Below are 57,671 nucleotides of genomic sequence, written 5' to 3' on the forward strand. Positions count from 1 at the left end.
TGCTTATGACAGTACCGATGAGGCTGCAGAGTTTATTAACTTAAACGACGCGATTAGTTGTGATAGTCCTTACGATATAGTAGAAGCCAATAGCATAAATGATAACGGTGTTATCCTTGCTACAGCCCTTAAACAGCAAGAGTATCAGGACGAATCGGGTGAGACTCAAACGCGGGAAGTCGCAGTAACAATCAAACTTGATCCTGTTGATGGTGAACTGAATAACTGCCGCCAGGAAGAGAATCAAATTGAGCGTGAAGGTGCGTCAACCGGCCTGTTTTCACTGCTTACTTTAGGCTCACTTGGTTTGCTTATTACCGCAATACGCAGAAGAGCCTTCCTTAAGACCAAAAAATCATAATCGCTTAGAAAATAAAAAGTAGCACAGTTTCAATCCGTTAAAAAAAGTCAATGGATACTGTGCTGCTTTTACAATTGAACTCTCCTGAAATAAGTCTATCAATAGTAATGAGGCAACAAAAAACGCCTCAACTCTCTAAATAATAATCTGTGAATAACAGGCGAGGGATAGATTTATGAAAAGACAAAAGCGTGATCGCTTTGAAAGAGCACATACTCAAGGCTTTAAAGCTGGTTTGCATGGCCGCTCAAAAGACCACTGTCCTTATCAAACTCAAGATGATTTTAGATCCCACTGGCTGGGAGGTTGGCGAGATGCAATGGAGGCCAGAAATACCGGCTTATTCCGCTAAGTGTCAGAAGTAAATAGATAGATAATTTAAACGCCGATGCTTAAATACAAAAAAGCATCGGCGTTTTTTCGTTTAAGACGAGTTTTAGAAAGTAGAGGTGTCTGTAAATAGACCCACTTTTAAGTCTTTGGCGGTATAGATCTCGCGGCCGTCTACTTCCACGCGTCCATTGCCCACACCCATGAACAATTTGCGCTTAATGACTCGCGTCATATCAATGTAGTAGCTTACTTTTTTATGTTCAGGGAGTATTTGCCCGGTGAACTTCACTTCACCAACACCTAATGCACGTCCGCGGCCCGGTCCACCAGACCATGCCAGGTGAAAACCAAGCAATTGCCACATAGCATCAAGGCCAAGACAACCAGGCATGACAGGGTCACCTTTAAAATGGCAATCAAAGAACCAAAGATCAGGATGGATATCGAGCTCAGCATGGATAAAACCTTTGCCGGCCGAACCGCCGTCTTCATTAATTTCAATGATGCGATCCATCATTAGCATATTGGGGGCTGGCAACTTGCTGTTGCCAGGACCAAACATTTCCCCGCGACTGCAGGCCAGAAGTTCTTCGCGAGTAAAGCTCGACTGATTCATAAATACCCTAATTTAGTTATTCAAAAACTAGGGCGCAGTTTAGCGTACAACTGTACGCCAAACAAATCCGACAAGTTCTTTCTTAGCTAAAAATACGGCGCCAAAAGCTGCGAGGTTGATCATTGTCAGAACTATCCAATGTACGGTCCCGCACGTGCTGGAAAAGGGTTTTAATTGGTATTTCGGTTAATAGCTCTAAGGCTTCCTCGACATGTTCAACGGTATAAACGTGAAACTGCCGATTTTTAACGGCTTCAACGATTTCGTCATTAAGGTTGAGTTGATGTTTGTTTGACTGCGGAATAATGACACCTTGCTCACCGTTAAGTCCCCGGTGTGCACAAAGCGCATAGTAACCCTCAATCTTTTCATTTACCGCACCAATTGACTGAACATTACCAAACTGGTCAACCGCGCCGGTAATGGCAAGAGACTGTTTAACTGGCTGTTCTGCCAAAGCTGAAATTAAGCAACAAAGCTCGCCAAGTGACGCGCTGTCTCCATCAACTTCGTAGTAAGACTGCTCAAACACAACGGTTGCTGAGACTGACAAAGGTTCATGGCGGGCAAATTGATTAGCCAAATAAGCACTTAGAATCATGACGCCTTTGGTATGAATATTACCGGAGAGATCAGATTTACGCTCTATATCGATAATATCGCCGTCACCGTAGTGAATGGTCGCGGTAATTCGGGAAGGTTCGCCGAACTCACTGCCGCCCATAGTCACAACGGTCAAACCGTTCAATTGACCAACGGCGGTGCCATGCGTATCAATTCGAACCTGCTGCTCAAGAATGCTGCGTCGACTGAGTTCGGCAAGGTTACCTTCGCGATCGCGTTGTTGCTGAAGCGCTAAATCTATCGCTGCTTTATCAATTTTTGCGTGTTGATTCTGCAACGCGCAATCATTGGCTTCCCGAAGAAGCTGGAGCAGACTGACTGTATTAAGTGTCAATTCTTGCTGGTAATCGGTATATCTGGCACAAACGCGCAGCAAGGCAGAATAACCGTCGGTGCTCAAGGGCAATACGTCAGCCAGTTGCCACACATACTGTAAATAGTTGAAGTAAGGCGCTACTGGCTCGTTTTGCGTCGCGTAATGACCATGAAAGTCCGCAAGAAACGGGAAAAAATGGTCGAAGTCTTCGTCGTATTCGCGAAGTTGCGCGTACTCGTTGCGAGAGCCGAGTAAAACAATTTTTATGCTCACAGGGACTGATTCAGGCCGATAGAAAAAAGCAGCACCTGAATCAGGCGACTGTCTTGGCCATTCAAATTCACCGCCTTCTATAACGTCTTTTAAACGTTTCCAGAGCTTGATATTTTCCAGCAACTGCGCAACTTCAATGGCCAATACACCGCCATTTGCTTTGTGCAGTAAGCCCGCTTCAATAAGGTGAAGCTCTGAGCTAACCGTGCCTTCAATGGATTGAACCCCAATATGTCCGAACAAACGCTCTTCGGTTACGCGGTCGCAATAATAATAAGGGGCAGGGTGTTCATGTCCTACAAGAACAGAAGCCAGACTTTCACCCTGAATTTCCTCGGCTTTTTTATCTCTAATCTGCTGCATATAATCACGCAACTTATGGGTATCAAACTGCTCAATTATCGCTTTGTAGGCCTCGTCGCGCTGGTCTAGTGGACGTTGCAGAAACCCCCAGATAGCTTTGATAGCGGCATCAGCGGTACCTGAGGGTAAATTCACACATAATGGCCTTAGTGGATCTGTTGGGTTTGCCAGGTAAATCCAGTCATACCACTGAGTAAATTCCCAATGGTTTTCGTTAAAATATGAGTCGAGAATGTCTCGTTTCAAAAGCCCTGTAGGAAACAACGCATAGATATTTGAATAAGTGCCTTGTTGGCGCAAGGCGTTGTTCAATGCATTAACAGCTCGTCTTTGTCCAACTAATGCATCTTCTTTAAGTTCGGCCGGGAGCTCTTTCAACCATTCGTTTGTTTGTGGCTGCAATGCGAAATTATCTAATTTCATTGAATTGTTCTTCTCTTAACTAGCAATAAAGACATGATAACAGAAATGGCTAATTGAGAGCGTTTTGCTGTGGTAATAAAAAACGGAGAAGAACAATGCAGCCTGCAAGTCGACAACAGGCTTTAGACATGCTGAAGGCTCTATAACTTATGCGGTAACGTTGTCGTTTTGTCATCTTGTCACGACACCAGACATAACCAATGCCAGAGTTCAATTTCTTGTATTGGTGGTGCGTACTTTATTCCTTGGCAACGCCAACCGGGGAACCACCGAAGAACCTTCTAAAGAAATAGCGGAATTTGAAGGTATCTGCTTCAAATACATAATTGCGTATAATGTATATTATGTTAAATCATAACTATATAAGTATAACAGCCCTACGAAGTGCTTACTTTTTAAAACTGCTGCTGAGCCAGATCTGGAAGCTTTTCGGCAAGAAAGTCGATAAAAACACGTACAGCGGGAAGAATTCCCCGTCGGTGTGAGTACGTCATATGCATAATTCCGATTGGCAAATGCCAGTCGGTTAATACCGGAACTAAGTCGCCATTATTGACCGCTTCGTTACAGAGGTAATTAGGTAAAGCGGCAATCCCTAATTGTTTGATTGCGGCTTCTCTTAACACAATCATGTCGTCGGTAATAAGCCGTGGTTTTATTCTGATATTCTTTTGCTGGCCCGAACTGTGAATCAGTTCATAGCCATAGCGGCCGTTTGTGTAGTGCATACTGAGATGCTCGAATTTTAGTAAATCTTCGGGTTTCAGAATGGCTTTGTCCTGAATTAAGCCGGGCGCAATGTAAAGTGTCTGAGGTGCCTGGCTAATTGGTCTCGCAATCAGGCTGGAGTCTTCTATGGTGGGTCTAACCCGCAAGGCAACATCAATGCCCTCTTCAACCAGATTCACTGGACGGTTAGTAACCACGAGCTGTATTTCGACCTCCGGGTACAAACTCATGAATTCTGGTAACACCTGAACCAACAAACTCTGACTGATTGCATAAGGCGCGCTAACTTCAACTTTTCCTCGCGGCTTATCCAGTAGACGCTGAGTGACTTGTCGAGCTGACTCAGCAGCACTGACAAGGCGCTCACAATGCACCAGAAACTCACGGCCAACATCAGTTAGTTTAAGACCGCTTCGACTTCTGTGAAAAAGTCTTGTGCCCTGTTCGTCCTCCAACTGAGCCATTTTCCGGCTTATGGTTGATTTTGGCAGACTTAAATCCCTTGAGGCAGCGCTAATACTGCCGGAGGCGATGACTTGAGCAAATAGATAATAATTTGTGACATCGGGAAAAGACATAAAGACCTCAAGGTTCCGCTAATGGAACGTAAGTTCTCATTCTAGCTTCTTATTAAAGTATTTGGAACGAATTATACTGTGCCTATCTTAAAAAAGAGAATAATGAGGTTTGTATGAAAGTCTTACATTTAGATTCGGGTATCTTTATTGATCAGTCAGTTAGTCGCCAATTAACTCGCGACATTGTCTCTCAGCTTAAAAATAACCAAGAAACAACGGTTGTGTACCGCGACTTGGTTGCCAACCCGGTTGATCACCTTACGGCTGAAGAGCTTTTAGCCGACGATAAGCCTTTGATTAATGAGTTGGTACAGGAACTTTTTGATGCAGATACCATTATTATTGGTGCGCCCATGTACAACTTTACTATCCCTACGCAGTTGAAAGCCTGGATTGATCGCGTGCTGCAGGCCGGAGTAACTTTCAAATATACGGAACAAGGTCCACAAGGCTTAGTTAAGGACAAGAAGGTTTATATCGCTTCAGGTCGTGGTGGCATTTATTCTGAGGGCGATATGCAAGCACTGGATCATCAGGAAAGTTACTTAAAGCAGGCACTTTCTTTTATCGGAATTACTGACGTTACTGTAGTTCGTGCAGAAGGAATGAACATGGGGGATGAATCTCGTCAACAAGGATTCGAGCAAGCGTCTAAAGAAATCGCTGCTATATAATTTCATAAAACGCACCCTACTCGTCATCGCGGTGCGCTTTTATTTGTATCTCATCGCCCAATTGTATTACTTCTATTTCTATTGGCTGGCAGCAGACCTGGCAATCGACAATCTGCTGTTGCCCAATATCATTTAACCAGTCCACTTCAATATCGTTAATTGTCATGCAGTAAGGACACTCAAATGTTTTTGGATCGGTAAGACTCATAGCAGGCACCTTAAATTAAAGCTCTGGTCTACAATAGTAATCGAATCTTTGAACTTTTGCGTAGCTTATTAAATATTCAATTAAAATAATCGGCTGAGTGCGAATGATGACATCGTGGTTAAAACAATCCTTAATAGTAACGTCGTTATTGGTCGCTAGTGTAACGCAGGCTCAAACACCCGTTGAGTATATAGAGGCGAATAAAAAACCGATAGTAAATACAGTTAAAGTACCAACCACCCTTTCAGCCATGAATAACTCGCAGCTTCTGTTCAAACACAATGGCCCGGTGCTACGCCTCAGGACATAGAGAAAGAAATCCTTATAGAGCAGGAAGAATTTCTTCGTACGGTACCTAACTTACAGCGCATGGAAAGCAGTGCAAGTAATGGTGAGGTGAGTATAGAACTGGGCTTTCCTTTTGGCGTTGATGTTACCGGAACATTAATCCTGGTTAACAATGCGTTAAGTCAGGTGCCGGATTATCCAGAGAATGTCGGGTAACCTCGAATTTTTCCGCGTCTTTTCCAAGTGATGCTTTCATGTACTTTCGCGTCGCTCCTATTGAGGATAATCCGAAGAATATCGATATGGTTATGATGCGAGATTACATTGAGGATAATGTACGACCGCGAATGTCATCGGTTGCCGGGGTATCTCAGGTAAACGTTAGCGGAGGTGCTCAACGACAAGTTCGTATTCTGATGGACAAAGACGCCCTCATTACTGTGTGGTATTGCTCCCCTGGTCTTTATTCCAGGCGCTGGTACAGAGCTTTACCGCGGGGTTGGGGCTATTGTGATGTTTGGTCTCATAGGTGCTGCGCTTGTTACTATTTTCACTTTACCGGCGCTATCTGCACTGGTACTAAAAAACGAGGGGTGAATTCTTAGACAAAATATTGATCTTTGCGCTACTTTTTTACTGTAAATATTTTGTAAACTGCCGATAGCTTATTAAGTAAGCTTTCCGTCGGTTGACTAAGGATCATCAATGAAGATCATACAGCAGTTAAGTATTACGCAGAGACTGGTTTTACTACTGGGAATTGCCGCTTTAGGAACAGCTCTGATGGTGGCGTTTATGATGTTCATTTTGAACAACCTGTTGGTTGAGGAAGAAAAACGTAAACTCAACGCCGTACTTGACGCTGCTCATACCATAGTCAGCCATTATCATCAGGAATATCAGGATGGTAACCTCAGCGAATCTGAAGCCAGAACGGAAGCTTATGCTCGCCTTGATAACATTCGCTACGAAGGCGTGGAGTACATATTTACGCTAAGTCGTGACGGCGTTTTAGTACAACACCCTTTCTCTAAACAGTTAGTCGGCAAAGATGTAACCAGCTACGAAGATCCGGAAGGCACTCGACTGTTTCAGGAGATGGTCCAGAAAGCACGTTCAGCTGATCGGGCTACCGTAGAATACATATGGCAAAAAGGCAGTGATGCCAACAACCTGGTTCCTAAAATTAGCAGAATAAGAGTATTTGAACCCTGGAACCTTATTATGGGGACAGGTCAGTACACCGATAATATTACCAGCATGTTGTGGCAGGAGTTTTTTAAACTAGCTGGGTTGGCTCTGTTTCTTGCTGTGCCTCTCCTTCTTTTGTTTGTTTTGATCATACGCAGTATTACTCGTCCTTTGAAAACGATTAATAACGCCATGTTTGATATTGCTGAAGGTGAAGGTGATTTAACCCGGAGGCTCGATGACTCTGGCTCTGATGAACTCGCTAAATTAGCGACCTCTTTCAATACTTTTGTACACAAAATACAGCAACTCGTACAGAGCGTTCAGGAAAGTGCTAAAAATGAAAGCGAAGCTGCTAGTCAACTCACTGACTTATCTGCTACGAGCAGTCGACAGAGTGATGAATTAAGTTCTCAAACAAGCTCTATCGCTACAGCAATAACTGAATTATCTTCATCAGCTTCAGAGGTTGCCGACCATGCCCGTCAGGCCGCCGATTCAGCGAATACCGCCGATGAAGAAGCTGGTCGTTCGGCAATCATTGTTCGTGAATCGGTCAATAACATTGAGGCACTAACCTCTGAACTGGGTAAAGCTGGCGAGAAAGCCCGGTTATTACAGGACGGTTCAGATAAGATTGGTAATATACTCGGTGTTATTGTTGCAATTGCTGAACAAACGAACTTACTTGCATTAAATGCAGCTATTGAGGCCGCCCGGGCCGGTGATGCAGGGCGTGGGTTTGCTGTAGTTGCTGATGAAGTCAGAACTTTAGCAACCAGAACCCAACATTCAACCGATGAAATCTCCTCTATTGTGGAAAGTATTCAGGGAGCAATTAAAGAGGTCAGTCAAATTATCAATGATGTTGAACACCGCTCAGCATCGACCAACGAAGAGGCATTGAAAGCCGAACGGGCAATTAGCCAAATTCAGGAAGCGGTCGCCAACATTTCCAGTATGAACATACAAATTGCATCAGCCACCGATGAACAAAGTCGGGTCACTAAAGATTTGAATGAAAACATCACGGGCATTTCTGACCTTTCCCATGCTAACCAGGACGCAAATACGCGGGTATCTGAAGTAAGCCGGGATCTCAGTAAAAACAGCATTGATCTGAGTCAACTTGTGAGCCGGTTTAAAACAAAATAACCTTAAAAAGACTAGGGACAATAGTAATCTGCCCTGTACCTTTTGAGTCACAAGACGTAAAATGCACGTACTTTTACATGGATCGTGTCTGGTAAAAGTCACCTTTTTCCTGATCTTAATCACTGCGGATTTAAAAGATGAGTCAAACAATTCCACAACAACCGATCGAATATAATATGAAGGTCGTTCGGCAGTTTACTGTCATGACCATTATTTGGGGTATCGTCGGTATGGCGTTGGGCGTATTGATAGCTGCTCAGCTAGTCTGGCCAGAGCTAAACTTCAATACACCTTGGTTAACCTACTCCCGTCTTCGCCCACTACATACTAACGCCGTTATTTTTGCGTTTGGTACCAGTGCACTTTTTGCTACCTCTTATTACGTGGTTCAAAAGACCTGTAAAGTGAGCTTGTTCTCAGATAAGTTGGCAGCTTTTACCTTTTGGGGTTGGCAGGCCGTCATCGTTGCAGCGGTTATTACTCTGCCATTGGGCCTGTCTAGCAGCAAAGAGTATGCAGAACTGGAATGGCCAATCGATATCCTGATTGCTGTCGTTTGGGTTGCTTATCTCATTGTTTTCTTTGGGACATTGGCTATTCGTAAGACATCGCACATTTATGTGGCGAACTGGTTCTACGGTGGCTTTATTGTTGTTATCGCCATGCTGCATATTGTGAACAGCTTCGCGATACCAGTGTCGTTTACTAAGTCATATTCAATCTACTCAGGTGCTGTAGATGCCATGGTTCAATGGTGGTACGGACATAACGCTGTAGGTTTCCTTTTGACAGCCGGCTTCCTGGGTATGATGTATTACTTTGTACCAAAGCAGGCGGAACGCCCCGTTTACTCGTACCGTTTGTCGGTTGTTCATTTCTGGGCACTCATTTCCTTATACATTTGGGCCGGACCGCACCACTTGCACTACACCGCTTTACCAGACTGGACTCAGTCAGTGGGTATGGTGATGTCAGTCATTCTGTTCGTTCCTTCGTGGGGCGGCATGATCAACGGTATCATGACCTTATCGGGTGCCTGGCATAAACTGCGTACCGACCCAATTCTGCGCTTCCTGATTGTATCTCTGTCATTCTATGGTATGTCGACTTTCGAAGGTCCGATGATGGCAATCAAATCAGTAAACGCCCTTTCTCACTACACCGACTGGACCGTTGGTCACGTGCATTCAGGCGCTCTAGGCTGGGTTGCGATGATTACCATTGGTTCTATGTACTACCTGGTACCTCGCTTGTTTAATCAGAAAGAAATTCACAGCATTAAGCTGGTTAACGTTCATTTCTGGTTACACACTATCGGCGTAGTTTTCTACATTGTTTCAATGTGGATTTCAGGTGTTATGCAAGGTCTTATGTGGCGTGCGACAAACTCTGATGGAACACTGACTTATAGTTTCGTAGAGAGTGTTCAAGCATCGTATCCGTTCTGGACAGGCCGCTTTATTGGTGGTGTGTTCATTGTCGTTGGTATGCTGCTTATGGCTTATAACTGTTACCAGACAATTCGTGCCGGCCGTCGTGAGACAGCTGCAGGCAACGTCGTACAAACTGCCTGAGGGAGAGAATAATGAGTCGCTTTAAACACGAATTTGTTGAGAAAAACTTAGGTTGGCTGTCTATTTTAATGATTCTTGCTGTTTCTATTGGCGGTTTGGTAGAAATCACTCCCCTACTTTTTCAGAAGCAGACCAATGAACCGATTAAAGGGCTACAGCCATACACAGCATTAGAACTTGAAGGCCGTGATATCTATATCCGCGAAGGGTGTAACAACTGTCACAGTCAGATGATTCGACCTTTCCGTGCTGAAACAGAACGCTATGGACATTACTCTTTAGCCGGAGAACACGTATGGGAATTCCCTCACCTTTGGGGTTCTAAACGGACAGGTCCTGATTTGGCTCGGGTTGGTGGACGTTACAGTGATGAGTGGCATCACGTTCACTTAATGAACCCACGAAATGTGGTTCCTGAATCAAATATGCCAGCGTTCCCGTGGCTTGCAGAAAACAAGCTAACGGGTGAAGACACCGCTAAGAAAATGGAAGTTATGCGTTCGCTTGGCGTTCCTTATGAAGATGAGGATATTGCCGGGGCTAAAGAAGCTGTTCAGGGTGAAACCGAAATGGACGCTCTTATCGCATACTTGCAGTCTCTTGGCACTGCGTTACAGCAGGCTGATAAGTAATGGATTACGGAACCTGGCGCGGCGTGTTTAGCCTGATCATATTGGCAATTTTCATTGCTATTGTGTTTTGGGCTTTCAGTCGCCGCACAAAAAAACAATTTGATGAAGCGGCTAATTCCATATTTGAGGACGAGTCATCAGTAGATAAAAGCGACAAACCGGAGTCGAAGAAAGATGAGTAGCTTCTGGAGTGCATGGATTATTGTTCTGACGCTGGCCACTTTGGTGGTACTAATTTGGCTATTGCGCTGGAACATGAAAAATTATACTCACATCGAAGAAGGTCAGGAAATGGACCACGAATTCGATGGAATTGTTGAGTTAAACAACCCTCTTCCAAAGTGGTGGACCTATTTATTCTGGGCCTGTTTTGCCTGGGGCTTTTTGTACTTAGCTTTATATCCTGGGTTAGGCAATTTCAATGGCCTATTGGACTGGAAAAGTTCAAACCAAGACGTTCGCTCTCTAGAGGAGTCTCGTCAAGCAATGGAAGAAGCCCATGAAAAAGGAATGATAGTTGAGTACGATCGTTCGATTCGTGCAGCTGAAGAGAAATACGGCCCTATTTTTGAAGCATTTGCAGAGCAGTCTGTTAAAGAACTGGCAAAAAATGAAGATGCTTTAGATGTTGGTCAACGACTATTCTTGCAAAACTGTGCTCAGTGTCACGGCTCAAACGCTATGGGTGGCCAAGGGTTCCCTAACCTGACTGATGATGACTGGTTGTACGGTGGTGAGCCAAGCGATATTAAGACATCCTTATTAGAAGGTCGCCGCGGTAACATGGCACCTTTTGGTGAGCAGTTCAGTGATAAAGAAATTAATGAACTGGCAAACTACGTCGCAAGTCTTAGTGGCCGCGACAGAGATCCTGACTTGGTTGAAGCCGGCAAGGCAAACTTTGCAGTCTGCAGCGCTTGTCACGGACAGGATGGAAAAGGTAACCAGCAGCTGGGTGCTCCTAACTTGACTGATAATGTTTGGCTATATGGCGGTTCAATTAATAAAATTGAAGAAACTATTAGGTATGGGCGTAGCGGCGTTATGCCTGCCTGGAAAAACATTTTAGGTGAAGATAAAATTCATGTTATCTCAGCTTATGTCTACAGCTTGTCAAACGACGAATAAAACGCAGTATATAGCCCCGCTACGGCGGGGTTTTTTGTAAGAGGTCCTATTATGATTCAACCTTGGTATAAGCAGTTTTGGCCATGGTTTCTTATTTCCCTTCCCGTTACTGTAATGATCGTTTGCGGTGTTATCATTTATTTGTCCATCTCTGAGGGCAACTTTTCGATGGTGGTCGACGATTACTATAAACGCGGCAAGACAATTAACGCTGTTATTGAAAACGTTGAAGAAGCTCAGCGTCGTAATATTTCCTTCGAATTTACTGCAAATCAGGGCAAGTTAACTCTAAAATATGCTTCAGGTGAACCGGAAGAGCTGTCAGCTTTACGGGTTTATTTTGTGCATGCTACTCAGCCTGAAAAGGACTTTAGTCGTTTGCTAAGTGTCGCCGCAGACGGTACCTACCGGGCTGATATTCCAGACAACATTAGCGGCAAGTGGACCGTTACTGTTGAACCCTATAACAAGGTATGGAAAGTGAGCGAAAAGTATCAACTCCCTAAAAGTGAATTAACAAAACTTCGTCCATTATTATACGGAGTTTAAACACATGGAATGCTTCCACTGCCTGCAGCCTATTCCCCGGGGAGTCAACCTTTCTGTTGAATATAAAGGCTCAGAAAAGCCCGTCTGCTGTGCCGGTTGCCAGGCCGTGGCAGAAACCATTATTGAACATCGTCTACATGCTTATTATGAACACAGGGACATCTCTCAACTTCAGGAGACTCCTGTACTCCCTGATGAGTTAAATGATTTGAATTTGTATGACCACCCTGACTTACAAAAAGAGTTTGTAAGACACGAAGGTGATGGCACTGAGGTTGCCACTCTGACAATAGAGAATATCACTTGTGGTGCGTGCGGCTGGCTTATTGAACGTGAATTAATGCGTTTGAAAGGCATACACAAAGCTATCGTTAATGTTACCAGTCGTCGATTACAGGTTAGCTGGTCACCTGAGGAGTTAAAACTCAGCAATATTCTCAGAGCGTTAGCAGGAATTGGTTATAAAGCTTTGCCATTTCAGGCCAATGAGGCTGAACAGCAATATGAGCGCCAGAGAAAAAGTTATATAAGGCGCTTAGGCGTGGCAGGTATTGCCACCATGCAAGTAATGATGATTGCTTTTGGCCTGTACTTTGGTGTGGTAAGTGACCTCTCTCCTGACTTACAGCGTTTTTTATGGGGAGTCAGTCTGGTATTTGCAACTCCAGTCATTCTGTACAGTGCACAACCTTTTTATGCTGGCGCTCTTCGGGCTATACAGGCTTCACGCTTGAATATGGATATTCCGGTAAGTATTGCTTTGTTAGGAGCTTACAGTGCCAGTGTGTACGCTACTATTACCAATACTGGCGAGGTGTACTTTGAATCCATCTCCATGTTCACTTTCTTCCTCTTAACTGGACGTTTTCTTGAGCTACTCGCAAAGGAACGTGCGTTAAAATTTGCAACTAACCGGCTGACTCTTTTACCTAAGCTGGCTTCCAGAGAAACTGATGACGCTGTTGAATCTATTGCTATTAAGCAATTAAACGTCGGCGACATTATTCGTGTAAAAGCTGGTGAAACCATTCCTGCCGACGGAGAGTTGTTAAATCCGCAGGCACAGGTTGATGAAAGTTTGCTAACAGGTGAAAGCCTGCCGCGTTCGAAAAAGCTTGGCGACGCAATTATTGCCGGCAGTATTAACCAGCACTCACCGATACGCGTCAAAGTGACGGCTATTGCTCAGCAGACCGTGCTGGCGGGTATTATATCAATGCAGGACTCTGCATTAGCGGTTAAGCCAAGAGCTCAGCAAGTTATTGATAAAATTGCAGGTTATTTTATTGCTGCCATTTTAATTATTGCTGTTATTACGTTCTTCAGTTGGTGGTGGATTCAGCCTGAGCATGCGCTGTGGGTTACTTTAGCGGTTTTGGTTGCAACCTGCCCTTGTGCTTTATCACTTGCCGCTCCCACCGCGCTTACCGGTATTATTCATCGGCTCAATCGAGATGGGATATTACTTAAAGGCGCTGATGTATTAGAGTCTGTAAAGCAGTTAGACAAAGTTTGTCTTGATAAAACCGGTACTTTAACCGAGGGGCAGTTTCGGCTTGTTGAGCGCCAGGACTCTATCGACCCCAAAACAGTGAATCATATTGTTAGTGGACTGGAACTGTTTTCCGAGCACCCTCTTTCCGTTCCTTTGAGTCAACTTTCAGATACCCCTGCTAAATTTACTCATGTCAGCAACGAAATGGGGGCCGGACTGCAAGGCGAACTTGACGGTGAAGTTTACCGCGTCGGCAGTGAACGTTTTATTCAGCAATGGCACCCTGAGTTTAAAGCACTTAATAAGTACCAGGTAATTGTGGCAAGCAAAAAGCAGGTTTTGGCACAGTTCCGGGTTGAGGATCAAGTACGGGACGGTGCAGCAGAAACCATAGAATGGTTAAAAGAAAATGGCTATCAGCCTATCATATTAAGTGGTGACAGTGAGTCCAGAGTCCATGAACTGGCTAAGGAGTTAGGCATAGCTGAGTACCATAGTGGATTAAAGCCAGAGGAAAAATTGGCATTCGTTACCGAACAACAACAATTAGGTCATACTGTCTGGATGGTCGGTGACGGCATCAATGACAGTCCGGTTCTTGCAAAAGCTGATCTTTCAATGACCTTTTCAAAAGCATCAGACTTGGCGCAAACCGCAGCCGACGTTGTATTAATGTCAGAGTCCTTGAATCAAATAAAAGTGGTTATAGAAAGCGCTCTGAAGACACGCAAGGTGATGCAGCAAAATTTCACTTGGGCATTAGTTTATAATGTATCTATATTACCTGTTGCAGCTATTGGTATGGTTGCACCATGGGCAGCAGCGCTTGGCATGTCGCTCAGCTCTCTGTTGGTCATTGGTAACTCTTTAAGGTTGTATCGAAAATGAGTGTAATTTACGCGTTAATACCGGTTGCGATAATTTTTGTGATCATCGCCGTGGCTATTTTTTTCTGGGCGGTACGCTCCGATCAGTTTGAAGATATTGAGCGTCAGGGTCTCAATATTCTAATGGATGATGAAGACAACAAGGCCGATGATGAATCCGATAAGCCAAAGCGCTGATCTTGTAACCGCATTACTCATGGGCCTTGCGGGCGCTGGTCACTGCCTGATGATGTGTGGTGGGATAGCAAGCGCCATGGGCATTAATACTAAGCCCCATCACGTCTGGCTCTATAACTTAGGCCGAGTGTCCTCTTATATGATAATTGGAGCACTTGTCGGCGGCGCCATAGGCTTTTTTGCTCCCGAAGGTGGTTATACAACCGTTATTCTGCGTTGGTTGGCGGTTATTTTTCTGCTTCTATTAGGGCTTTATTTTACGGGCTGGTTTGCTGGCCTGGTTTATTTGGAAAAAGCTGCAAGCCCGGTATGGCGAAAGGTTCAGCCCTTTGCCGCTAAGCTAAGAAACAAACCGGGTATTTTTGCCACTTTCTTTGCCGGAACCCTATGGGGCTGGCTGCCTTGCGGTATGGTTTACAGTGCTCTTAGCTGGGCCGCGTTAAGTGGTTCAGCCAGCGGTGGCGCATTAACCATGGCGGCTTTTGGCTTAGGAACCTTGCCAGCTATGGTTGCAGCAGGTCATTTCAGCCAGTTTCTGCACAACTTTTTGCGAGCTCAGGGGGTTCGCACAGCCATGGGTGTTTTACTGATTATTTATGCCTTATGGAGTTTATTGACCCTCCTCAAACCTTTTTTTCAATAAAGCCTGCAAAGCTTTCTGCTTTCGTCTAATCTAACTAATAGACGCGGATTTATTATGAGGTGAGTATGGACGCATTCCGTCATGTTTTGGTCGTTATAGATGCCGCTGATGAGCAGCATAAAGCCTTGAAAAGAGGTCTGCATATGGCTCGATTGAGTGATGCCAGACTGACGTTGTTTTTATCCATTTACGACTTCTCTTATGAAATGACAACCATGTTATCCAGCGAAGAACGCGATATTATGCGTTCTAATCTCATTGCTGACAGAAAAGCCTGGCTAACAGACTTGTTGAGTGAATTTGATACAGACGCAATTGCTATTGATATCAGCGTTGTTTGGCACAATCGCCCGTTTGAAGCCATTATAAAAGAAGCGATTAAGCACAAGCATGATCTCATCATAAAAGGTACTCAGGTCAGTGCGAGTTTCCAAAATCTCATTTTTACACCAACTGACTGGCACTTGTTAAGAAAAGCCCCCTGCCCGGTTTTGCTGGTCAAAGAACACGAATGGCCCAGTCATGGCCAAATTATTGCCGCTGTTCACACCGGTTCAGAAGAAGAACATCATCAGCAATTAAATAAACGAATTATTGAACACGCTCAATCAATGAGCAAAGTTCTCGATGCCAGTGTGCATTTGGTTAATGCGTACCCTAGTGCGCCCGTTAATGTAGCGGTAGAAATTCCGGAGTTTGATGTCAGCGAATATACAGATGCACTCGAGCAGCATCATGTAAACCGAATGGCTGCTCTTGGCCGGCAGTATGGCATTTCCAGTCACTACCAGTACCTTTCTCAAGGTTTACCGGAACAAGTGATACCCGAAGCAGCCAAACAACTGGATGCCGAATTAGTCGTGTTAGGGACTATTGGCCGCACTGGGTTAAGCGCTGCGTTACTGGGCAATACCGCGGAGCATGTGCTGGATCAGTTAAATTGCGACGTATTAGCCATTAAACCAGAAGACTTCGTTAGTCCCCTCGCTTGAGTTTAATGCCTCAGGTATAATCCGGCTCCTAATGCTTAAATATGACAGGTTGCAGGAGCCATTATGGCCAGTGAAAACAAATACAGTTTCAACAAACTACAGAAACGTATTCGCCGCGAAGCCGGCAAAGCCATACAAGACTTTGGCATGATTGAGGATGGTGACCGCATCATGGTCTGTCTGTCCGGTGGCAAGGACAGCTACACTCTGTTAGACACATTGCAGTACCTGCAAAAAGTCGCTCCTGTGAGATTCTCCCTGATCGCCGTTAACCTTGATCAAAAACAGCCAGGTTTCCCAGAGCATGTACTTCCTGAGTATTTAGAAAAGCTTGGTGTTGAATACAAAATTGTTGAAGAAGACACCTATAGTATCGTGAAAGATAAAATCCCTGAAGGAAAGACAACCTGCTCTCTTTGTTCGCGTTTACGCCGTGGAATTTTGTACCGTACGGCAAAGGAGTTAAAAGCCACTAAGATAGCTCTGGGACACCACAGAGACGATATGATTGAAACCTTGTTTTTAAATATGTTTCATGGCGGAAAATTAAAATCGATGCCGCCGAAACTCGCAAGCGATAACGGTGAACATATTGTTATTCGACCACTTGCCTACGCCCGGGAAAAGGACATAGAGCAATATTCGGAGGCTATGGAGTTTCCAATTATTCCGTGCAACTTGTGTGGCTCTCAGGAAAATCTTCAAAGGAAGCAAATAAAGCAACTGCTTAACCAGTGGGATAAGCAGTTTCCAGGAAGAATTGAGAGTTTATGTACCGCAATGCAAAATGTTGTTCCTTCGCACCTGGCTGACAATGCCTTGTTTGACTTTAAATCGGTTACTGCCAATGGCGTTGCCGATGAAAACGGCGATAAAGCTTTTGATACCGAAAATTTTAGCTCTGATGCAGTAAATAATGTAAATAATGAGCCTGTTTTAATGAGTGATATTCCGATTAAACAGCTGGCTTAAACAAGACAAAAAAGGCTCCTGATTGGAGCCTTTTTTTATTATGCCGAAGTGCGTTATTCGGGTTGTGGTGGTGGATTCAGTTCTTCGCTAACGCGTTCCACAATTGGTCGGTTTATACGGATCATTGCTCGTAGCTCTTCAATATAATCCTCGCCGCGCTCTGAATAGCTCGAAAGCCCAGTAATAAGATCTCGTGCCAAAATATCTGCATTATTTAAACGCTTTTGCTCACGCAGTAAACGTAAATCCAGATATGCTCCGTGGGTATTTATATTGCGCATGTAGCTCTTTACTGAGGCATTAACCGAGTCAAACTGCGCAACTTCATGGCGACCACCTTCAACTCTTCCGGTAGGCACGAGACCACAACCTTTCGAGTAACACCATTGCCCAAATAGGTTTAAACCTTTTCTGGAGAAACGCGAAGTTCCCCAACCAGATTCATTGGCGGCCTGCACCAAAACCATCATTTCCGGAATAATATCGATGCGTCGTTTCAGAAGACCAAACAGATTATCATCAATGGCAATATCGTCTTCCAGACGGTAGTAATTTATCCACTCTTCCAGCTGCTTTTTGTCTGCAGCGGTAAGCTCGCCGTTTTTATAGCGTTTATAAATGGCTTTAAGATAAGCTCTATCATGCAATATACGTATATTTTCAGCTTCAACTAAAGGCAGCAAAAAACGAAAGAACTCTTCCTTCTTTTCGGTGACATCTGTCATTGACATAAAATCCGGGAGATCTCTTTTAACTTCAACCTCCGGAATTGCCGGTAAATGCGCCGTAACCGACTGATCCGGAACTTTTACATCAGACTCCTTAATAAGCCAGGGTAAAAGTAATGCAGCTATACTCAGTACTATGAACAGTAAAATCGTTAATAATCGCATGTAGTCCTCAAGCCGAAATATTTTCAGACGAATTATCTTTTTTGGATTTCTCAATAACAGTTACGCCAATAATGTCTCGATAGACCACTCCAATGAGGTTATAGATCATTGGGAGCATCCAAATAAGACCAAGTCCGAAAGGAATTATAGCGACAAACAGTAACCCCAGAATAATAAGAAACAACAGAATAAATTTGGGAAGTTTAAAATGCGTTATTTTTATCGAGTAGTACAATGCACTTAACGGCCCCACGCCTCGTTCAACGACTAGCGGCATAGCAAGACTCAAAATTACCGTAATATAAAGCGATACTAATATTGCAAAATTAGGGTGAACCAGCACCATTAATTCACTGACCAGTATGCTAAGCAAGCTGCTAATAACGGCAACGGTAATGAGCGGGAGCAGTACATTGAATCCGTTAAAAACATCGGCTGTTTTTGTTTGAATCCCAACGCTATGTTTAATTCCCATTAGCATCAACCCGCCAAGTAACGGTGCGCTGATAACAGCCTGAAGAATACTGGCAAGATATTGAATTTGCGCCGAGCTTTCTATGGCTTCAATTGAGAACACGCTCATTAAAGCCAGGACCATAAGCACGTTAATGCCTAACAAAATTAAGAAACCACCAATCAAAGACACTAAGTTTGACTTGGTGATATTAAACGACTGCTCTAATACTTGCCGCACTGAAAGCTGATAGTTCCCTTTTAGGGCGTCAATCAGTGAGCCTCCAATGACTACTTTGTTATCATCCACAGAAATTCCCACACTTTTTTTAACATTAAGATAAACTAGCGCCCGATATACTAGAGTATCCATTGACGCGATCCAATTTAAATCGACAGAACAATTTGAGGCAGGCATGAAATCACAGAAAAAGCGACCCGCCAATCCTAAGTTGGTTTTGCTAAACAAGCCCTACGGTGTGTTATCGCAATTTACAGGTGAGGAAGGCGACCAAACATTAAAGGCTTTCATCCCACATAATGATGTCTACCCCGCCGGACGATTGGATAAGGACAGTGAAGGCCTGCTTTTGTTAACCAACGATGGCGTTTATCAGGCGCGCCTGGCAAATCCTAAATATAAAGTATGGAAAACTTACTGGGTTCAAGTCGAAGGTGAACCCAGTGAAGAACAACTGGAGCAGTTACGAAATGGCGTTGAATTGAACGATGGAATGACGCGTCCAGCCGAAGCCTTTGTAATGCCCGAGCCAATGAACTTATGGCCACGGAATCCTCCAGTCAGAGAGCGTAAAACGGTGCCTGACACCTGGCTTTGCATTAAAATTCGTGAAGGTAAAAACCGTCAGATTCGCCGTATGACAGCGCATGTTGGACTCCCTACTCTGCGCCTTATACGTGCGGCAATTGGTCCGTTTCAGTTAAAAACGCTGCAGCCGGGCGAATGGCGTGAAGAACCGCCTGTTTGGTAGTTTCCTGAGCTACCCTAGCGCGGCCTAAAATGATAGAATGCGCAGCCAATTCAGGAGTTACAGTCAGCCAGGTCAGTCTATGTCAAATGCCAGTAAAAAAGTCATTGTTGGAATGTCAGGAGGAGTCGACTCTTCCGTGTCAGCCTATCTTCTTCTGCAACAGGGCTATCAGGTCGAAGGCCTGTTTATGAAAAACTGGGAAGAAGATGATACTGACGAATACTGCGCTGCATCCGAAGATTTAGCCGATGCCGAAAAGGTTTGCGAAACACTCGGCATAGAGCTGCACACAATCAATTTTGCCGCAGAGTACTGGGACAACGTGTTCGAGTACTTTTTGGAAGAATACAAAGCCGGGCGAACACCGAACCCGGATATCATGTGTAACAAAGAAATTAAATTTAAGGCCTTTCTGGAATTTGCCGCAGAAGCATTAGATGCCGATTACATTGCGACCGGACATTATGTGCGTCGTCAGCAGAACGACGGAAAGTGGGAAATGCTGCGCGGTTTAGACAGTAATAAAGACCAAAGTTACTTCCTTTATACGCTAAGCCATGAGCATATTGCACAAACTTTGTTTCCGGTTGGCGAGCTGGAGAAATCGGAAGTTCGGAAAATTGCAGAAGAGCAAGGCCTTGTTACAGCGGATAAAAAAGACTCCACAGGTATTTGCTTTATTGGCGAGCGCAAATTTAAAGACTTTCTCCAGCAGTACCTGCCGGCAAAGCCCGGCCCCATTGAGTCTGTCGATGGCGAACAGTTAGGTGAACATGAAGGTTTGATGTACCACACTCTGGGTCAGCGTAAAGGCTTACACATTGGCGGAATGGCCGACACCTCCGGCGAACCCTGGTACGTTGTCGATAAAGACGTAGAGAGAAATGTGCTTATTGTTGCGCAGGGAAAAAATCATCCCCGCCTCTATTCTCAGGGGCTTATTGCCGGGCAACTGCACTGGGTGAGTCGTACCACACCATTAAAGGCTTTCGATTGTACGGTTAAAACGCGCTATCGCCAGCAGGATATACCGTGCAGGGTTACTCCGCTTGATAACGGCGACTTTCAGGTTCAGTTTAAAGAGCCTGTTGCAGCGGTAACGCCAGGACAATCCGCAGTATTCTACAGCAACGACGTTTGTTTAGGTGGCGGCATTATTGAACAGCGCATTACCGATTTTGAGGTCAAGCTATGAATGAGTGGCAGCAGCGAGTAATTGCTTTAGCTGGTATGTCGTTAAGTACTATGGCCGTGCAGAAGCTGGCTCGCAGTGGAGAACTTTACCCTGAGTCTATTACCAACACTTTGGTCCACAGTCTTCTGCAACAAAACCCTGACAACATAGAAGATATTTACGGCGGTCTGGAGAATATTCAGCCAGGCATTCAGGCATTTATTCGTCAGGCCGGAAATAATAAAAATAAAGATTTAGAGGTCACCCGCTATTTAGTTGGATTGATCCACCTGTCCCGGCGCTTACTTAAGCAGCCCGACGTACTTAATTTACTGGGTGAACGTATCGCGCAGGTAAAACGTCAGAAAGAAGAGTTTGAATTTGAAGATTATCGCGTACAGCAAAGTTTTGCGGGGATTTACCGCGAGTTGATAAGTCCTCTGGGACAGCCTATTCGAATTAATGGAAACCCGGAGTTTTTGAAGCGGGACTCAAATCAGCACCATATTAGAACCTTGTTGCTGGCCGGCATTCGTAGTGCCGTGCTTTGGCAGCAAGTAGGCGGCAAACGTCGTCATTTCGTATTTTCAAGAAAGAAAATGTTAGATACAGCGCAGCAATTGTTGCATGTCGCATAAAAGATTAATGACTTAATTAACTCTCGGAGAGCCAGTTTATGTTGCCCTTTTCTTCACTAACCGCAGTGTCACCTGTCGATGGACGATACGCTTCAAAAGCAGAAATGTTACGTCCTATTTTCAGCGAGTACGGACTGATTAAATTTCGTGTCACTGTTGAGGTTCGTTGGTTGCAGTTATTAGCCGAAGTCGATGGCATTAAAGAAGTGCCGGCATTAAGTGAAGAAGCGACACAAATACTGAACGCCATTGTTGAAAACTTCTCAGTAGAAGACGCTGAACGCATAAAGACCATTGAGCGCACAACCAATCACGACGTGAAAGCGGTTGAATACTTCCTGAAAGAACAGGTCGCTAATAACGAAGAACTGAATAAAGTATCCGAATTCATCCACTTTGCCTGTACTTCAGAGGACATTAACAACCTTTCTCATGGCTTAATGCTGAACACAGCTCGTGACGAAGTATTAGTACCGATGATGCAGGAATTAGTTGATCGGGTTAAAGAGCTGGCGAAAGAACACAAAGCCGTTCCTATGATGGCCCGTACGCACGGCCAACCGGCAACGCCAACCACAATGGGCAAAGAGTTTGCGAACGTTGCTGTGCGTCTACAACGTCAGCTGACGCAGCTTAAAGCTGTAGATGTCATGGGTAAAATCAACGGTGCTGTCGGTAACTATAACGCGCACCTTGCGGCCTACCCTAATGTCGACTGGCATCAAATCTCAGAGCAATTTGTTACGTCATTAGGTTTAAGCTGGAACGCGTACACGACTCAAATTGAGCCTCATGACTATGTTGCAGAATACTTTGACGCACTGGCTCGCTTTAATACAGTACTCATCGATTTTGATCGTGATGTCTGGGGTTATATTGCTTTGAACCACTTTAAACAGCGTACTGTTGAAGGTGAAGTTGGCTCTTCAACGATGCCTCATAAAGTGAACCCTATCGACTTTGAAAACTCCGAGGGCAACCTGGGTATTGCTAATGCGGTTATGCAACATTTGGCTCAGAAGCTGCCTATTTCCCGCTGGCAACGTGATCTGACTGATTCTACCGTTTTACGTAATTTAGGTGTAGGTGTTGCGCATGCCGTTATTGCATTTCAGGCAACGTTAAAAGGTTTGAGTAAGCTGGAAGTTAATGAAGCCCGTCTGGCAGCTGAGCTTGATGAAAATTGGGAATTGATGGCGGAACCGGTGCAAACCGTTATGCGCCGATACGGTGTTGAAAAGCCGTACGAAAAGCTGAAAACCTTAACTCGCGGAAAACGCATTACCAGCGATGATCTTGCGAAATTTATTGACTCTTTAGACGTGCCAGATGCAGCTAAAGATGAAATGAAAGCTTTAACACCAGCTAGCTATATTGGCCGCGCAACTCAGTTTGTTGATGATCTTGTATGAAATTAGCTTTTGATAAAGACGATTTTTTAAAAAACTACTGGCAGAAAAAGCCTTGTCTTATTCGACAAGGCTTTGCTGATTTTACTGACCCTGTCAGCCCAGAAATTCTGGCTGGATTGGCCATGGAAGAAGGTGCCGATTCCCGGGTTATTGAGTCACAGGCAGATACAGAATCTGGCTGGTTGGTTACTCATGGCCCGTTTGAAGAATACGAGCAGTTTGGTGAGAGCCACTGGACCTTATTAGTTCAATCAGTAAATGAGTGGCTGCCAGACGTTGGCGAATTGATAACGCCTTTCCGTTTTCTTCCGGATTGGCGCATAGACGATGTCATGGTCAGTTTCTCATGCGAAAACGGTGGTGTTGGTCCGCACTTGGATCAGTATGACGTTTTTATCATACAGGGAGCCGGTTCCCGACACTGGCGCGTTGGTGAGCGACAATCAATGCGGGAGTGTCAGCCAGCAGCCGACCTTTGCCAGGTAGAAGGTGAGTTTAAAGCCGTTATTGATGAGCACCTGAAAGCCGGTGACGTTTTATATATTCCCGCGGGCTGTCCGCATGATGGTGTTGCCTTAGAGCCTTCGCTCAACTATTCGGTTGGGTTCCGGGCGCCGTCAAAAGCAGAGTTATTATTGCAGCTGGGCGATATTGCGATGCAACAGGAGTCCCTTCAGGAACGATACCAGGATCCAGAAATTGGCAGCGACGATACTTCCTGGGAAATTGAAGAAAAGCAATTAGCCGCCTTAAAAGGCTTTTTGAAAGAAGCCCTTGAGAGTGACGAAACAGACAGGTTACTGGCGAGAATTGTATCGCAGTCAAAACGCCCTCTTCCCGAGCCAGAATTGCCAACAACAGCAGCGCAAGTGCCAGACTTATTGGCGCAACCGAATGCATTCATAGAGAAAGCGTCCGGTGCCCGTTTCTTAAAACTGAGTCAGACCGAGTTTTATGGCAATGGGGAAGCTTTTACGGTAATCCCGGAAGCTTTACCCACAGCAGAATGGCTGGCACAACTGCAAGGCTCAAAATCCGCATCGGAGCTTTCGAAACGAGTAAATTCTACGCCACAAGCTGAGCTAGTTGCTGAAATGATAAATCAGGGAATTATCTATTTATACATTGAAGAATCCTGAGCGATTCTGTGTAAACAAGAGTTGATAAACACCCGTTTGAATTGCTGAATTTATTCACTTAATTAAGTAGCGCGAGCCCTATCTAAATGGTAATGTTCGCGCAATTTTTGAAGCAATGAGGAATTGAAATTCATGTCTCTATACGAGCATCCCGAATTCGATCATCACGAGCAAGTTGTCTTTTGTCATGATCAGGAATCAGGCCTAAAAGCCATTATTGCAATTCATGACACAACTTTAGGTCCAAGCCTTGGTGGTACCCGTTTGTGGAACTACGCTTCATCGGCCGAAGCTTTAACCGATGTGCTGCGCTTGTCGCGCGGTATGACTTATAAAAGTGCTATGGCCGGCTTACCTCTGGGTGGCGGTAAAGCGGTTATTATTGGTGACGCCAAGAAAATTAAAAGCGAAGAACTGTTCCGCGCATACGGTCGTTTTATCGAGTCATTGAGCGGCCGTTATATTACTGCAGAAGATGTGAACATTCGTACCGAAGACATCGACATGGTTGCGAAAGAAACCAGTCATGTTGCCGGAACTGCTGATAAAGCTGGCGATCCTTCACCTCATACAGCACTGGGCACTTATCTGGGTCTTAAAGCTGCGGCAAAACACAAGTTAGGCAGTGAAGATCTTAAAGGTGTAAAAATAGCGGTTCAGGGCCTTGGTTCTGTTGGTTATGACTTTGCTAAGTACTGCGCAGAAGACGGTGCAGAGCTTATCGTTACCGACATTAACGAAGAAGCTATAGAGCGTGCCGTTAAAGAACTCGGCGCGAAAGCTGTTGGTTTGGATGAAATCTACAGTGTTGATGCTGACGTCTATGCGCCATGTGCGCTGGGTGCAACCATCAATGACGAAACGTTAAAACAACTTAAAGTTAAAATCATTGCCGGAAGCGCCAATAACCAGTTAGCGAACCCTAAACACGATCAAGCAGTAAAAGATATGGGTATCCTTTACGCACCTGATTACGTGATTAATGCCGGTGGTGTCATTCATGTGTGTTCAGAAGCCGCTAATATGAGCTTAGAGGAAACTGATAAACGTGTTCGTGGTATTTACGACACTCTGGATCAGCTTTTTGCTCGTGCAAACGACGAAGACCGCCCTACCGGTGCAGTTGCTGACCAAATGGCTCGTGAAATTATAGCTAAAGGTAAGCAGTAAACGTTGCTGCAAATAAAAAGCCTGATTTAACTCAGGCTTTGTAAGATGATTTCAAGCGGGTGTTTCACCCGCTTTTTTTCTATCCGTTTTATTTGAGACCGGCATGAGAACCCGGTTACCAGCACACCGCTGCTGCCGTATTGCTGAACTGCCTGCTGCCACCCCATTTCATAAAGGCCGAAGCTGTCACTCTGGTTCTGTTTTTCGTGACCAAAAGTTCCCGCCATACCACAACAACCAACATTAACGATATCCAGTGTTAACCCTAATTTACTGAACAATTCTTGCCATTGTTGCGCCGACTCTGGAACAAAGCTTTGCTCTGTACAGTGCAACAGCAGTCCATAATTGCTGGTGCTGGTTGGCCCGGCTTTCTCAAAGTTTAGCGTGCTTAACCATTCAACTACGGTCATTACCTCAACCTCTGGCAACTGACCTCCGTTTGATTTTCGGTATTCATCTCTGAATATCAAAGCCGTAGAGCTGTCTGGCCCAATCAGTGGAATTCCTGCATCGGAAAGCGGTTTCAATTGCTCAGTAACTTTAGTCGCCGTTTTGTCGAAATCACTAAGGAAACCTTTGACATGCTGTGCTTTACCATGCCCTATAAAAGGCAGTAAAACCGGAGTAAAACCGAGCTTCTTAATGAGTCGCCCCAGCTTTAATACAAAGTCAGCCTCATAGAATGTGGTAAAAGGATCCTGCGCAATAACAACCGCCTGTTCGCGTTCTCTTTCAGTTAAACTCAGAACTTGTTCTGTTGTTAGCTCAACGAGGCCGTGACGCTTCCATGCAGTTCTCAAATTGGGCGTTGAAAATAAAGGTGTATCGACATAACCCACACCGTATTTAAGGATAACCCGGCTTATAGGGTTATTAATCAGCAAATTACTCAAAACAGGGAACTGACTTGCAAGAGGCGCCGTTTTTTCTATGCCCTTTACTAAGTAGTCCTTTAATGGACGAGCGTATTTACTGTAATAATGATCGTAAAAACGCGCACGAAATGTTGGGACATCGACATTAACCGGACACTGATTCGTACAAGCTTTGCACGCCAGACATTTATCCATCGACTGTTTTACTTCATGACTAAAATCGCTTCGCCCTGTAAGTCGGTTTAGCTGGCGTTTAGCAAAGCTTACCGGCTGAGGCCTTTGAGTGGCGTCATAACCCGCGTTATGGGTCAACCGTAACCATTCGCGCAGAAGCCCTGCCCGACCTTTAGGAGAATAACGACGGTCCCGTGTGACTTTATACGAGGGGCACATAGCGGACTTGGGGTCATAATTGAAACACAAGCCATTACCGTTACAGTCCATTGCATTTTTGTAGCTGTTTCTGGTTGCTATTGGAATCTGCCTGTCAAAAAAGCCTCGTTTTACTGCGTCAACAGAGACTAATTGCGCATCCGTATTCAGAGGCGTGCAAATTTTCCCGGGGTTCAATTGGTTAAACGGGTCAAAACTCGCCTTAATTTTCTGCAATTCTTTATAAAGGTGCTCTCCAAAAAAAGCGGGGGCGTATTCGGAGCGATAACCTTTTCCGTGCTCGCCCCACATGAGTCCGCCATACTTCTGGGTTAATTCTGCCACCTGGTCACTAATTTCTCTAAGCAGGACTTCATCGTCCGGCTCACACATGTCCAGGGCTGGCCGTACGTGTAAAACACCGGCGTCTGCATGCCCGAACATTCCGTAGTGCAGGCTTTTAGCATCTAATAGCGCCCTAAACTCATTAATAAAGTCAGCCAGTTTTTCAGGAGGAACCGCCGTGTCTTCGGCAAAAGCAACGGGTTTACGTCGGCCTTTTGTCGCACCTAATAAACCCACCGACTTTTTACGCATAGCATAAATCAGCTGTATACTCGGCAGGTCATCACAAATTTGATAACCAATAACACCTTTGTTGTCTTTGCTTTTAATCAGTTTATCCAGACGTTTGGTTAACGAACCGACCTTCTCGTCTATTTCCTCTTGATCAAGCCCGGTAAACTCAACCATGTTGATACCGTCCATCCGCTGACCTTCAACATCGGAAAGTAAAGGTTCAACCGACTTCCAAATGATATCCTCACGCGCAAGATCAAGCACCGTACTGTCAACGGTTTCTACTGAAGTTGCTTTAGCTTCAACTAAGAAAGGAGAATTCTCTAGTGCAGACTGAAAGTTTGAATATTTAACATTAACCAGCACTCTGTGCTTAGGAATGGGAGTGATATTCAGCTTAGCTTCGCTGACAAAGCCTAAGGTCCCTTCCGAGCCGGCGATGACTCGAGAAACATCAATTTTTTGATCTCCAGGGTCATAGGCATGCTTTAAATCGTATCCGGTCAGGAACCGGTTTAAAGGCGGAAACTTTTCACGAATATGAGTTTCTTCACCAACACAGGTGTCTATCACCTGGCGGTAAATGCGAGCTATTCGGTTGTCCTGGCGAGCGATACTTTCCGCTTGCTCTAGCGAAACCGGACCGCTGTCTAGTACATGCCCATCAAGTAATACGGTTTTCAGGCCAAGAATATGATCACTGGTTTTACCGTAAACTAACGAGCCCTGACCTGAGGCGTCGGTATTAATCATGCCACCCAGAGTCGCGCGATTGCTGGTAGAAAGGTCAGGTGAAAAGAAGTAGCCGTGAGGCCTTAAAATATCATTGAGCTTATCTTTAACCACACCAGCCTGAACTTTAACCCAACCTTCCTTAGGGTTAACTTCAAGCACTTTATTCATGTGTCGGCTTAGATCAACCACAACACCTGAGGTTAACGACTGTCCATTAGTGCCGGTTCCGCCGCCTCGGGGAGAGAACTGCACACTGCTGTTACTCTCCTCACCAGCAAGCTTCATTAATAAAACAAGGTCGGCATGATGCAGTGGGTACAACACTGCCTGAGGCAGACTTTGATAAACGCTGTTATCCGTAGCCGCAATTAAACGGCCAGAGTAACTGACATCAATTTCACCAGCGAACCCCGACTCTTTTAACTGCTCTATAAAGTGCCGGTAGTTCTCTGGTAAAGCGTTTTCAGCAGCAACCTTGGGTAATACTGTCATTTTTACAGGTGGTCCGCCAAGTACATCCATGTCTCAATAACGGTATCCGGGTTCAGTGATACCGAATCGATCCCCTGTTCTACCAACCAGGCGGCAAAATCAGGATGATCCGACGGCCCCTGACCACAAATACCGACGTATTTACCGCGCTTCTTGGCCGTTTGAATGGCCATTGCCAGCAGCTTTTTCACCGCTTCGTTACGCTCATCAAATAAATGTGCGATAACGCCGGAATCACGATCCAGACCTAAAGTTAACTGGGTTAAGTCGTTAGAACCAATAGAGAAACCGTCGAAGATGTCGAGAAATTCGTCTGCCAACAGAGCGTTAGAAGGCAGCTCACACATCATAATAACGCGTAAACCATTTTCGCCCTGAACCAGTCCCTGTTCGGCAAGAAGTTCAATAACCTTGCGACCTTCTTCAAGAGTTCTGACAAATGGGATCATGATTTCGATATTGGTCAGACCCATATCGTTACGAACGCGTTTAATTGCTTCACACTCCAGTGCAAAGCAGTCGCGGAATTCTTCAGAGATATAACGAGATGCACCACGGAAACCCAGCATTGGGTTTTCTTCGCCAGGTTCATACTGCTTTCCGCCGATAAGGTTGGCGTATTCGTTCGACTTAAAGTCAGACATACGCACAATGACGCGTTCTGGTGAGAATGCGGCACCTAAGGTAGAAATGCCTTCAGCTAAACGTGCCACGTAGTATTCGCGAGGGCTGCTATAACCAGCCATCATGCTATCAATCGTCTTTTTAAGATCATCGCTTTGCTGGTCGTAATTTAGCAAGGCTTTAGGGTGAACGCCTATCATTCGGTTAATAATAAACTCCAGGCGAGCCAGGCCAATACCGGCATGGGGCAAGCTGGCAAAATCGAACGCTCTGTCCGGGTTGCCCACGTTCATCATAATTTTTAAGGGTAGATCTGGCATAGCATCAATTTGTGACTCGGTGATATCGAAGTCCAGTTCGCCCTGGTAGATATAACCCGTGTCGCCTTCAGCACAAGAAACCGTAACCGCTTGTCCATTACTGATATGGTCAGTTGCATCACCGCAACCAACAACCGCCGGAATGCCCAGTTCGCGTGCAATAATAGCGGCGTGACAAGTACGGCCACCACGGTTAGTAACAATTGCAGCCGCGCGCTTCATAACCGGTTCCCAGTCAGGGTCGGTCATATCGGTAACTAAAACATCGCCCGGCTGGACCTTATCCATTTCGCTAATGTCATTCAGCACACGAGCAACACCACGGCCAATACGCTGGCCTATGGCACGTCCGGTGCAGACAACATCACTTTTCGCTTTTAGTGCAAAGCGCTCAATAGCTTGCCCTTTTTGGTTTGACTGAACCGTTTCGGGGCGTGCCTGAACAATATAAAGTTTGCCGTCAATGCCGTCTTTTGCCCACTCGATGTCCATTGGACGACCGTAGTGTTCTTCAATAATCAGAGCCTGTTTAGCCAAATCTTCAACTTCTTCATCGGTTATCGAGAAGGTCAGACTTTTCGACTTTTCGATGTCTTCAATGACTGTCTGCTTTCCATGCTCTCTGTCGTCAGAGAAGATCATCTGGATTTTTTTGCTGCCCAGCGTTCTACGCAGTACCGAAGGACGCCCTGCTTTTAACGTTGGCTTATGCACGTAGAATTCGTCCGGATTAACCGCACCTTGTACAACCATCTCACCAAGACCGAAAGATGAGGTAATGAAAACCACATCATCAAAGCCTGATTCAGTGTCAATGCTGAACATAACCCCGGAAGAGGCAATGTCACTGCGTACCATACGCTGTATACCTGCTGACAGGGCAACACCGCGGTGGTCGTAGCCCTGATGAACACGGTATGAAATAGCGCGGTCGTTAAACAAAGAGGCGAATACGTGCTTAATAGCCTCCATAACGCTACCCAGACCACGTACGTTCAGGAAGGTTTCCTGCTGGCCGGCAAACGAGGCATCCGGCATGTCTTCAGCCGTTGCGGAGCTGCGTACCGCAAAACTAAATTCATCGTTATTTTCGCTAAGTTCGGAAAAAGCGTCCTTTATGGCAGCTTCAAATTCCGGTTGGAACGGCGTATCGATGATCCACTGACGAATTTCCTTACCAGCCTTTGCTAAGGCCTGAACATCGTCAACATCAAGTGTGTCGAGCAAATCGTGAATACGATCGTTTAAGCCGCTTTGCTCCAGAAACTGGTTATAGGCGTCTGCCGTTGTTGCAAAACCACCGGGAACTTCAACCCCTGCTCCGGCTAAGTTACTGATCATTTCACCCAGTGAGGCATTTTTACCACCGACTCGGTTTACGTCCTGCATTCCCAGATGTTGGTACCAAACTACGTATTCTTGCACGTCACAATCCTTAATTGATTTTTTCGGCATGGAAGTGACTACTATTTTACACGCTGCGGCCCAACAAGTTAATATCGAACCTTCAATCGCTTAAAAAGAGATCCGCCTGTGCGCTATGCGTTTTACATTTCTGACGGTACGGCACTGACCGCCGAGGCCTTTGGTCACGCGCTTTTATCGATGTTCCCTGTCACTTTTGAACACAAAACATTGCCTTTTATCGATAATCAGAAAAAAGCCGATGAAGTGTGTAAAACAATAAAAAAGGCCGTTTTAGACAGTGGTGAGCCTCCTTTAATCTTCCATACTTTCGTAAATGAGAAGCTGAAAGCCAAGATCACTGACTGTGGTGGCATATGTTATGACTTTCTGGATCATTTCATCGCGCCAGTAGAAAAAGAGCTGGGAGCTAAAGCTCAACCTAAAACGCATCGTACCCATGGCGTACATAAAAACTACAACTTTCGAATAGATGCGATTAATTATGCTCTGGATAACGATGACGGGAAGCGCCTGAATCAACTGGATAAAGCCGATTTGATTTTAATTGGGGTGTCTCGTACGGGGAAAACACCAACCAGCTTATACCTTGCCATGCAGTATGGTATTAAGGTTGCGAACTATCCGTTGACCGATGATGATGATTTTGAACGGTTACAATTACCTAAAGAACTGAAGCTACATCGTCATAAGTTATTTGGTTTAACCCTCTCTTCACAACGGCTACATGAAATAAGAAGTCAACGACGAGAAGGCAGTCAGTACGCCTCAATGGCTCAATGCCGATTTGAACTTGCAGAAGTAGAAAGGCTTTACAGCCGCGAGGCTATACCCTTTATTAATTCAACGCACTATTCCGTGGAAGAAATTGCGGCAAAAATTCTGGCTAAAACAAACTTAGAGCGGCATCGCTATTAATGCCGCCCTATTCTTTTTGGGACAATGAAACTAGTTAGCGTTGGTGCTTTCAAAAATTTTATCTGCTGACGCTGCGACAAAGCCGGTATACAGCTTGCCGTTTTCAATTTCGTAGCGCTTAGCAAACTCATAGAAGCAGCTGGGGATCTCAGCAGTCTTATCAGAAAACTCAACCGGGTGGCGATCGGCCATGGTTGATGACTGTTCCAGGTAAACTTCCGGAGAACCTTTAATTTCGCCACCAGAGTCATTCAGTTTAAAGCCATTGTCTTTCAACTTCTGGTTCACTTGTTCAAGAGACTCATATCCGGGCAGTTGATTCACACTGACCGTGAAGTGGTTGGCACAATAACCAAACGCTGCCATCCAGGCTGCGTACTCACTTTCTTCTAACAAAGCCTGATAATCAGCGTGGCTGACTTTCCAGTGCGTCCCTGAGTACAAGAAATCTGACTTCTTCGTGTCTTCAACTGACACTTGAGCCACCATGTCTTTCACTTTCTTTTGCAGCTCTTCTGAGAATTCAGCAGTCATCAACTCGCTGATAAACACTTTTGGTAGTTCAGGGTCTTCATGCTCAAAATGTTTTGCACGAAGCTTCTTCGCTTCAAAGTGGTAATCACCACCTTCTTTATAGCCCAAGTCTAAAAAGTGCTGAGCCAATACTTCTAAGCCTACCGGACTGATATCGAAGGTACGAAAGGCAACGTGATCATTCACTATAGGATGCCCTTCTCCTAAAATTTGATGAACCTTCTTTGCTGAAGGTGTCCGTGATAAATAATCTTGCCACAAGTTTTCAAATAACACTTCTACCTGTTGCGACATACAACAATATACCTCTTAAATAATCGGTTAAAGGAGACTATCAGCCCTCGCCGTTGCGGGCTGCTTTTAATGACTCGGCGACTAAGAACGCCAATTCTAACACTTGATCAGCGTTCAGTCGCGGATCGCATTGTGTGCGATAACGGCTGGATAAATCCGCTTCACTGATACGGTAAGCGCCACCGGTACATTCGGTAACATCCTCACCTGTCATTTCTAAGTGAATACCACCAGGGTAAGTGCCTTCCGCCTGGTGAATAGCAAAGAAATGTCTTAATTCTTTATGTATGGCGTCAAAATTGCGAGTTTTCAGACCATTATCCGCTTTAATGGTATTGCCGTGCATTGGGTCACTGGACCACACTACGTTTCGGCCTTCCTGCTTAACCCGACGTACCAGTTCCGGCAGCTTATTGGCCAGATTGTCAGCCCCCATACGGGTAATAAGCGTTAAACGACCAGGCTCGTTATCAGGGTTCAGTATGTCGAGTAGTGCAATAAGCTCGTCGGCTGGCATGGTTGGGCCTACTTTCACACCAATCGGGTTATGAATACCGCGCATAAATTCAACATGGGCTTGATCCAGCTTGCGGGTACGCTCACCAATCCAGACCATGTGCGCAGAACAGTCATACGGAAGCCCTGTTAAGGTGTCTGTGCGCGTCAAAGCTTGCTCGTAAGGCAATAATAAAGCCTCATGAGAGGTGAACAGTGACGTCTCATGAATGGTTGCGTTGTTATCTGCGTTTATTCCCAACACTTCCATAAAACGCAAAGCAGACTGTATTTCTTCGGCAATTTGTTGGTAGCGTTCTTTTAACGGGTTTGACGCGAGAAAACTTAAGTTCCACTTGTGCACTTTATGTAAGTTGGCCAAACCACCCTGTGCAAATGCACGAAGTAAGTTTAAAGTTGCTGCAGAATGGTGATATGCCTTAAGCATACGTTCAGGGTCGGGTTGACGAGCGGCGTCGACAAACTCTGGTCCGTTAATGATATCACCACGATAGCTGGGCAAACTTAGATCACCGACAGTTTCAAAGTCACTTGAGCGCGGTTTGGCGTACTGGCCTGCCATACGAGCCACTTTTGTCACCGGACAGGAGCCTGCAAACGTCATGACGATGGCCATTTGCAGAATCACTTTAAAGGTGTCACGAATTTTAGGGGCGTTAAAATCACTAAAAGATTCTGCGCAGTCACCACCCTGTAACAGGAAGCCTTCTCCTTCACAGACATTCTTAAGCTGGTTTCTTAGCGCCCGTATTTCTTCAGCGAATACAAGAGGCGGAAATTGACTAAGCTGCTGTTCTACAGCGTGTAATTGCGACGGATCTGAGTATTTCGGCTGTTGTTCAATTGGCTTATCGCGCCAACTGCGCGCACTCCACTGGGCCATAACAAAAATTTATCCGTTTTATCGGTGAGTAAGAACTAAGAATGTACCGCTGTATCCCTTGAAAAGCAACGACTAACGCCGTTGCTCAAGAGCATGAATGCGCTCATCCAAAGGCGGATGACTCATAAACAATTTCGATATGGTCGAGCGTTTACCATTAATACCGAACGCCAGCATGGTACCGTCAAGCTGAGATTCCTTACCTTGTTGCAAGCGACGTAAAGCGGCAATCATCTTTTGTTTACCAACTAAGTCCGCAGAGCCCGCATCGGCTCTGAACTCACGCTGACGCGAGAACCACATAACAATAGTGCTGGCTAATACCCCAAAGACAATTTCAAGAAGCATAACAACGCCATAATAAGCAAAGCCGCCACCTCGTTGATTATTTCCACCACGCATCAACGCGCTGGCAATTATCCGTGCAAAAAACATCACGAAGGTGTTGATCACGCCCTGAATTAACGTCAGCGTTACCATATCGCCGTTAGCAATGTGACTCACTTCGTGTGCCAGAACGGCTTCAACTTCATCTGCGTTCATGTTCTGTAATAAGCCCGTGCTGACCGCAACTAAAGAAGCATTCTTACTGCGGCCGGTAGCAAAAGCATTAGGTTCCGGAGACTGATAAACCGCGACTTGAGGCATAGGAAGTCCGGCTTTTTGTGCCTGCTGTTGTACTGTGCGAAGCAGCCATTCTTCAGACTGATTCTGTGGTTGCTCGATAACCCGGGCACCGGTTGAGCGCAAAGCCATCCAGCGTGAAATCCAAAGCGATACAAAAGCACCACCAAAACCAAACAACGCACAAAAAACTAATAGTCCGACTGACCCCTGAGCGTCAATTCCGGTTGCTGCAATCACAATGTTAAAGACCACACTAACTACCAGCAAAATGGCCAGGTTAGTGGCTAAAAACAGCAAAATTCTTTTCATTGTCCGTACTCCAGAGGGAACTTAATCTGCTAAGTTATGTGGGGTTATTTCGCCAAATTTCAATCGTGTTTGCGAAAATAAATGGTCAAATCTTTTTCCGGCCAATCCGGTACATAAGGTATATAAGCAAGCTCCTGAGTGCAGAGCAGTTCGCGTAACGAGGCTAGATTTTCCTCTTGTCTTGGCATTGGTTCCGGGCCCGTTTGTACAGCTATCCATCCAACAACGTCACAGCCTTCCTGTCGTATTGACTGAAGGCTAAGCAAAGCATGATTCAGGCAGCCCAGTTTTAATCCAACCACCAAAATGACTCGGGCATTGATATCTTTTACAACCTCGGGCATACGTAGTCCCGGGGCCAGAGGTAATTGCCACCCCCCTGCGCCTTCTATCACCAGACTGTCAATCGGTTGCTGACGAAACCACTCAACGGCAGTCATTAATTTTTCTTTTTCTATTACAACACCGTTATCAGTAGCTGCGATATGTGGCGCAATAGCAGCCTTAAAAGTATAAGGATTAACCCGGTCATAACCGAAGGCTGTATTACTGTGTTGCATTAAATTCAAAGCATCCTCATTCACTAACTGACCGTTTTGCCAGTAACAACCCGAAGCTACCGGCTTCATGACGGCGACATTTTTTTCTCGCTTAACTAAGCTTTGAACAAAAGCACATGCAGCAACGGTTTTTCCTGTGTCGGTGTCCGTTCCTGTAATAAAGTAAGTGTTCATATTAACCTAAACTCAATGTTACTTAACTAACCTGATATTAAGAACCGACCATTCAAGTGGCAGTCCCTCTGTTGTTCTATAGCTTTCAAATGCATCTTCAAGCTGTTGTAAACGCCCCTTGGTCATCAAACCGGAGGTATTCGTGCGTCTGACATAATTGGCACCAACGCCTTTAATACTTCCCATAAGCTCACGTGAACTAGCAAAGTATTGAATGTGTTTTTCCAGTTTAAAGTCGGCAGACTCCCAGTTAAACAAACGCACTTCACGCTCTACCTTCTCCGGAGAATGAAATGTCTGAGTGTGTTGCCTGTCATCAACTGCATTCCAACTCTTAATAAATGAACTGAAAGTCCCTTCCACAACGGTATTAATCGTTGCAACACCGCCAAGCTTTAGAACTCGGTAAGCCTCGCCCATGGCTTTCTCTAAATGATGTACCCATTGCACTGATAAATTAGCAAAAAGCCAGTCAACGGAATGAGCACTGACCGGCAGAGCTTCCCATTCACCATTCAGCCAAACCTGATTTGGGTAGTTGTTTGCTGCTGTCGCCAGCATCGCCGGGGCAATATCAACACCCATATAGCATTCGGTCCGGGGTAATAGATGAGCGGTGGTTGACGCAGGCCCGCATCCGACATCCAGCAAAATCTCAGCACTATTCGGCCCGAGCTTCAACAGACTGTCCGCAGTCAGTCGCTGGATATCGGCATGCTGATGATAGTGCTTAGCGGCTTTGTTGAACTGGCGCGCAACAGCTTGCTGAAAATTCATGGGCTTCATAGATTGTCGCGGATCCTGTCTACAACTTGCCAAAAGGTCTCAAGAGCTACCTGTGGCATATTGGAAGTTAAACTGAAGCGAATACGGGAAGTCCCAACCGGCACCGTTGGTGGGCGAATTACGCTACATAGGTAACCGTTAGCCTGTAACTGCTTAGACATAGCCAGAGCTTCGGTATCGGAGTCAAATAGCCAGGTCTGTATTGCGGTATTGGAATCAATTATTTTTAAGTTGCGTTGCTTCATTTGCTCACGAAAGTACTGAATACGGTGAGCTAGCTGTTCGCGTCTTTCATCGCCTTCTGCGCTGCGTACAATTTCGATTGAAGACTTTATTGCCGCAGCCTGTGCCGGGGGCATAGCGGTCGAATAGATATAGTCGCGACAAAATTGAATCAAGCTTTCAATCTCATCGTCTTTTGCACAGACAAATGCCCCACCAACACCCAGAGCTTTACCAAAGGTTCCGGTCAGCACATCGACAGCATCTGAACCGGCAGTTATTGATCCTCGTCCTTCAGAACCATAGGCACCGAGCCCATGCGCATCATCCAGCATTACTTTTAAGTCAAATTGTTGCTTTAAGGAGGCCATTAGCTTCAAGTCACAGGCGTCACCATCCATACTGAATACGCCTTCAGTAACCAACCAGTCACCGGCATTTGCTTTATCAACGACGGGCAAAGGTTGATTGTGGGGGTAACGTTTAAACTGCGCTTCACTATGCTGCATACCGTCAATAATTGAGGCGTGAACCAGTTTGTCTGCAAAGATCTTTTGTTGCTTATCTACCAGGGTTGTCAGTACGCCATGATTCGCAGCAAAACCCGAGTTAAACAGCAAAGCTCTGGGTTTTCCCAACCAGTCAGCCAGTAGCTCTTCGAGTTCCTGATGTGCACTGCTGTAGCCACTGAGTAGAGGCGAGCCTGTACTGCCAACACCCCAGATATCAACAGCCTGCTTAAAAGCTTGTCTGATGTTCCGATGCTGGCTTAGGCCAAGGTAATCATTAGTGCTAAAATTTAGCTTCCACTGAGCGTCAGAGCTGCGCACTTTCCGAACACGAAAAAGCGAAGAACCTTTTCGCTCTTTCAAACGGCGTTGATATACGGACACGGCCTTTTCCACTATGAAGCGTCGTAATAGCGCACAGGGTTTTGCTGTTCCTGAATAGCGTCCTCTATTACTGCAGTATGGACTTCGTCATCGTATCCATCACGTTGTTCCGGTGTTATTCCCAGACGCTCAAATAATCGCAAATCAGCATCTGCTTCAGGGTTTGCCGTTGTCAGTAACTTTTCGCCATAGAATATTGAGTTGGCACCAGCGAGAAAACACAACGCCTGCATTTCGTCGTTCATGTCTTCGCGACCAGCTGACAAGCGAACGTGCGAAGCCGGCATTAGAATACGCGCAACAGCGACCGTTCGTACAAACTCAAAGTTATCTAAGTCTTCCAGCTTGGCAAATGGTGTACCTTCAACTTTTACCAGCATATTAATGGGAACACTTTCAGGATGTTTTGGTAAGTTAGCCAACTGTACTAATAAAGACGCACGATCGGTCACACTCTCACCCATACCAACAATACCGCCTGCGCACACTTTCATACCTGCGTCGCGAACATTATTCAGGGTATTCAGGCGATCCTGATAAGTTCTGGTCGTAATGATGTCACCGTAAAACTCTGGTGAGGTATCCAAATTGTGATTGTAATAATCGAGCCCCGCCTGCTGCAGCATTTTCGCCTGTTCATTGCTTAGCATGCCAAGTGTCATGCAGCTTTCTAAGCCTAATGCTTTGACGCCTTTTATCATTTCAATAACGTAAGGCATATCGCGGTCTTTCGGGTTACGCCATGCGGCGCCCATACAAAAACGACTGGCACCCTTTTCTTTCGCAGCCTGAGCTTCTGCCAACACACTTTCTACAGCCATCAAGCGCTCACGATCCAGCCCCGTATGATAATGCGCGCTTTGCGGGCAGTATTTGCAGTCTTCGGGGCACGCACCGGTTTTAATCGATAGTAAGGTACTGACCTGAACTTCGTTCGGATTAAAGTGCTGGCGATGCACCGTTTGTGCTTCAAAAACTAAATCATTCAATGGCTTTTGTAACAGCTCCTGAACCTCTTCAATGGTCCAGTCATTACGAACTTGTGACATGGAAAATCTCATATGCTTGGCAAATTATGGTCGACTAGAATAATTCAGCTCGATACACTGTCAATATACTTTGAATTATATACTTTACAACAGATTAATTTATGAGCATAAGCGATATTGAGTTTGATCGACAGCATATCTGGCACCCCTACACTTCTATGCTTAACCCATTACCCGCTTATAAAGTCGAGTCTGCGAAAGGTTGCTCGCTCACTCTTGAAAACGGCTCTCAGGTAATTGATGGAATGTCCTCTTGGTGGGCGGTCATTCACGGGTACCGGAACCCACGCTTAGATGCTGTGGCACACCGTCAAATCGACAAGATGAGCCACGTTATGTTTGGCGGTATCACACATCAGCCCGCGATAGATCTTGCTAAACGCCTTATCGATTTGACGCCTGCTGAACTGGAGCGGGTATTCATTGCTGACTCCGGTTCTGTAAGCGTTGAAGTCGCGATAAAAATGGCACTGCAGTTTTGGCTGGCTCAGGAGCGCCCGGAAAAGCATCGGCTGCTGACAATAAAAGGCGGATACCATGGTGACACCTTTAAAGCGATGTCAGTTTGTGACCCCGTCAACGGCATGCATCATCTGTTTAATAAAGCAATTAACTCACAGCTTTTTGCGGATGCGCCAACATTAACCCCTAATGACGAATGGACAGACGACGGAGGTCAGCAGCTTCGACTTTGGTTTGAACAGTTTCATGAGGAGCTTGCAGCGGTAATACTTGAACCTATTGTTCAGGGCGCTGGCGGCATGCGGTTCTATCACCCAGAATATTTGAAACTCATACGCAAACTTTGTGATGACTACAACGTGTTGCTCATTACCGATGAAATTGCTACCGGCTTTGGTCGCACCGGTAAGTTGTTTGCCTGTGAACACGCCGATGTGACTCCTGATATCCTTTGTGTGGGTAAAGCTCTTACCGGTGGCTACATGACATTAGCCGCTACGTTAACCACGAAAAAGGTGGCAGAAACTATTGGTCAGGGGCCCGGGGGCGGTGCTTTGATGCATGGCCCTACGTTCATGGGCAACCCTTTAGCGTGTGCGGTTGCGGCAGAGTCGCTGGCGATTATTGCTGAGGGTAACTGGCAACAACAAGTCAAAAAAATAGAGAAACAATTAAAAAAGGAACTTCTTCCGTTAGGAGAATATAATTCAGTAAAAGACGCTCGTGTATTTGGAGCTATTGGCGTACTGGAAATGCATCAGCCTATTGACGTAGCCAGTGCACAAAAGCGGTTTATTGAATTAGGTGTCTGGATTCGGCCTTTTGGCCGTTTGCTCTACATTATGCCGCCTTATGTGATTACAGCGGAAGAGCTCAGCAAGCTTACATATGCGATGGAAGACTATGTCGAAAATCAGGACAGCGGCCAGGTTTAGAAGCCAAAGAAATAAAGCGATAAGCCACCTAAGCAACTCATGATTAATATCATAATATTAATCCATAAATGTTGCTTGTCCTGGCGAAAAAGAACGTAATTAAGAACAAAGCTCAGCAGACTAACGAGCAGCCCAACGACTAAAAGAATGACGAATAAGTCACCTAAAGTAATGTGCCAATAGTCACGTACCGAAATGCCAAAAATTTCGGTTAGAATGGTATTGCGTTCAGGTTTCGCATAATTAAAAACAATGGCAGCAACCACAAAGATAAGCCAGCCAAAAATGGACAGCCATCCTAAAACGCGGGACCAAAATGGTACTCGCTTTAAATCCGCTAAGGATCCCCTTTTCATAATTTTTCTCTCTGTTCTCAGGGGTTATACTTGAGTCTGCGCCAAACCGAGGTAACATAGCAACCTTTCTATAGCAAAATAGTGTAAATTTCGGAGAAAACCAACTCATGTCGTATGCTTCTGTAGTGGATGTTCTGGCAGGAAAAATCGCTGTCGATGAAACCGTCACAGTCCGGGGCTGGGTCCGCACTCGCCGTGACTCAAAAGCCGGTATTTCCTTTATTAACCTGCACGATGGCTCATGTTTTGATGCCATTCAGGCCGTTGTTCCGGCAGAACTCCCCAATTACAGTAACGAAGTTCAGAAGCTGACCACCGGTTGTTCTGTTGCTATTACGGGTGTTGTTGTTCCCTCTCAGGGCAAAGGCCAGTCATTTGAATTGCAGGCGACCAAAGTTCACGTCTATGGCTGGGTTGAAGATCCGGACACCTACCCTATGTCGCCAAAGCGTCATAGCATGGAGTATTTACGCGAATACGCTCACCTGCGTCCCCGTACAAACATTACCGGTGCCGTTATGCGTGTTCGTAATGCGTTATCGCAGGCCGTTCATCGCTTCTTTCACGAGCAGGGGTATCTTTGGGTAAGTACGCCTATCATCACCACCTCCGATTGCGAAGGTGCCGGTGAGATGTTCCGTGTTTCAACGCTGGATATGCTGAATATTCCAAAAACAGACAAAGGTGAAGTCGATTTTTCAGAAGACTTTTTTGGTAAAGAAGCTTTTCTGACCGTTTCAGGTCAGCTAAACGTTGAGTCTTATGCCTGTTCGTTGTCTAAAGTCTACACCTTTGGGCCGACGTTCCGCGCCGAAAACTCAAACACCAGCCGTCACTTGTCTGAATTTTGGATGGTTGAGCCAGAGTTAGCGTTTGCAACATTAGACGACATAGCAGGTTTAGCAGAAGCTATGTTGAAATATGTCTTTAAAGCCATACTTGAAGAACGTCCGGACGACATGGCGTTTTTTGCCGAGCGCATTAACCCCGACGCTATCAGCCGTCTGGAAGCCATAGTTAATAATGATTTTGTGCATATGGACTACACCGATGCCATTGAAATACTGAAAAACTGCGACAAAAAGTTTGAGTATCCGGTTGAATGGGGTGTGGATTTACAGTCAGAGCACGAGCGCTATCTAGCCGAAGAACATGTGGGTGCACCGATTATTCTGAAAAACTACCCGCGTGATATTAAAGCCTTTTATATGCGTCAGAACGAAGATGGCAAAACCGTTGCTGCAATGGACGTTCTGGCTCCGGGTATTGGAGAGATCATCGGTGGCTCTGCGCGTGAAGAGCGTCTTGACGTTCTTGACCAGCGAATTGAAGAAATGAACCTGCCGAAGGAAGAATACGGTTTCTACCGAGATTTGCGTCGTTACGGTACGGTTCCTCACGCAGGCTTTGGTCTGGGCTTTGAACGCTTAGTCGCTTACGTCACCGGTGTGCAAAACATTCGTGACGTGATTCCATTCCCACGAGCTCCGAAAAGTGCTGAATTTTAATCCAGCACCAGGTCGTTGCCGTTTATAAAGAACGGTGACGGATCTTTTTGCGGTTTTACTGGCGTAGGGACAGCAGGCGTCCCTACGTACAGAAAGCCAACTATGGCATCATCTACCGATAACCCTAGTTGCTCCTTGATAAAGTCATCCTCAGCCATCCATCCCGTCCGCCAAATTGCTCCAATACCTTGAGCAAACGCCGCTTGCTGCATACTGTGAGTCGCGCAGGCCACCGTACAAAGTTGTTCGTCACGCGGGACTTTTTTATGGTCCTGAAGCCGTAAACACGAAGCTATCACTAAAGGCGCACGAAAAGGCAACTGCCCTGCTTGCTCGACGACCGTTTCAGAAAAATCGTTAAGCCGGGCCGCCTGCTGGTAAATGTCCGCCAGAACTTGTCTTTCCTTGCCTTGAAATAGAATAAATTGATAAGGTGTTAGCCCCATGTGATCAGGTGCTCGCACGGCTGCTGCCTGTATTAATTCGAGCTGTTCTTGTGTAGGTCCCGGTTCGTTTAAACGCGGCATAGAGGAACGAGTTGTTAGTAATTCTTCCGCTTTCATACATCAACCTTTTTCAATGTGTAACGCTTAGTTACATTCTCTGACTAGTCTGTGGCTCAGACATTCGATATGCTAAGGCCAATTTAAATTAGCAAATGAGAATTAACTATGCGTTCAGTCGGGTCAATCTTCAGTTATTTGTGGAAAATAATCAACGGTACTCGCAAGTTCATTTTGAACCTTGTGTTTTTTATTATTCTGGCAATTTTTATCGCCAGCTTAATGCAGGGAGAAGATCCTATTGAGGTTCCTGAAAATGGAATTATGGTTCTTAATCCAAATGGCATGTTAGTTGAAGAAAAGACCTGGGTTGACCCGTTTGATAAGTTCCTAAATGAAGCATTGGGGAGCGGAGACGAAGTTCCTGAAGTGCTGTTGTCTGATGTTATCGACTCAATTGAGAAAGCTAAAACTGACGAACGTATCGGTGCGCTATACCTCAACCTCCAAAACTTATACCCCAGTGGCTTGAATAAACTGCGTGCAGTTGCTGATGCATTAAATGATTTCCGTACCTCAGGGAAGCCAATTATCAGTAATGCTGACTACTATATGCAACATCAGTACTACCTGGCGGCGCACGCCGATCAGCTTTATCTGAACCCAATGGGTGCGGTAGTTTTCGAAGGGCTTGATTATACTCAGGTTTACTTTAAGGAACTACTGGACAAACTTAAAGTTCAGCCGCACGTGTTCAAAGTCGGTAAATTTAAAGCCGCGGTTGAACCTTTCATTCGCAACGATATGTCGGATGAAGCGCGCGAAGCCAATCAGTTCTTGTATTCTGCATTGTGGGAAACTTTCCATGCTGATGTTACCGCTGCCCGAAACATTAATCCGCTGGTTACAAGCGGTAAAATAGATGACTACATGTCAGCATTTAATAATGCCAATGGCGATATGGCCAAAATGGCGTTGGAAACGAACTTAGTTGATGCTCTGCGTACTCGTACAGAAGTCCGCAATGAACTTATCAACTTAGCCGGACACGACAAAGAAGAAGATACATTCCGTCATATTACTTTCGACAATTACTTAGCTTCTGAAAAAGTCATTCCGGAAAGCCTGAAACCGAAAGATCGCGACCAAATTGCCGTTATAGTTGCTCGTGGCCAGATAGTTAATGGTTCACAAAAAGCCGGTATGATTGGTGGAGACAGCACAGCAAAGCTTATTCGCGATGCGCGTAATAACGAACAAACCAAAGCAATAGTGCTTCGAATAGACAGCCCTGGCGGCAGTGCTTTTGCGTCGGAAATTATTCGCCAGGAAATTTTACAGGCAAAAGAAGCCGGCATTCCTGTTATTGCGTCCATGAGCTCCGTAGCGGCTTCTGGTGGCTACTGGATTGCGGCTGATGCAGACAAAATTGTTGCGGCGCCAACAACTATTACTGGTTCAATTGGCGTCTTTGGCCTGTTAATGACGTTAGAAGACAGTTTTGCGGCTATCGGAATTCACAGTGACACTGTGAGTACCACCGAGATTTCGTCACTGAATCCGCTTGAAGAAATGACCGATTATCAGAAAACACTCATACAGCGTTCTGTTGAAACCACTTACGAAAACTTCCTAAGTATTGTCAGCAATGCGCGTAATATGTCTCGTGATGATGTTCATGAAGTTGCTCAGGGTCGTATATGGACGGGACAGCAAGCTATGGAATTTGGCCTGGTTGACCAATTAGGTGATTATGATGATTCCATTGCGCTTGCGGCTGAACTTGCAGCCATTGATGATTACGATGTGAATATTGTGAAGCAAGAGCTATCTTCAAAAGAGAAGTTTCTCGCTGACTTATTTAATAGCAGTTCAGATTACCTGCCAACGCCGGATATCAGTTCACAGCACTGGTTAATGGGTACTTTGAACAAAGTGAAATCAGAAACTGCTGTTTTGCAGAACTTTGATGACCCTAAAAATGTTTACTCTTATTGTGCACTCTGCCCTCAACCGCGATAGAATTATCGCGGTTACTTTGTAGAGTAAGGGAGTAAACTTTGCCGCGTAAAAAGATTTACGTCGCCTATACGGGCGGCACTATCGGTATGAAAAAATCAGCTCAGGGTTATGTTCCGGTTGCGGGACACCTGAGCCAATGCGTTGAAAATATGCCCGAATTCTTTCGTGATGAGATGCCGGAATTTACTATTAATGAATACTGCCCATTAATGGACTCATCCAATATGGCACCATCTGATTGGGTAACCATAGCTCGGGATATTGAACAAAACTACGCAGACTACGATGGTTTCGTGATCCTACACGGAACCGACACCATGGCTTATACAGCTTCAGCTCTCTCCTTTATGCTGCAAAATTTGAGTAAGCCCGTTATTGTAACTGGCTCTCAAATTCCTCTGGCCGCACTGCGCTCAGATGGTCAGACTAATTTGCTTAATTCACTTTACGTTGCAGCTAACTACCCTATTCCAGAAGTCGGTCTGTTTTTTAACAATACTTTGTATCGGGGAAATCGCTCAACTAAAGCTGACGCTAACGGCTTTAACGCTTTTGCCTCACCGAATTACCCCTCCCTACTTGAAGCGGGTATTCAGATTCAGCTGAACGCTGGTGAACTTTCGGAACCCTTGACCCATGAGCTCAAGGTCATTGAAATGACGCCCCAGCCAATTGGGGTTGTAATGCTTTACCCTGGTATCTCAGCCAAAATTATACAAAACCAATTGCAACAGCCAGTAAAGGCAATGATTTTACAAAGTTACGGTGTCGGAAATGCGCCGCAGGATAACGCTTTACTGAAAAGCCTGGAAACAGGTATAGATCAGGGCATTACAATTCTTAACTGCACGCAGTGCTTCCGTGGGCGTGTCAATATGGATGGCTACGCGACGGGAAATGCTCTGGCTGAACTGGGTATTGTATCCGGTGCCGATATGACCATTGAAGCGGCTCTTACCAAGCTGCATTACGTGCTTTCGCAAGACTTAAACCAAAACAAAATGCAAAAGCTGTTACAGAAGAATTTACGCGGCGAATTAACTCCGCCATAATTTGATATTGCTTAAATAATAATAAGAAGAACCATGGCAAATTCATCACCTGCGTTCGCAACGCGATTAGGTTTCATATTAGCCGCCGCTGGCTCAGCGGTCGGTGTAGGTAATATTTGGGGATTCCCAACACAAGCTGCCAGTAACGGCGGTGGTGCATTTTTATTGGTTTATTTAATCATGATTGCACTTCTGGCTTACCCTATGCTGGTAGCGGAAATTACTATCGGCAGAATTCGGCGCCAAAACCCTATTGAGTCGCTTAGGAATCTTTCTGAAAAGCCATTTTTTCGAGGTTCAGGCGCACTGGCAGGTATTGTTGGTTTAATTGTGCTGAGTTTGATACTGAGCTTCTATGCCATCGTTTCCGGTTGGCTTTTATCTTATATGATCGAGCCTCTTATGATCTTAATTGGTCTGCCGGAAACCGCCGCTTGGTTTACTGAGTTTTCAGTGTCCAGAAATATGGCAACCATGGTGTTCTTCATGTTGCTGACTGTTTACGTTGTCCGGTCAGGCGTGAATAATGGAATAGAACGTTGGTCAAGACGTCTAATGCCCCTACTCTTCATTTTGCTGATAGGTATGTCCGCCTATATATTGACTCAGGACGGAGCCATTGAAGGCCTGAAAATGTACCTGGTTCCGGACTTCTCAACCATAACGGATCCAAACCTGATTATTCGTGCCATGGGGCAGGCGTTTTTCTCCCTGTCACTGGGTGTCTGCGTAATGATGACTTATGGTGCCTATCTGTCGAATTCCGAGAACATTCCTAAAACGGCAGCCTGGGTAGCCGGCATCGATACCAGTGTCGCGTTTTTAGCGGGTTTATTGATTTTACCTGCGATGTTTGTCGCTCAATCTAATGGGGTTCCCATTTATGCAGAGGACGGCAGTTTACTGTCTGCCGATACCTTAGTTTTTACCGTGCTTCCGGCAATGTTTGATGCACTGGGTTACACTGGACTTTTCGTCTCTTTCGGCTTTTTCCTGTTGATGGTTATTGCTGCTATTACGTCGTCAATTTCAATGCTTGAAGCTCCTGTCAACGCATTACGAGAAGAAGCTAAATGTGATCGCAGTAGTGGGGTGTGGATTATTGCCCTGGTCGTTACCGCAATTTCTACAACCATTATTTATAATTTTGAAACTCTTTTTGGCGCCGTTATTACCTTCAGCACCGTTTACATGCAGCCGATAATGGCATTGGTGTTTGGCGTTATGCTAACTTGGGTACTGCGCCAAAACCATTTACTGAAAGCGCTCCAGCAAGGCTCACCTAATATTGATAAAAGCTTGTTTTGGAAAATATGGCCCTGGTACGTTAAGTTTGTTTGCCCAATACTCATTATTCTGGTCATTTGGCGAGGATAAAGCCCCACGTAGATGTGGGGCTGCCCTATTAAATAGTGAGCATATCCATAAACTCATTAACGGGTGTCTGTTCAAACGATGACTGTTGACGGCAACGTTCAAAAATTGAACTCACCCTGTGTTCGGGAAACCGCGTCGCTAAATTTGCCTTAAACTTGTTTTCAAGTACAGGAACGCCCTCTTCTCTGCGGCGTCTATGGCCAATTGGGTACTCCACCACAACCTTGTCGGTATGACTACCGTCTTTAAAAAATACTTGTAGTGCATTAGCTATCGAACGCTTTTTCGGGTCGTGATAGTCCTTACTGTACTGTTTGTCTTCAATCACCTGAATTTTCTCCCGGATAGTGTCAATTACCGGATGATTTTCATGAAAACTGTTTTCATAGTGATCAGCATTCAGTTCGCCAAATATTAGGGGAACGGCTGCCATATATTGTAAACAATGATCTCTGTCGGCAGGGTTAGCAAGTTTGCCCTGTTTGGAGATAATTCGAATAGCGGACTCGTGGGTAGTAATTTCAATCTTCTCTATTTCATCAATTCTGTCTTTAACTTCCGGGTGTAATGTAACCGCCGCTTCACAGGCTGTCTGCGCATGAAACTCTGCCGGGAATGACAACTTAAACAAAATATTTTCCATCACATAACTGCCATAATCCCGTTGGAACTTAAACTGCCAGTCATCTTTAGGTTTTAAGTTCTGATCTTTATTCGTTTTATTGAAGAGCACATCATAGAATCCCCATTGTGGAGCTGTCAGGGCCCCCGGAATACCCATTTCGCCACGCATCGTCATATCGGCTAAACGCACCGCTCTTGAAGTGGCGTCCCCTGCTGCCCACGACTTACGCGAACCTGCATTGGGAGCATGACGATAGGTTCTTAAAGACTGGCCATCAACCCATGCCTGGGAAACCGCTGCCATAATTTGTTCCTTAGTTCCGCCCATTAACCAAGTAACAACGGCCGTTGAAGCCACCTTAACCAGAACGACATGATCAAGACCCACACGGTTAAAACTGTTTTCTATCGCCAGATTACCCTGAATTTCGTGGGCTTTGATCATAGCTTCCAAAACCGTTTTCATTGTTAACGGCTTTTCACCTTTAGAGACGCGGTTTTGAGAAATATAATCTGCTGTTGCCAGTATGCCGCCTAAGTTATCGGATGGGTGTCCCCACTCGGCAGCTAACCAGGTGTCATTGAAATCAAGCCAACGTATAATGCAGCCAATATCCCAAGCCGCCTTGACAGGATCCATACGAAACTGAGTTCCCGGCACTCTGGAGCCATTTGGAACACTTGTACCTTCAACTAAAGGACCCAGGTGTTTGCTACATTCCGGGAATCGCAGTGCTAACAAACCGCAACCCAGGGTGTCCATCAGGCAGTTGCGCGCGGTATCCCAAGCTTCATCGCTTTTAACCTCATAACTTGTAACATAGTCTGCGATATCCTCAATAACCTTGTCGTAATCTGGACGTTCGTTACTTTCTACTGTCGCACTCATCGCTGACTCCTTAACTCTAAAGTTCAATGACAAATATTGTTAGCTCATGTAACTATTTGTACCAATACAACGCCTTTTTTGATCGCTCCCTATTAGGCTTTTCGCCAAATAATGAATAAAAAAAACCCGGAACCAATCCAAATTGTTCCGGGTATAGGGGAATGGCTCAAGGGTTGAGCCGTGCGCTAACTCATGAATAAAAAATTGTAAAATAGTTCGCCTAAAATTTGTTCGGTAAATTTCAGTGTAGACAATATTAAAGAGATGTCTAATATTTTTGCACTTTTTTTTGCTTTAGCTTATCTCACTGTTTTTAATTGATTTTAGGTAAGTAAAACACAGGTTATGCACAGCTAATTAAGCGTTATTAAACAGCTTGTAATAGTTAGCCGTTGTTGTCTTAGCAACCTCTTCCAAAGTAATTCCCTTAACATCAGCAACGCATTTAGCAACGTCAATAACGTAGGCTGGCTGGTTCTCTTTACCTCGATGGGGCACTGGAGCTAACCAGGGACTGTCGGTTTCAATGAGCAGCTTTTCAAGCGGTAATGCTTTGATAGTTGCACGCAATTGCTCTGCGTTTCGAAATGAAGCGATTCCCGAAATAGAAATATAGAAATCAAGATCATCGATAGCTTTTTTAGCCATATCCAGAGACTCAGTAAAGCAGTGCAAAACACCGCCGGATTTATCTGCATGGCCATTTTTTAATAACGAGAGGGTGTCATCCTGAGCGTCACGCGTATGAATAATTAAAGGCTTATTAATATCCTTGGCAATTTCAATATGCTGCTCGAAGTTTTCTCGTTGTAATGCTTTAGACTCTGGGTGATAAAAATAATCCAGACCCGTTTCGCCTATAGCAACCACATTATTTGCCGAAGCCAGCTGACGTAACTTGGTACCCAACTCTACGATAGGTGTCTGGCTGTCCTTAACGTATAAAGGATGCACCCCACAAGAAATGGAAACATCGTTAAAACCTGCAACGGCTTGCTGCATAGCCGGAAAGTCTTCAAGTGTAACGCACACACACAGCATGTGTTCGACCTTATTGGCTCTTGCCATTTCCACAATTTGCGTTAGATCAGCGCCCGCCTTTTCAGGATTAATTTTATCCAGATGGCAATGCGAGTCGACGAACATAAATAGCTCCACTTATCGTTAATGTGAGTGACAAAAATCCGTAATTAATTGCTCAAAGAGTTTACCATAGTCGTTTCTGTGATGGCGGCATAGGTAATTGATCTGATGAATTCGAGCTTGTTGCTCCGAGCCAAGGGTAACGGCAACCCAGTCTTTAGCCGCCTTAATTTCAAAGCACAAAGCAATGCTTCCTGATAGATCAACTGGTTTAGGGCCGAGTTCAGGATATCTAAGCTCCAGAGTGACGCTCTCTCCCAGAGCAGCTTCTTCTGAAAGCTGTGCACCGGTTTGTATCATTAGAGTCAAAGGAGAAAGTTCGGGAATAATGCGCTCAGCAAGTTCCCTCGCTGAGTTTATATGTAATTGAAAACTAGACAAAAGGCTCTCCTTTTTAAGGAGCCCCTAACCCGAAAGAGTATTTGACCAGCGACTCCAGGCAAAACCTAATAATAACGGTAAATTAATGCCAGTGGAGCCCTGAAACTTCTGACGTAGCTGTCTGCATTCTGCTACCCATTCACTGAGCTGTGCAATATTCACCCAATCAAAACCGCTCAACTGTTGAAGCTCGTCCGCTAATTGCTGATATCGCAAACGCGAAACAGCCGCCTTTTGGTGAATCAGCAGCCAATCTAGTACCAGGTTTTCTGATATATCCAGCCAGTTTAAAGCTGCTTCTTTATCTTTTATTACAGGAAACTCTTTATTACCGCGAAGACTGTCCAGAAGAGTTTTCGCAGAAACCGTCTGTTCGTCGCTTTGCACTGAAGCTGGATAAGCAATGCTGATCCATTGCATACGACTTCTCAGGGTTGGTAATAAGCGTTCCGCATCTTTTGTTGATACTAGCCAGTGAGTGTCCGACGGTGGCTCTTCCAGAACCTTCAATAAGGCATTGCCGGCCTGTTCCGTCATTTTTTCTGCCTGCAGTATCACAGCAACTTTTAAACCGCTCTGGTTAGCTGTCTGCATAACATTTTGCTGCAGTTCACGAACACTATCGACACCAATTCGGTTGACTTCGGCGCCGTCGATAGTCCAGGTATCCGGATGGTTCCCCGACTGATAAAGCAAGCATGACTTACATTGCCCGCACGCACTTTTGCCGGGTTGTTTGCACAACAGGAACTGATTTAATCGTTCAATAAATTCGGTTGAACCAGCCTCAACGTTATGTTGCAAATAATAAGCGTGAGCAAGCCGACCTGAATCGGCACTCGCAACGAGTCTTAACCAAGGTTCCCGCAGCCATGGAAACGCCATTAAAACAAATACTCCTCAATTGCTTGCAGTATGGCCTGATGTACATCCAGCATCGGCTGGTTAGCATCAATGACGATAATTGTCGGGTCTTTTGCTGCTATATTCAAATAGGCTTGTCTTGTACGCTGGAAAAATGCCAGATCTTCTTCTTCTATACGATCCAGGTCTCCTCGCTCACGGGCACGCTCAAGACCTTTTTTCTCGTCAACATCCAATAATAGGGTTAAGTCAGGTTTAAAACTTCCCAGAGTTATTTCGCGTACTTTTTCTAATAACTCATCGCCAAGCTGACGACCGCCCCCCTGATAGGCACGTGAGGATAAATCATGCCTATCACCGATAACCCAGCGGTTTTTTAATAGAGCCGGCTTAATAACATTATCAACCAACTGAACTCTGCTTGCGTACATTAATAGCAGCTCGGTTGTTGAACTGACTTTCTCGTCCCATTTCTTTTTTACCAGTTCCCGCAGAGACTCCGCCAGCGGCGTACCGCCCGGTTCTCGTACGGTTTCCGGTCGAACACCTTTCGCCTGTAGATGAGTAACTACGCTTGCAATTGCTGAGCTCTTACCGGCACCTTCAAGTCCTTCAATAACAATAAATTTTCCTGACATAATTACTCTTGATTCAGTTGATAACGGCGAACAGCCTGCTGGTGTTCTTCCAGTGTTTCTGAGAAAACATGTCCACCCGACTTATCCGCCACAAAATAATAGTAAGGTGATCGCACCGGGTTAGCCGCGGCTTCAATGGATGCTTTTCCCGGCATCGCAATTGGTGTTGGCGGCAACCCGTTAATTCGATAGGTATTATAAGCGGTTTTCTCGCGCAAGTGAGCTCGCGTCAGGTTACCGTCAAAATCTTCAATACCATAAATTGTCGTGGGATCAGATTGTAACCGCATACCAACTTCCAGACGGTTAGCAAAAACACTTGCAACCAAAGGACGTTCGTCAGCCAGTCCCGTTTCTTTTTCAATAATTGAGGCCAATATCAGTAATTCGTACGGTGAGTCTACAGGACACCTGTCTGACCGCTGCTCCCAGGCTTCTGATAATGCACTCTGCATAGAAAGGTAAGCTTGTTTTAATATTGAAATGTCTGTGGTGTACGCTCTGTAGCTGTAGGTTTCGGGCAACAGTACACCCTCAATAGCGGGCTCTTTAATACCTAAGGTTTGTTTGAGTTCTGAATCATTTAGATCAGAAGATTTACTGACCAAATAAGGCTGCTCTTTTAATTGAGCCAACCACTGATTAAAAGTTAAGCCTTCTACCAGAGTGACGGTAAATGTCTTTTCTCTGCCCTGGCTAAGCATTTTCCAAATATCAAACCAGCTTTGCTGTCCGTCTATTTCATACAGTCCTGCCTGCAGGTGATCAATATCTGCGAAAACCTGACTAATACGATAACTGACTAGCGGATGCCCACCCTGGAAGTGTTCAGTTACTTTGGCAGTTACCGTTCTGGCACTTTCTCCGCCTCTGAAGTCGAGCAACAAAGGAGTTGCAGACTCACCTTGAATAGGCTGCGATAAATACCAACGCCCGGAAACAAAAACAAGAACAGCTGAAATAGCTAACGCGGCAATAACGAACAAAAAAGTAAAACGTATTTTTTTCATATAAGCTGTTCTAATACTGAGGGTAATTCATCATTGGCCACTACTTTATCATTAAACTGAGTGACGGCGACAGCGCCTCTAACGCTATTGGTAACGATTATTTTTTCAGCTCCGGCAAGTTCATTTAATGGGTAACAACCAATGTTTAAAGGTGCTAATAACTTTTCATCAATAATGAGTTGTCGAATAATACCGTTGATACCAGCAGCGCTGAGGTCAGGTGTGAACCACTGGCCCTCTTTAAACCAGAATACATTGCCTTGTATCGCCTCTACAATATATCCGCTTGAGTCACAAACCAGCAAATCATCATAACGGGAAGCGCTACACTCTCTCGTTAATAATACTTGCTCCAGCCGATTCAACGTTTTCAAGCCAGCTAACTCGGGTTGCTGAGCTAACCTTAATGTCGCAACTCCCATATGAACAGTGCCGGTTGTCGGCGGAGCGTCACTTACCTGAATGTATTCGTTAGCAATACAATCATCAGAAAAGCGGTAGCCTCTGCCACCGTTACCCCGGGTAACTATAACTTTACAAACACCCTTCTCTACTCCTGAGCATGCAACTTTTATGCGCTCAGCCAAAGAGTCGAAACTCGAATGGTTTATAAAGAGACGTTGGTTCGTATTTGAAAGTCTTTCAAGATGCCGTTCAATAAAGAGAGGAGCACCATTAACAATGCGCATGGTGGTGAAGTGGCCATCACCAAATTGCAGACCTCTGTCGAGCTCTGAGCAGTGATAAGACACATTATTAAGTAGTATTTTACGTATAGTCATAACAAAAAAGGCGGAACCAGTGGCTCCGCCTTTTATATCACGTTCAACGACAAATTAGTCGTTAGAATGATTATTTACGTAATCGATTGCTGACTGAACTGTTTTAATTTTTTCAGCTTCTTCGTCTGGAATTTCAGTTTCAAATTCTTCTTCCAAAGCCATTACCAGTTCAACAGTATCTAAAGAGTCGGCACCTAAGTCATTTTCAAATGACGCTTCAGGCTTAACTTCTTCTTCTTTAACACCTAACTGTTCAACAATGATTTTCTTTACGCGTTCTTCAATAGTACTCATTTATAAAATCCCTCAAATAGTCATCGCGAGAGTGAAAATTGGCTGTAGTGTAGTGAAACCAGCCCCATTAATAAAGTAAAAAATAGCATAAAGTTAAGAGGTCGTACCGCTAACCTCTTAAACCATAGCCATACCACCATTAACGTGAATGGTCTCACCAGTGATATAAGCTGCACCTTCCGATGCTAAAAATGCTACCGCAGCAGCAATTTCCCTTGGCTCGCCTAAGCGCGCTGCCGGAATATTATCAAAAATAGCTTGTTTTTGTTCATCATTCAGCGACTTGGTCATGTCAGTATCAATAAAACCTGGCGCCACACAATTTACCGTGATGCCACGTGCAGCAACTTCTTTCGCCATAGCTTTGCTAAAACCAACCAAGCCAGCTTTAGCTGCACAGTAGTTTACCTGTCCGGGGTTTCCGGTTGTACCAACAACTGAACTGATGTTGATAATACGCCCATTACGGCGTTTCATCATACCACGCACCACCGCTTTACAAACCTTAAATACCGCTGACAAATTGGTGTTTAGTACGGCATCCCACTCGTCATCTTTCATTCTCATCATTAAATTATCACGAGTAATACCCGCATTATTAACCAGAATATCAATAGAACCGTACTTCTTTTCAATATCTTTTATGGTCTGCTGCAAGCTTTCCGCGTCAGTAACGTCCAGCGCTAAACCTTCACCATTAGACCCCAGGTATTCTGAAATTGCGGCTGCACCTTTATCGGATGTTGCAGTACCAATAACTTTGGCGCCCTGACTGGCCAGAGTTTCTGCTATGGCCTTTCCTATTCCGCGGCTTGCGCCGGTAATCAATGCGACTTTATTTTCAAAGTTTTGCACGTTAATAACCTATTAATTAAAGTGAGTTTAAAGAGTCTAACGTATTCAGTGCGCTACAACCAAAAGACTTCGTAATACGCTTATTCAGACCGGTAAGTACTTTGCCCGGACCAACCTCATAAGCTGTTTCGACACCCATTTGGGCAATCTGTTCCACAGTTTCTGTCCAGCGCACCGGACAATATAGCTGACGTACCAATGCATCTTTAATGGCGTCTTCGCTATCGGCTACAGCGACATCTACATTATTAATAACCGCTGTATGTGGTTGCTGTAGCTTCACCGACTTTAACGCTTCACCCAATTGACTGGCTGCCGGCTGCATTAAAGCACAATGCGACGGAACGCTGACAGGTAATGGTAATACACGCTTCGCACCGGCTTCTTTTAAAGCCTCTGCAGCTCGGGCTACTGCTTCTGCGTGCCCTGCTATAACAACCTGACCCGGTGAGTTATAGTTCACCGGAGTGACCACCTGTCCTGCCGCTTGCTCCAGGCAAATCTTCTCAATGTCAGCGTCTTCCAGGCCAATTACTGCAGCCATAGCGCCTTCACCTTCAGCAACGGCTTGTTGCATAAATTGACCGCGTAAAGCGACTAATTTAACCGCATCAGAAAAAACAAGAGCTCCCGCGCAAACAAGTGCTGAATATTCACCTAGGCTGTGCCCCGCCATAACGCTCACATCGGCAAGGCCTTTTTCTTTAGCGACACGGTATAAAGCAACGCTAGCGGTCAGTAAAGCTGGCTGTGTGCGCTGGGTATCATTAAGTTTCTTCTCCGGCCCCTGTTGAACCAGTTCCCATAGATCGTAATCTAAAACTGAACTTGCTTCAGAAAATGTTTTTTTAATTAAGGCTAAGTCGTTCGATAAATCGCCTAACATTCCAACGCTTTGTGACCCTTGTCCCGGAAATAACAATGCCGTTTTAGTCATAATTACCCTCTTAATATTGAACCAGCGCAGAGCCCCAGGCGAAACCGCCACCAAAGGCCTCTAACAATAATTTTTGGCCGCGTTTTATACGTCCGTCTTTGACCGCCCAGTCAAGTGCTATTGGCACCGATGCCGCAGAAGTATTACCGGTTTTATCCAAAGTAATAACCACTCGCTCCATCGGCATATGTAATTTCTTTGCTGTTGCTTTAATGATACGCAAATTTGCCTGGTGAGGTATTAGCCAGTCCAGGTCCTGCGCCTGTAATCTATTCTCTGCCAGAGTATCGGTAACCAAACTGCTCAACTTAGCAACGGCAACTTTAAAAACCTCGTTACCTTTCATATACATCCAGGCGCTTTCTGCACTACCTTCAGTACCTCTGGGGGCTTGTTTCGCACCTAATAAGTGGCTGTATTCACCGGCGCTGTACAAGTGGGTTGATAGAATACCGGGGGAGTCACTTTGTTCAAGTATGACAGCACCGGCCCCGTCACCAAAAAGTACCAGAGTGTTGCGATCATCGGGATCACACAACCGGGCAAGAACGTCGGCTCCTATCACCAGTATGCGACGATGTTGACCACTTTTAATAAATTGATCGGCAACAGAAAGTGCATAAATAAAACCGGAGCATGCGGCTCCGACATCAAACGCGGGAATGGATGTAATACCCAGCATACGCTGAATTTCACATGCAGCACTTGGAAACGCGTGTTCTGCAGAAGTGGTCGCAACCACTATCATATCCACATCTTGTGGATCCAGTTGAGCCGCAGCTAAGGCTTCTTTAGCGGCTTCAAACCCAATTGTTGCGGCCGTTTCGTTAGCTCCCGCAATACGTCGTTCCTTGATACCCGTACGTTCGGTTATCCATTCATCGGAGGTATCAACGCGTTTCGAGAGTTCTTCATTGGTCAGTCGTTGTTCCGGAAGATAATGCCCGGTACCAACAATTTTTGAATAAGTCATAGCGCTACTTAACTGATTACAGCTGTTCTGATAAGACTGCTTCGACACGATGTTTAATTCGTTCAGGAAGCTGTTCATGCGCTTCTGCGACGGCTTGCTGAATTGCACTATAGAAAGCGCCGGCGCTAGCGCTACCGTGACTTTTTATCACGACATGCCGCAATCCTATCAGACTCGCACCATTGTAGTGGTCGGGCTTCAGCCTATCCCAGGACTTGTGCGTTCGTTTTTGTAGAAAACGGAAGAAGAATCGGTACAACCAATGTGAGTTAAGCGTTTCCCGCATCTGTTCAATAATAAAAGTTGCAAGACCTTCACAGCTTTTCAGTGCAATATTACCCACGAAGCCATCACAAACCACTACATCCGCACGTCCACTGAATAAATGATTACCTTCAATAAAACCAATATAGTTGACGTGGTCGCATTGTGCGAGTCGCGCAGCCGCGTTCCGCACCACATCGTTACCTTTAATGTCCTCTTCGCCCATATTAAGAAGGCTAATTTTAGGGGCAGGCACTCCAGAAAGATACTCCGCAGCGACAGCTCCCATAACACCAAATTGAAATAATGTTTCTGAGTCACAGCTTGCGTTGGCGCCCAAGTCCAATAGATACGATTTACCACCAGTTTGATTCGGCAGTGCTGTCATTAACGCCGGGCGTAACACTCCGGGCAAGGTTTTTAAGGTAAAATAGGCGTTAGTCATCAGCGCGCCGGTATTTCCTCCGCTTACCATAGCCTGACAATCGCCCTCTGTTAGTGTATTAAGAGCAATGCGCATGGAGGATTCTGGTTTGCTGCGTAAAGACTGCCCAGGCTTATCACCCATTTCGATGATTTGCTCTGCATGAATGAGTTTTACTGCCGGATGGGAGTTTAAGTGATGCTTTTCAAGCAACGGGATGAGTTCATGCTGGTGCCCGACAACGGTGAATTTAACATCAGGATACTGATGAACCGCTTTTTCCAGGGCTTCTATAACAATAGAGGGGCCATTATCGCCCCCCATTGCATCAATCGCTATGTTCAGTTCAGGCATGGCCTGTCTTACTTATTAACGACCTTACGACCCTTGTAATAACCGTCGGCTGTTACGTGGTGACGACGATGCGTTTCACCCGTAGTTGAGTCAACCGACAGTGTTGGGCCGTCTATCGCATCGTGTGAACGACGCATGTCGCGTCTTGAACGACTTTTCTTACTCTTTTGAACAGCCATTTACGCTATCTCCTGATTATTTACGCTTCAATTCTTGTAATACGGCAAACGGGTTCTCAGACTCTTCAGCAGCTGATTCGTCAATTTCGCCCCACGTCATCGCATCACGATCCACCTGACATGCCTTAGCGTCGTGCTTAGGAGCTAATGGCATAGCCAGAATTAATTCGTCTTCAACAAGCCCATGCAAGTTAATTTCCCCAAAATCGTTTACCTCAATAGCTTCATAGCTATCAGGAAAGTCATCTGCCACCTGCCGCTTAGTGACAGGAGCATACGCAAATTGCGCCAGAATATCAACTGCCAGGGGCGTATTACAGCGTTCACAAAGTACCTTTACAGCAACTTTTGCTTTCCCTGTAAAATAACTAATGCCCTGTTCATCAATTCCAAACTCAACACTTGCCTCAGGGTCCGGGCATGGTTCAACCAGACTTTCCTGAAGTCGTGTCAATGTTTTTCCAGGCACAACCCCGTCATATACCACTTTCTTGTTGGCACTTTTAACTGGGTCTACTGTTACGGGAATACGAACGTTTTGCATAGCGCGCGAATGTTAACGAAGTTCCACCTTAGTGACAAGGAAAATCTGTCGTTATTCCT

58 protein-coding genes and 1 pseudogene (2 of these 59 only partly in view) are annotated in these 57,671 nt (G+C 45.3%); 27 read left to right on the forward strand and 32 right to left on the reverse strand.

Annotation, left to right across the window (positions count from 1 at the left end; all coding sequences use genetic code 11):
- On the forward strand, window positions 1–361 hold the end of the coding sequence (locus tag ACP7FG_RS01735) for a DUF3466 family protein (RefSeq protein ID WP_439225330.1). It extends 1,382 nt beyond the left edge of the window; 361 of the gene's 1,743 nt are visible here — the last part of the coding sequence; its start codon lies off the left edge, out of view; its stop codon occupies window positions 359–361.
- Between the two features lie 175 nt (window positions 362–536).
- Window positions 537–713 carry a ribosome modulation factor gene (gene rmf / locus ACP7FG_RS01740; protein WP_074930759.1) on the forward strand — a complete coding sequence of 59 codons (177 nt, stop codon included), beginning with the start codon at window positions 537–539 and terminating at the stop codon, window positions 711–713.
- Between the two features lie 84 nt (window positions 714–797).
- On the opposite strand, the gene fabA is transcribed toward rmf, so the two are convergent.
- From fabA to ACP7FG_RS01755, 3 genes are all read right to left on the reverse strand, one after another.
- The gene (gene fabA, locus ACP7FG_RS01745) at window positions 798–1,310 is read right to left on the reverse strand and encodes a 3-hydroxyacyl-[acyl-carrier-protein] dehydratase FabA (protein WP_054487751.1); all 513 of its coding nucleotides are present in this window, start codon (window positions 1,308–1,310) and stop codon (window positions 798–800) included.
- A gap of 82 nt (window positions 1,311–1,392) precedes the next feature.
- Window positions 1,393–3,309: an AAA family ATPase gene (locus ACP7FG_RS01750; RefSeq protein WP_439225331.1), complete on the reverse strand. Its 1,917-nt coding sequence runs from the start codon at window positions 3,307–3,309 to the stop codon at window positions 1,393–1,395.
- Between the two features lie 395 nt (window positions 3,310–3,704).
- Window positions 3,705–4,616 (reverse strand): LysR substrate-binding domain-containing protein, encoded by a 912-nt coding sequence (locus ACP7FG_RS01755; RefSeq protein WP_439225332.1) that lies wholly within the window; start codon window positions 4,614–4,616, stop codon window positions 3,705–3,707.
- Window positions 4,617–4,729: 113 nt separating this feature from the next.
- On the opposite strand from ACP7FG_RS01755, the gene ACP7FG_RS01760 reads away from it, so the two are divergent.
- Window positions 4,730–5,290, forward strand: a complete 561-nt coding sequence (locus ACP7FG_RS01760; RefSeq protein ID WP_439225333.1) for an FMN-dependent NADH-azoreductase — start codon at window positions 4,730–4,732, stop codon at window positions 5,288–5,290.
- Between the two features lie 16 nt (window positions 5,291–5,306).
- Here ACP7FG_RS01760 and ACP7FG_RS01765 read toward each other — a convergent pair whose 3' ends face one another.
- Window positions 5,307–5,498 (reverse strand): CPXCG motif-containing cysteine-rich protein, encoded by a 192-nt coding sequence (locus tag ACP7FG_RS01765; protein WP_054487742.1) that lies wholly within the window; start codon window positions 5,496–5,498, stop codon window positions 5,307–5,309.
- Between the two features lie 267 nt (window positions 5,499–5,765).
- On the opposite strand from ACP7FG_RS01765, the pseudogene ACP7FG_RS01770 reads away from it, so the two are divergent.
- From ACP7FG_RS01770 to ttcA, 12 genes and pseudogenes are all read left to right on the forward strand, one after another.
- Window positions 5,766–6,223: pseudogene (locus ACP7FG_RS01770) on the forward strand (efflux RND transporter permease subunit); the annotation flags it as partial.
- Window positions 6,224–6,491: 268 nt separating this feature from the next.
- The gene (locus tag ACP7FG_RS01775) at window positions 6,492–8,132 is read left to right on the forward strand and encodes a methyl-accepting chemotaxis protein (protein ID WP_439225334.1); all 1,641 of its coding nucleotides are present in this window, start codon (window positions 6,492–6,494) and stop codon (window positions 8,130–8,132) included.
- A 137-nt stretch (window positions 8,133–8,269) separates the two neighbouring features.
- Entirely contained in the window at window positions 8,270–9,706 is a 1,437-nt protein-coding gene (gene ccoN / locus ACP7FG_RS01780; protein ID WP_054487734.1) for a cytochrome-c oxidase, cbb3-type subunit I, read from the forward strand.
- 11 nt (window positions 9,707–9,717) lie between these two features.
- On the forward strand, window positions 9,718–10,338 hold the full coding sequence (ccoO, locus tag ACP7FG_RS01785; RefSeq protein WP_054487732.1) for a cytochrome-c oxidase, cbb3-type subunit II: 621 nt from the start codon (window positions 9,718–9,720) through the stop codon (window positions 10,336–10,338).
- Window positions 10,338–10,520 (forward strand): cbb3-type cytochrome oxidase subunit 3, encoded by a 183-nt coding sequence (locus ACP7FG_RS01790; RefSeq protein ID WP_054487731.1) that lies wholly within the window; start codon window positions 10,338–10,340, stop codon window positions 10,518–10,520. Before ccoO ends, ACP7FG_RS01790 begins: the two co-directional genes overlap by 1 nt.
- Entirely contained in the window at window positions 10,513–11,466 is a 954-nt protein-coding gene (gene ccoP / locus ACP7FG_RS01795) for a cytochrome-c oxidase, cbb3-type subunit III (RefSeq protein ID WP_054487729.1), read from the forward strand. Before ACP7FG_RS01790 ends, ccoP begins: the two co-directional genes overlap by 8 nt.
- Before the next feature lie 51 nt (window positions 11,467–11,517).
- Entirely contained in the window at window positions 11,518–12,015 is a 498-nt protein-coding gene (locus ACP7FG_RS01800) for a FixH family protein (RefSeq protein ID WP_439225335.1), read from the forward strand.
- Between the two features lie 4 nt (window positions 12,016–12,019).
- Window positions 12,020–14,398, forward strand: coding sequence for a heavy metal translocating P-type ATPase (locus ACP7FG_RS01805; RefSeq protein WP_439225336.1), 2,379 nt, complete (start codon window positions 12,020–12,022; stop codon window positions 14,396–14,398).
- Complete coding sequence (gene ccoS, locus ACP7FG_RS01810) at window positions 14,395–14,574, forward strand: cbb3-type cytochrome oxidase assembly protein CcoS (RefSeq protein ID WP_054487724.1); 180 nt, start codon at window positions 14,395–14,397, stop codon at window positions 14,572–14,574. The genes ACP7FG_RS01805 and ccoS overlap by 4 nt, the downstream gene beginning before the upstream one ends.
- Window positions 14,546–15,217 (forward strand): sulfite exporter TauE/SafE family protein, encoded by a 672-nt coding sequence (locus ACP7FG_RS01815; RefSeq protein WP_233399476.1) that lies wholly within the window; start codon window positions 14,546–14,548, stop codon window positions 15,215–15,217. Before ccoS ends, ACP7FG_RS01815 begins: the two co-directional genes overlap by 29 nt.
- 65 nt (window positions 15,218–15,282) lie before the next feature.
- Window positions 15,283–16,209: a universal stress protein UspE gene (gene uspE / locus ACP7FG_RS01820; RefSeq protein WP_439225337.1), complete on the forward strand. Its 927-nt coding sequence runs from the start codon at window positions 15,283–15,285 to the stop codon at window positions 16,207–16,209.
- A 63-nt stretch (window positions 16,210–16,272) separates the two neighbouring features.
- The gene (gene ttcA, locus ACP7FG_RS01825; RefSeq protein ID WP_439225338.1) at window positions 16,273–17,181 is read left to right on the forward strand and encodes a tRNA 2-thiocytidine(32) synthetase TtcA; all 909 of its coding nucleotides are present in this window, start codon (window positions 16,273–16,275) and stop codon (window positions 17,179–17,181) included.
- Between the two features lie 53 nt (window positions 17,182–17,234).
- On the opposite strand, the gene ACP7FG_RS01830 is transcribed toward ttcA, so the two are convergent.
- Both ACP7FG_RS01830 and ACP7FG_RS01835 read right to left on the reverse strand, forming a co-directional pair.
- Complete coding sequence (locus ACP7FG_RS01830; protein ID WP_439225339.1) at window positions 17,235–18,074, reverse strand: glucosaminidase domain-containing protein; 840 nt, start codon at window positions 18,072–18,074, stop codon at window positions 17,235–17,237.
- 7 nt (window positions 18,075–18,081) lie between these two features.
- On the reverse strand, window positions 18,082–18,837 hold the full coding sequence (locus ACP7FG_RS01835) for a hypothetical protein (protein WP_439225340.1): 756 nt from the start codon (window positions 18,835–18,837) through the stop codon (window positions 18,082–18,084).
- Between the two features lie 106 nt (window positions 18,838–18,943).
- Here ACP7FG_RS01835 and ACP7FG_RS01840 point away from each other — a divergent pair, with 106 nt between their 5' ends.
- The 6 genes from ACP7FG_RS01840 (at window position 18,944) to ACP7FG_RS01865 (ending at window position 25,052) form a co-directional block, all read left to right on the forward strand.
- A complete protein-coding gene (locus tag ACP7FG_RS01840) occupies window positions 18,944–19,519 on the forward strand; it encodes a pseudouridine synthase (RefSeq protein ID WP_054487714.1) in 576 nt (191 codons plus the stop codon).
- A 79-nt stretch (window positions 19,520–19,598) separates the two neighbouring features.
- The gene (gene mnmA, locus ACP7FG_RS01845) at window positions 19,599–20,714 is read left to right on the forward strand and encodes a tRNA 2-thiouridine(34) synthase MnmA (protein WP_439225341.1); all 1,116 of its coding nucleotides are present in this window, start codon (window positions 19,599–19,601) and stop codon (window positions 20,712–20,714) included.
- Window positions 20,711–21,331, forward strand: a complete 621-nt coding sequence (gene hflD / locus ACP7FG_RS01850) for a high frequency lysogenization protein HflD (protein ID WP_439225342.1) — start codon at window positions 20,711–20,713, stop codon at window positions 21,329–21,331. Before mnmA ends, hflD begins: the two co-directional genes overlap by 4 nt.
- A 41-nt stretch (window positions 21,332–21,372) precedes the next feature.
- Window positions 21,373–22,743 (forward strand): adenylosuccinate lyase, encoded by a 1,371-nt coding sequence (gene purB, locus ACP7FG_RS01855; RefSeq protein WP_439225450.1) that lies wholly within the window; start codon window positions 21,373–21,375, stop codon window positions 22,741–22,743.
- On the forward strand, window positions 22,740–23,882 hold the full coding sequence (locus ACP7FG_RS01860) for a cupin domain-containing protein (RefSeq protein WP_417439566.1): 1,143 nt from the start codon (window positions 22,740–22,742) through the stop codon (window positions 23,880–23,882). Before purB ends, ACP7FG_RS01860 begins: the two co-directional genes overlap by 4 nt.
- Window positions 23,883–24,014: 132 nt before the next feature.
- Window positions 24,015–25,052 carry a Glu/Leu/Phe/Val dehydrogenase dimerization domain-containing protein gene (locus ACP7FG_RS01865; RefSeq protein WP_054487703.1) on the forward strand — a complete coding sequence of 346 codons (1,038 nt, stop codon included), beginning with the start codon at window positions 24,015–24,017 and terminating at the stop codon, window positions 25,050–25,052.
- Window positions 25,053–25,078: 26 nt separating this feature from the next.
- Here ACP7FG_RS01865 and ydiJ read toward each other — a convergent pair whose 3' ends face one another.
- Both ydiJ and ppsA read right to left on the reverse strand, forming a co-directional pair.
- Window positions 25,079–28,108: a D-2-hydroxyglutarate dehydrogenase YdiJ gene (gene ydiJ, locus ACP7FG_RS01870; RefSeq protein ID WP_439225343.1), complete on the reverse strand. Its 3,030-nt coding sequence runs from the start codon at window positions 28,106–28,108 to the stop codon at window positions 25,079–25,081.
- Between the two features lie 2 nt (window positions 28,109–28,110).
- Window positions 28,111–30,477: a phosphoenolpyruvate synthase gene (gene ppsA / locus ACP7FG_RS01875; RefSeq protein ID WP_439225344.1), complete on the reverse strand. Its 2,367-nt coding sequence runs from the start codon at window positions 30,475–30,477 to the stop codon at window positions 28,111–28,113.
- A gap of 108 nt (window positions 30,478–30,585) precedes the next feature.
- Here ppsA and ppsR point away from each other — a divergent pair, with 108 nt between their 5' ends.
- A complete protein-coding gene (ppsR, locus tag ACP7FG_RS01880; RefSeq protein WP_439225345.1) occupies window positions 30,586–31,395 on the forward strand; it encodes a posphoenolpyruvate synthetase regulatory kinase/phosphorylase PpsR in 810 nt (269 codons plus the stop codon).
- Between the two features lie 30 nt (window positions 31,396–31,425).
- Here ppsR and ACP7FG_RS01885 read toward each other — a convergent pair whose 3' ends face one another.
- From ACP7FG_RS01885 to bioB, 7 genes are all read right to left on the reverse strand, one after another.
- On the reverse strand, window positions 31,426–32,223 hold the full coding sequence (locus ACP7FG_RS01885) for a DUF1338 domain-containing protein (RefSeq protein WP_054487695.1): 798 nt from the start codon (window positions 32,221–32,223) through the stop codon (window positions 31,426–31,428).
- A 40-nt stretch (window positions 32,224–32,263) separates the two neighbouring features.
- Window positions 32,264–33,622, reverse strand: coding sequence for a class II 3-deoxy-7-phosphoheptulonate synthase (locus ACP7FG_RS01890; protein ID WP_054487693.1), 1,359 nt, complete (start codon window positions 33,620–33,622; stop codon window positions 32,264–32,266).
- A gap of 72 nt (window positions 33,623–33,694) precedes the next feature.
- A complete protein-coding gene (gene htpX, locus ACP7FG_RS01895) occupies window positions 33,695–34,558 on the reverse strand; it encodes a protease HtpX (protein ID WP_222236953.1) in 864 nt (287 codons plus the stop codon).
- A 59-nt stretch (window positions 34,559–34,617) separates the two neighbouring features.
- Window positions 34,618–35,292 (reverse strand): dethiobiotin synthase, encoded by a 675-nt coding sequence (gene bioD, locus ACP7FG_RS01900; RefSeq protein ID WP_439225346.1) that lies wholly within the window; start codon window positions 35,290–35,292, stop codon window positions 34,618–34,620.
- Between the two features lie 18 nt (window positions 35,293–35,310).
- On the reverse strand, window positions 35,311–36,069 hold the full coding sequence (locus ACP7FG_RS01905; RefSeq protein ID WP_439225347.1) for a methyltransferase domain-containing protein: 759 nt from the start codon (window positions 36,067–36,069) through the stop codon (window positions 35,311–35,313).
- Window positions 36,070–36,074: 5 nt separating this feature from the next.
- Window positions 36,075–37,193 (reverse strand): aminotransferase class I/II-fold pyridoxal phosphate-dependent enzyme, encoded by a 1,119-nt coding sequence (locus ACP7FG_RS01910; RefSeq protein WP_439225348.1) that lies wholly within the window; start codon window positions 37,191–37,193, stop codon window positions 36,075–36,077.
- A gap of 11 nt (window positions 37,194–37,204) precedes the next feature.
- A complete protein-coding gene (gene bioB, locus ACP7FG_RS01915; protein ID WP_082332139.1) occupies window positions 37,205–38,242 on the reverse strand; it encodes a biotin synthase BioB in 1,038 nt (345 codons plus the stop codon).
- A gap of 101 nt (window positions 38,243–38,343) precedes the next feature.
- On the opposite strand from bioB, the gene bioA reads away from it, so the two are divergent.
- Window positions 38,344–39,639: an adenosylmethionine--8-amino-7-oxononanoate transaminase gene (bioA, locus tag ACP7FG_RS01920; RefSeq protein ID WP_439225349.1), complete on the forward strand. Its 1,296-nt coding sequence runs from the start codon at window positions 38,344–38,346 to the stop codon at window positions 39,637–39,639.
- Here bioA and ACP7FG_RS01925 read toward each other — a convergent pair.
- A complete protein-coding gene (locus ACP7FG_RS01925; protein ID WP_222236948.1) occupies window positions 39,636–39,995 on the reverse strand; it encodes a hypothetical protein in 360 nt (119 codons plus the stop codon). The genes bioA and ACP7FG_RS01925 overlap by 4 nt on opposite strands.
- A gap of 107 nt (window positions 39,996–40,102) precedes the next feature.
- On the opposite strand from ACP7FG_RS01925, the gene asnS reads away from it, so the two are divergent.
- A complete protein-coding gene (gene asnS / locus ACP7FG_RS01930; protein WP_054487679.1) occupies window positions 40,103–41,503 on the forward strand; it encodes an asparagine--tRNA ligase in 1,401 nt (466 codons plus the stop codon).
- Here asnS and ACP7FG_RS01935 read toward each other — a convergent pair.
- The gene (locus ACP7FG_RS01935; RefSeq protein ID WP_439225350.1) at window positions 41,500–42,066 is read right to left on the reverse strand and encodes a nitroreductase family protein; all 567 of its coding nucleotides are present in this window, start codon (window positions 42,064–42,066) and stop codon (window positions 41,500–41,502) included. The genes asnS and ACP7FG_RS01935 overlap by 4 nt on opposite strands.
- Before the next feature lie 108 nt (window positions 42,067–42,174).
- Between ACP7FG_RS01935 and sppA the strand changes: the two genes are divergently transcribed.
- The 3 genes from sppA to ACP7FG_RS01950 are packed head-to-tail and all read left to right on the forward strand — an operon-like array spanning window position 42,175 to window position 46,457.
- Window positions 42,175–44,028 (forward strand): signal peptide peptidase SppA, encoded by a 1,854-nt coding sequence (gene sppA / locus ACP7FG_RS01940; RefSeq protein WP_439225351.1) that lies wholly within the window; start codon window positions 42,175–42,177, stop codon window positions 44,026–44,028.
- A 38-nt stretch (window positions 44,029–44,066) separates the two neighbouring features.
- Window positions 44,067–45,080, forward strand: coding sequence for an asparaginase (gene ansA / locus ACP7FG_RS01945; protein WP_054487673.1), 1,014 nt, complete (start codon window positions 44,067–44,069; stop codon window positions 45,078–45,080).
- A gap of 33 nt (window positions 45,081–45,113) precedes the next feature.
- Window positions 45,114–46,457: a sodium-dependent transporter gene (locus ACP7FG_RS01950; RefSeq protein WP_199495165.1), complete on the forward strand. Its 1,344-nt coding sequence runs from the start codon at window positions 45,114–45,116 to the stop codon at window positions 46,455–46,457.
- 28 nt (window positions 46,458–46,485) lie between these two features.
- Here ACP7FG_RS01950 and ACP7FG_RS01955 read toward each other — a convergent pair whose 3' ends face one another.
- The 15 genes from ACP7FG_RS01955 to ACP7FG_RS02025 form a co-directional block, all read right to left on the reverse strand.
- A complete protein-coding gene (locus tag ACP7FG_RS01955; protein ID WP_439225352.1) occupies window positions 46,486–47,970 on the reverse strand; it encodes a bifunctional 2-methylcitrate dehydratase/aconitate hydratase in 1,485 nt (494 codons plus the stop codon).
- 357 nt (window positions 47,971–48,327) lie between these two features.
- Entirely contained in the window at window positions 48,328–49,116 is a 789-nt protein-coding gene (locus tag ACP7FG_RS01960; protein WP_222236945.1) for a TatD family hydrolase, read from the reverse strand.
- 18 nt (window positions 49,117–49,134) lie between these two features.
- A complete protein-coding gene (locus ACP7FG_RS01965) occupies window positions 49,135–49,494 on the reverse strand; it encodes a hypothetical protein (protein WP_054487665.1) in 360 nt (119 codons plus the stop codon).
- Window positions 49,495–49,518: 24 nt separating this feature from the next.
- Window positions 49,519–50,379, reverse strand: a complete 861-nt coding sequence (locus ACP7FG_RS01970) for a DNA polymerase III subunit delta' (protein WP_439225353.1) — start codon at window positions 50,377–50,379, stop codon at window positions 49,519–49,521.
- Window positions 50,379–50,996, reverse strand: a complete 618-nt coding sequence (gene tmk, locus ACP7FG_RS01975) for a dTMP kinase (protein ID WP_054487661.1) — start codon at window positions 50,994–50,996, stop codon at window positions 50,379–50,381. Before tmk ends, ACP7FG_RS01970 begins: the two co-directional genes overlap by 1 nt.
- Before the next feature lie 2 nt (window positions 50,997–50,998).
- On the reverse strand, window positions 50,999–52,006 hold the full coding sequence (gene mltG / locus ACP7FG_RS01980) for an endolytic transglycosylase MltG (protein ID WP_439225354.1): 1,008 nt from the start codon (window positions 52,004–52,006) through the stop codon (window positions 50,999–51,001).
- The gene (pabC, locus tag ACP7FG_RS01985; RefSeq protein WP_439225355.1) at window positions 52,003–52,788 is read right to left on the reverse strand and encodes an aminodeoxychorismate lyase; all 786 of its coding nucleotides are present in this window, start codon (window positions 52,786–52,788) and stop codon (window positions 52,003–52,005) included. Before pabC ends, mltG begins: the two co-directional genes overlap by 4 nt.
- A gap of 54 nt (window positions 52,789–52,842) precedes the next feature.
- Complete coding sequence (gene acpP, locus ACP7FG_RS01990) at window positions 52,843–53,082, reverse strand: acyl carrier protein (protein ID WP_011234585.1); 240 nt, start codon at window positions 53,080–53,082, stop codon at window positions 52,843–52,845.
- A 117-nt stretch (window positions 53,083–53,199) separates the two neighbouring features.
- Entirely contained in the window at window positions 53,200–53,937 is a 738-nt protein-coding gene (fabG, locus tag ACP7FG_RS01995; protein WP_224797470.1) for a 3-oxoacyl-ACP reductase FabG, read from the reverse strand.
- A 16-nt stretch (window positions 53,938–53,953) separates the two neighbouring features.
- Entirely contained in the window at window positions 53,954–54,874 is a 921-nt protein-coding gene (gene fabD / locus ACP7FG_RS02000) for an ACP S-malonyltransferase (RefSeq protein ID WP_439225356.1), read from the reverse strand.
- Between the two features lie 10 nt (window positions 54,875–54,884).
- Window positions 54,885–55,847: a beta-ketoacyl-ACP synthase III gene (locus ACP7FG_RS02005; protein ID WP_439225357.1), complete on the reverse strand. Its 963-nt coding sequence runs from the start codon at window positions 55,845–55,847 to the stop codon at window positions 54,885–54,887.
- A gap of 16 nt (window positions 55,848–55,863) precedes the next feature.
- Complete coding sequence (gene plsX / locus ACP7FG_RS02010; RefSeq protein ID WP_439225358.1) at window positions 55,864–56,889, reverse strand: phosphate acyltransferase PlsX; 1,026 nt, start codon at window positions 56,887–56,889, stop codon at window positions 55,864–55,866.
- An 8-nt stretch (window positions 56,890–56,897) separates the two neighbouring features.
- Entirely contained in the window at window positions 56,898–57,068 is a 171-nt protein-coding gene (rpmF, locus tag ACP7FG_RS02015; RefSeq protein ID WP_011234590.1) for a 50S ribosomal protein L32, read from the reverse strand.
- A 16-nt stretch (window positions 57,069–57,084) separates the two neighbouring features.
- Entirely contained in the window at window positions 57,085–57,612 is a 528-nt protein-coding gene (gene yceD / locus ACP7FG_RS02020) for a 23S rRNA accumulation protein YceD (protein ID WP_439225359.1), read from the reverse strand.
- Between the two features lie 51 nt (window positions 57,613–57,663).
- Window positions 57,664–57,671, reverse strand: partial view of a Maf family protein gene (locus ACP7FG_RS02025; RefSeq protein ID WP_439225360.1) — the final stretch only. It continues 589 nt past the right edge of the window; only the last 8 of its 597 coding nucleotides appear in the window; its start codon lies beyond the right edge, outside the window; its stop codon occupies window positions 57,664–57,666.

Origin of the sequence: Idiomarina sp. ST10R2A5 (assembly GCF_051842325.1) — a bacterium.
GTDB classification, from domain to species: Bacteria; Pseudomonadota; Gammaproteobacteria; order Enterobacterales; family Alteromonadaceae; genus Idiomarina; species Idiomarina abyssalis.

Bases quoted from the DNA above. Each gene is read 5' to 3' on its own strand.
- rmf (WP_074930759.1), top strand. From the start codon at position 537: ATGAAAAGACAAAAGCGTGATCGCTTTGAAAGAGCACATACTCAAGGC.
- fabA (WP_054487751.1), bottom strand. From the start codon at position 1,310: ATGAATCAGTCGAGCTTTACTCGCGAAGAACTTCTGGCCTGCAGTCGC.
- ACP7FG_RS01750 (WP_439225331.1), bottom strand. From the start codon at position 3,309: ATGAAATTAGATAATTTCGCATTGCAGCCACAAACAAACGAATGGTTG.
- ACP7FG_RS01755 (WP_439225332.1), bottom strand. From the start codon at position 4,616: ATGTCTTTTCCCGATGTCACAAATTATTATCTATTTGCTCAAGTCATC.
- ACP7FG_RS01760 (WP_439225333.1), top strand. From the start codon at position 4,730: ATGAAAGTCTTACATTTAGATTCGGGTATCTTTATTGATCAGTCAGTT.
- ACP7FG_RS01765 (WP_054487742.1), bottom strand. From the start codon at position 5,498: ATGAGTCTTACCGATCCAAAAACATTTGAGTGTCCTTACTGCATGACA.
- ACP7FG_RS01775 (WP_439225334.1), top strand. From the start codon at position 6,492: ATGAAGATCATACAGCAGTTAAGTATTACGCAGAGACTGGTTTTACTA.
- ccoN (WP_054487734.1), top strand. From the start codon at position 8,270: ATGAGTCAAACAATTCCACAACAACCGATCGAATATAATATGAAGGTC.
- ccoO (WP_054487732.1), top strand. From the start codon at position 9,718: ATGAGTCGCTTTAAACACGAATTTGTTGAGAAAAACTTAGGTTGGCTG.
- ACP7FG_RS01790 (WP_054487731.1), top strand. From the start codon at position 10,338: ATGGATTACGGAACCTGGCGCGGCGTGTTTAGCCTGATCATATTGGCA.
- ccoP (WP_054487729.1), top strand. From the start codon at position 10,513: ATGAGTAGCTTCTGGAGTGCATGGATTATTGTTCTGACGCTGGCCACT.
- ACP7FG_RS01800 (WP_439225335.1), top strand. From the start codon at position 11,518: ATGATTCAACCTTGGTATAAGCAGTTTTGGCCATGGTTTCTTATTTCC.
- ACP7FG_RS01805 (WP_439225336.1), top strand. From the start codon at position 12,020: ATGGAATGCTTCCACTGCCTGCAGCCTATTCCCCGGGGAGTCAACCTT.
- ccoS (WP_054487724.1), top strand. From the start codon at position 14,395: ATGAGTGTAATTTACGCGTTAATACCGGTTGCGATAATTTTTGTGATC.
- ACP7FG_RS01815 (WP_233399476.1), top strand. From the start codon at position 14,546: ATGATGAATCCGATAAGCCAAAGCGCTGATCTTGTAACCGCATTACTC.
- uspE (WP_439225337.1), top strand. From the start codon at position 15,283: ATGGACGCATTCCGTCATGTTTTGGTCGTTATAGATGCCGCTGATGAG.
- ttcA (WP_439225338.1), top strand. From the start codon at position 16,273: ATGGCCAGTGAAAACAAATACAGTTTCAACAAACTACAGAAACGTATT.
- ACP7FG_RS01830 (WP_439225339.1), bottom strand. From the start codon at position 18,074: ATGCGATTATTAACGATTTTACTGTTCATAGTACTGAGTATAGCTGCA.
- ACP7FG_RS01840 (WP_054487714.1), top strand. From the start codon at position 18,944: ATGAAATCACAGAAAAAGCGACCCGCCAATCCTAAGTTGGTTTTGCTA.
- mnmA (WP_439225341.1), top strand. From the start codon at position 19,599: ATGTCAAATGCCAGTAAAAAAGTCATTGTTGGAATGTCAGGAGGAGTC.
- hflD (WP_439225342.1), top strand. From the start codon at position 20,711: ATGAATGAGTGGCAGCAGCGAGTAATTGCTTTAGCTGGTATGTCGTTA.
- ACP7FG_RS01860 (WP_417439566.1), top strand. From the start codon at position 22,740: ATGAAATTAGCTTTTGATAAAGACGATTTTTTAAAAAACTACTGGCAG.
- ACP7FG_RS01865 (WP_054487703.1), top strand. From the start codon at position 24,015: ATGTCTCTATACGAGCATCCCGAATTCGATCATCACGAGCAAGTTGTC.
- ydiJ (WP_439225343.1), bottom strand. From the start codon at position 28,108: ATGACAGTATTACCCAAGGTTGCTGCTGAAAACGCTTTACCAGAGAAC.
- ACP7FG_RS01885 (WP_054487695.1), bottom strand. From the start codon at position 32,223: ATGTCGCAACAGGTAGAAGTGTTATTTGAAAACTTGTGGCAAGATTAT.
- ACP7FG_RS01890 (WP_054487693.1), bottom strand. From the start codon at position 33,622: ATGGCCCAGTGGAGTGCGCGCAGTTGGCGCGATAAGCCAATTGAACAA.
- htpX (WP_222236953.1), bottom strand. From the start codon at position 34,558: ATGAAAAGAATTTTGCTGTTTTTAGCCACTAACCTGGCCATTTTGCTG.
- bioD (WP_439225346.1), bottom strand. From the start codon at position 35,292: ATGAACACTTACTTTATTACAGGAACGGACACCGACACAGGAAAAACC.
- ACP7FG_RS01905 (WP_439225347.1), bottom strand. From the start codon at position 36,069: ATGAATTTTCAGCAAGCTGTTGCGCGCCAGTTCAACAAAGCCGCTAAG.
- bioB (WP_082332139.1), bottom strand. From the start codon at position 38,242: ATGTCACAAGTTCGTAATGACTGGACCATTGAAGAGGTTCAGGAGCTG.
- bioA (WP_439225349.1), top strand. From the start codon at position 38,344: ATGAGCATAAGCGATATTGAGTTTGATCGACAGCATATCTGGCACCCC.
- ACP7FG_RS01925 (WP_222236948.1), bottom strand. From the start codon at position 39,995: ATGAAAAGGGGATCCTTAGCGGATTTAAAGCGAGTACCATTTTGGTCC.
- asnS (WP_054487679.1), top strand. From the start codon at position 40,103: ATGTCGTATGCTTCTGTAGTGGATGTTCTGGCAGGAAAAATCGCTGTC.
- ACP7FG_RS01935 (WP_439225350.1), bottom strand. From the start codon at position 42,066: ATGAAAGCGGAAGAATTACTAACAACTCGTTCCTCTATGCCGCGTTTA.
- sppA (WP_439225351.1), top strand. From the start codon at position 42,175: ATGCGTTCAGTCGGGTCAATCTTCAGTTATTTGTGGAAAATAATCAAC.
- ACP7FG_RS01950 (WP_199495165.1), top strand. From the start codon at position 45,114: ATGGCAAATTCATCACCTGCGTTCGCAACGCGATTAGGTTTCATATTA.
- ACP7FG_RS01955 (WP_439225352.1), bottom strand. From the start codon at position 47,970: ATGAGTGCGACAGTAGAAAGTAACGAACGTCCAGATTACGACAAGGTT.
- ACP7FG_RS01960 (WP_222236945.1), bottom strand. From the start codon at position 49,116: ATGTTCGTCGACTCGCATTGCCATCTGGATAAAATTAATCCTGAAAAG.
- ACP7FG_RS01970 (WP_439225353.1), bottom strand. From the start codon at position 50,379: ATGGCGTTTCCATGGCTGCGGGAACCTTGGTTAAGACTCGTTGCGAGT.
- tmk (WP_054487661.1), bottom strand. From the start codon at position 50,996: ATGTCAGGAAAATTTATTGTTATTGAAGGACTTGAAGGTGCCGGTAAG.
- mltG (WP_439225354.1), bottom strand. From the start codon at position 52,006: ATGAAAAAAATACGTTTTACTTTTTTGTTCGTTATTGCCGCGTTAGCT.
- pabC (WP_439225355.1), bottom strand. From the start codon at position 52,788: ATGACTATACGTAAAATACTACTTAATAATGTGTCTTATCACTGCTCA.
- acpP (WP_011234585.1), bottom strand. From the start codon at position 53,082: ATGAGTACTATTGAAGAACGCGTAAAGAAAATCATTGTTGAACAGTTA.
- fabD (WP_439225356.1), bottom strand. From the start codon at position 54,874: ATGACTAAAACGGCATTGTTATTTCCGGGACAAGGGTCACAAAGCGTT.
- ACP7FG_RS02005 (WP_439225357.1), bottom strand. From the start codon at position 55,847: ATGACTTATTCAAAAATTGTTGGTACCGGGCATTATCTTCCGGAACAA.
- plsX (WP_439225358.1), bottom strand. From the start codon at position 56,889: ATGCCTGAACTGAACATAGCGATTGATGCAATGGGGGGCGATAATGGC.
- rpmF (WP_011234590.1), bottom strand. From the start codon at position 57,068: ATGGCTGTTCAAAAGAGTAAGAAAAGTCGTTCAAGACGCGACATGCGT.
- yceD (WP_439225359.1), bottom strand. From the start codon at position 57,612: ATGCAAAACGTTCGTATTCCCGTAACAGTAGACCCAGTTAAAAGTGCC.